Origin of the sequence: Pseudogracilibacillus sp. SO10305, from assembly GCF_037072005.1 — a bacterium.
Classification (GTDB): domain Bacteria; phylum Bacillota; class Bacilli; order Bacillales; family Amphibacillaceae; genus Pseudogracilibacillus; species Pseudogracilibacillus intestinigallinarum.
In genome coordinates this window covers 461,372-502,491 of sequence record NZ_JAXHDE010000001.1, presented here as the reverse complement: position 1 = coordinate 502,491, position 41,120 = coordinate 461,372, and the positions used below count along the sequence as shown (strand labels likewise).

Annotated in this window: 41 protein-coding genes (1 of these 41 cut by a window edge); 28 read left to right on the top strand and 13 right to left on the bottom strand. The window is 34.1% G+C overall.

The features are described from left to right. Positions 1–602: membrane protein insertase YidC (gene yidC, locus SPD45_RS02610; RefSeq protein ID WP_336266045.1), on the top strand; the 602-nt coding region annotated here is incomplete at its 5' end. A gap of 221 nt (positions 603–823) precedes the next feature. On the opposite strand, the gene SPD45_RS02605 is transcribed toward yidC, so the two are convergent. The 6 genes from SPD45_RS02605 to SPD45_RS02580 form a co-directional block, all read right to left on the bottom strand. After that, positions 824–1,597, bottom strand: a complete 774-nt coding sequence (locus SPD45_RS02605) for an ABC transporter permease (RefSeq protein WP_336266044.1) — start codon at positions 1,595–1,597, stop codon at positions 824–826. Then, positions 1,585–2,493: an ABC transporter ATP-binding protein gene (locus tag SPD45_RS02600; RefSeq protein ID WP_336266043.1), complete on the bottom strand. Its 909-nt coding sequence runs from the start codon at positions 2,491–2,493 to the stop codon at positions 1,585–1,587. Before SPD45_RS02600 ends, SPD45_RS02605 begins: the two co-directional genes overlap by 13 nt. Then, positions 2,493–2,684, bottom strand: a complete 192-nt coding sequence (locus SPD45_RS02595) for a PLD nuclease N-terminal domain-containing protein (protein ID WP_336266042.1) — start codon at positions 2,682–2,684, stop codon at positions 2,493–2,495. The genes SPD45_RS02600 and SPD45_RS02595 overlap by 1 nt, the downstream gene beginning before the upstream one ends. 13 nt (positions 2,685–2,697) lie before the next feature. After that, a complete protein-coding gene (locus SPD45_RS02590; protein WP_336266041.1) occupies positions 2,698–3,798 on the bottom strand; it encodes a DUF1648 domain-containing protein in 1,101 nt (366 codons plus the stop codon). 5 nt (positions 3,799–3,803) lie between these two features. Then, complete coding sequence (locus SPD45_RS02585) at positions 3,804–4,184, bottom strand: GntR family transcriptional regulator (RefSeq protein ID WP_336266040.1); 381 nt, start codon at positions 4,182–4,184, stop codon at positions 3,804–3,806. Between the two features lie 126 nt (positions 4,185–4,310). Beyond that, entirely contained in the window at positions 4,311–4,868 is a 558-nt protein-coding gene (locus SPD45_RS02580) for a GNAT family N-acetyltransferase (protein WP_336266039.1), read from the bottom strand. A gap of 683 nt (positions 4,869–5,551) precedes the next feature. Between SPD45_RS02580 and SPD45_RS02575 the strand changes: the two genes are divergently transcribed. The 7 genes from SPD45_RS02575 (at position 5,552) to SPD45_RS02545 (ending at position 14,051) form a co-directional block, all read left to right on the top strand. Beyond that, complete coding sequence (locus SPD45_RS02575) at positions 5,552–6,862, top strand: TRAP transporter large permease (protein WP_336266038.1); 1,311 nt, start codon at positions 5,552–5,554, stop codon at positions 6,860–6,862. 76 nt (positions 6,863–6,938) lie between these two features. Then, positions 6,939–8,018, top strand: coding sequence for a TRAP transporter substrate-binding protein (locus tag SPD45_RS02570; protein WP_336266037.1), 1,080 nt, complete (start codon positions 6,939–6,941; stop codon positions 8,016–8,018). A gap of 52 nt (positions 8,019–8,070) precedes the next feature. Beyond that, positions 8,071–8,616 (top strand): TRAP transporter small permease subunit, encoded by a 546-nt coding sequence (locus SPD45_RS02565; protein WP_336266036.1) that lies wholly within the window; start codon positions 8,071–8,073, stop codon positions 8,614–8,616. A gap of 259 nt (positions 8,617–8,875) precedes the next feature. Then, on the top strand, positions 8,876–10,216 hold the full coding sequence (locus tag SPD45_RS02560; protein ID WP_336266035.1) for an aminotransferase: 1,341 nt from the start codon (positions 8,876–8,878) through the stop codon (positions 10,214–10,216). A gap of 34 nt (positions 10,217–10,250) precedes the next feature. After that, positions 10,251–11,996 carry a sulfoacetaldehyde acetyltransferase gene (gene xsc / locus SPD45_RS02555; protein WP_336266064.1) on the top strand — a complete coding sequence of 582 codons (1,746 nt, stop codon included), beginning with the start codon at positions 10,251–10,253 and terminating at the stop codon, positions 11,994–11,996. A gap of 144 nt (positions 11,997–12,140) precedes the next feature. Beyond that, positions 12,141–13,280 (top strand): YeiH family protein, encoded by a 1,140-nt coding sequence (locus SPD45_RS02550; RefSeq protein ID WP_336266034.1) that lies wholly within the window; start codon positions 12,141–12,143, stop codon positions 13,278–13,280. 54 nt (positions 13,281–13,334) lie between these two features. Beyond that, positions 13,335–14,051, top strand: coding sequence for a GntR family transcriptional regulator (locus tag SPD45_RS02545; protein ID WP_336266033.1), 717 nt, complete (start codon positions 13,335–13,337; stop codon positions 14,049–14,051). 290 nt (positions 14,052–14,341) lie between these two features. Here SPD45_RS02545 and SPD45_RS02540 read toward each other — a convergent pair whose 3' ends face one another. After that, positions 14,342–15,235 (bottom strand): TIGR01777 family oxidoreductase, encoded by an 894-nt coding sequence (locus SPD45_RS02540; RefSeq protein WP_336266032.1) that lies wholly within the window; start codon positions 15,233–15,235, stop codon positions 14,342–14,344. Between the two features lie 84 nt (positions 15,236–15,319). Here SPD45_RS02540 and recX point away from each other — a divergent pair, with 84 nt between their 5' ends. Further along, complete coding sequence (recX, locus tag SPD45_RS02535) at positions 15,320–16,123, top strand: recombination regulator RecX (RefSeq protein ID WP_336266031.1); 804 nt, start codon at positions 15,320–15,322, stop codon at positions 16,121–16,123. Positions 16,124–16,146: 23 nt separating this feature from the next. Then, on the top strand, positions 16,147–16,482 hold the full coding sequence (locus SPD45_RS02530; protein WP_336266030.1) for a YfhH family protein: 336 nt from the start codon (positions 16,147–16,149) through the stop codon (positions 16,480–16,482). A 30-nt stretch (positions 16,483–16,512) separates the two neighbouring features. Here SPD45_RS02530 and SPD45_RS02525 read toward each other — a convergent pair whose 3' ends face one another. Further along, complete coding sequence (locus SPD45_RS02525) at positions 16,513–17,499, bottom strand: metal-dependent hydrolase (RefSeq protein ID WP_336266029.1); 987 nt, start codon at positions 17,497–17,499, stop codon at positions 16,513–16,515. A 71-nt stretch (positions 17,500–17,570) separates the two neighbouring features. On the opposite strand from SPD45_RS02525, the gene mutY reads away from it, so the two are divergent. The 4 genes from mutY (at position 17,571) to SPD45_RS02505 (ending at position 21,330) form a co-directional block, all read left to right on the top strand. Then, the gene (gene mutY, locus SPD45_RS02520) at positions 17,571–18,638 is read left to right on the top strand and encodes an A/G-specific adenine glycosylase (protein WP_336266028.1); all 1,068 of its coding nucleotides are present in this window, start codon (positions 17,571–17,573) and stop codon (positions 18,636–18,638) included. A 56-nt stretch (positions 18,639–18,694) separates the two neighbouring features. Then, the gene (locus SPD45_RS02515; RefSeq protein ID WP_336266027.1) at positions 18,695–18,859 is read left to right on the top strand and encodes a gamma-type small acid-soluble spore protein; all 165 of its coding nucleotides are present in this window, start codon (positions 18,695–18,697) and stop codon (positions 18,857–18,859) included. Positions 18,860–19,043: 184 nt separating this feature from the next. After that, positions 19,044–19,571, top strand: a complete 528-nt coding sequence (locus SPD45_RS02510) for a DUF402 domain-containing protein (RefSeq protein WP_336266026.1) — start codon at positions 19,044–19,046, stop codon at positions 19,569–19,571. Further along, the gene (locus SPD45_RS02505) at positions 19,564–21,330 is read left to right on the top strand and encodes an ABC transporter ATP-binding protein (protein ID WP_336266025.1); all 1,767 of its coding nucleotides are present in this window, start codon (positions 19,564–19,566) and stop codon (positions 21,328–21,330) included. The genes SPD45_RS02510 and SPD45_RS02505 overlap by 8 nt, the downstream gene beginning before the upstream one ends. Positions 21,331–21,433: 103 nt before the next feature. On the opposite strand, the gene SPD45_RS02500 is transcribed toward SPD45_RS02505, so the two are convergent. Continuing rightward, positions 21,434–22,633: an ornithine--oxo-acid transaminase gene (locus tag SPD45_RS02500; RefSeq protein ID WP_336266024.1), complete on the bottom strand. Its 1,200-nt coding sequence runs from the start codon at positions 22,631–22,633 to the stop codon at positions 21,434–21,436. 104 nt (positions 22,634–22,737) lie between these two features. Between SPD45_RS02500 and SPD45_RS02495 the strand changes: the two genes are divergently transcribed. From SPD45_RS02495 to perR, 4 genes are all read left to right on the top strand, one after another. After that, complete coding sequence (locus tag SPD45_RS02495) at positions 22,738–24,333, top strand: M20/M25/M40 family metallo-hydrolase (RefSeq protein WP_336266063.1); 1,596 nt, start codon at positions 22,738–22,740, stop codon at positions 24,331–24,333. Positions 24,334–24,423: 90 nt separating this feature from the next. Further along, on the top strand, positions 24,424–24,891 hold the full coding sequence (gene bcp / locus SPD45_RS02490) for a thioredoxin-dependent thiol peroxidase (protein WP_336266023.1): 468 nt from the start codon (positions 24,424–24,426) through the stop codon (positions 24,889–24,891). Positions 24,892–24,906: 15 nt separating this feature from the next. Continuing rightward, a complete protein-coding gene (locus SPD45_RS02485; RefSeq protein ID WP_336266022.1) occupies positions 24,907–25,464 on the top strand; it encodes a cob(I)yrinic acid a,c-diamide adenosyltransferase in 558 nt (185 codons plus the stop codon). Between the two features lie 188 nt (positions 25,465–25,652). Continuing rightward, positions 25,653–26,090, top strand: coding sequence for a peroxide-responsive transcriptional repressor PerR (gene perR, locus SPD45_RS02480; protein WP_336266021.1), 438 nt, complete (start codon positions 25,653–25,655; stop codon positions 26,088–26,090). 276 nt (positions 26,091–26,366) lie between these two features. Here perR and SPD45_RS02475 read toward each other — a convergent pair whose 3' ends face one another. Then, positions 26,367–28,100: a chorismate-binding protein gene (locus SPD45_RS02475; protein WP_336266020.1), complete on the bottom strand. Its 1,734-nt coding sequence runs from the start codon at positions 28,098–28,100 to the stop codon at positions 26,367–26,369. Between the two features lie 12 nt (positions 28,101–28,112). Further along, positions 28,113–28,505, bottom strand: coding sequence for a YgzB family protein (locus SPD45_RS02470; RefSeq protein ID WP_336266019.1), 393 nt, complete (start codon positions 28,503–28,505; stop codon positions 28,113–28,115). A gap of 144 nt (positions 28,506–28,649) precedes the next feature. On the opposite strand from SPD45_RS02470, the gene SPD45_RS02465 reads away from it, so the two are divergent. The 5 genes from SPD45_RS02465 to SPD45_RS02445 all read left to right on the top strand — a co-directional run bounded on the left by SPD45_RS02465 (position 28,650) and on the right by SPD45_RS02445 (position 33,752). Next, on the top strand, positions 28,650–29,858 hold the full coding sequence (locus SPD45_RS02465) for a CynX/NimT family MFS transporter (RefSeq protein WP_336266017.1): 1,209 nt from the start codon (positions 28,650–28,652) through the stop codon (positions 29,856–29,858). 282 nt (positions 29,859–30,140) lie between these two features. Beyond that, a complete protein-coding gene (adh, locus tag SPD45_RS02460; protein ID WP_336266016.1) occupies positions 30,141–31,661 on the top strand; it encodes an aldehyde dehydrogenase in 1,521 nt (506 codons plus the stop codon). Positions 31,662–31,780: 119 nt separating this feature from the next. After that, positions 31,781–32,137, top strand: coding sequence for a DUF779 domain-containing protein (locus SPD45_RS02455; RefSeq protein WP_336266015.1), 357 nt, complete (start codon positions 31,781–31,783; stop codon positions 32,135–32,137). Between the two features lie 67 nt (positions 32,138–32,204). Then, positions 32,205–33,221, top strand: a complete 1,017-nt coding sequence (locus tag SPD45_RS02450; protein ID WP_336266014.1) for a hypothetical protein — start codon at positions 32,205–32,207, stop codon at positions 33,219–33,221. Positions 33,222–33,299: 78 nt separating this feature from the next. Then, entirely contained in the window at positions 33,300–33,752 is a 453-nt protein-coding gene (locus SPD45_RS02445) for an IDEAL domain-containing protein (RefSeq protein ID WP_336266012.1), read from the top strand. Between the two features lie 108 nt (positions 33,753–33,860). Here the strand turns inward: SPD45_RS02445 and SPD45_RS02440 are convergent, their stop codons facing one another. After that, a complete protein-coding gene (locus SPD45_RS02440) occupies positions 33,861–35,882 on the bottom strand; it encodes a penicillin-binding transpeptidase domain-containing protein (protein WP_336266011.1) in 2,022 nt (673 codons plus the stop codon). Between the two features lie 394 nt (positions 35,883–36,276). On the opposite strand from SPD45_RS02440, the gene SPD45_RS02435 reads away from it, so the two are divergent. Then, positions 36,277–36,411 (top strand): hypothetical protein, encoded by a 135-nt coding sequence (locus tag SPD45_RS02435; protein ID WP_336266010.1) that lies wholly within the window; start codon positions 36,277–36,279, stop codon positions 36,409–36,411. 23 nt (positions 36,412–36,434) lie between these two features. Here the strand turns inward: SPD45_RS02435 and SPD45_RS02430 are convergent, their stop codons facing one another. After that, the gene (locus SPD45_RS02430) at positions 36,435–37,067 is read right to left on the bottom strand and encodes a YigZ family protein (protein ID WP_336266009.1); all 633 of its coding nucleotides are present in this window, start codon (positions 37,065–37,067) and stop codon (positions 36,435–36,437) included. A 56-nt stretch (positions 37,068–37,123) separates the two neighbouring features. Here SPD45_RS02430 and SPD45_RS02425 point away from each other — a divergent pair, with 56 nt between their 5' ends. The 4 genes in view from SPD45_RS02425 to SPD45_RS02410 are tightly spaced (at most 35 nt apart) and all read left to right on the top strand, a layout consistent with a single transcriptional unit that may run on beyond the window. Beyond that, positions 37,124–38,269 carry a sensor histidine kinase gene (locus SPD45_RS02425; protein ID WP_336266008.1) on the top strand — a complete coding sequence of 382 codons (1,146 nt, stop codon included), beginning with the start codon at positions 37,124–37,126 and terminating at the stop codon, positions 38,267–38,269. Between the two features lie 35 nt (positions 38,270–38,304). Continuing rightward, positions 38,305–39,000: a response regulator transcription factor gene (locus SPD45_RS02420; RefSeq protein ID WP_336266007.1), complete on the top strand. Its 696-nt coding sequence runs from the start codon at positions 38,305–38,307 to the stop codon at positions 38,998–39,000. A 24-nt stretch (positions 39,001–39,024) separates the two neighbouring features. Beyond that, positions 39,025–39,867, top strand: a complete 843-nt coding sequence (locus tag SPD45_RS02415) for a DegV family protein (protein ID WP_336266005.1) — start codon at positions 39,025–39,027, stop codon at positions 39,865–39,867. Between the two features lie 14 nt (positions 39,868–39,881). Continuing rightward, positions 39,882–41,120: the 5' portion of a DEAD/DEAH box helicase gene (locus SPD45_RS02410; RefSeq protein WP_336266004.1), read on the top strand. The gene runs 267 nt beyond the window's last position; only the first 1,239 of its 1,506 coding nucleotides appear in the window; it begins with the start codon at positions 39,882–39,884; its stop codon lies off the right edge, out of view.

The window sequence follows — 41,120 nt, the reverse complement described above, 5'->3', positions numbered from 1 at the left end:
CAATTATTTTAATTACGATAGTGATTCGTTTTATATTAATGCCATTCTTTATAAAGCAATCCGTGAATAGCCAAGAATCTCAAAGGAAAATAAAATTAATGAAACCAGAGATGGATGACATTCAGGCAAAATATAAAGGGAAAAGCAATCAAAAAGATCAATTACAATTACAAAAAGAACTAGGCGAGCTCTATAGAAAATATGATTTTCATCCATTTAAAATGATGACTGGTTGTTTACCTCTCTTGTTACAAATGCCGTTTTTAATAGGTTTCTATTATGCAATTAGACGAACACCTGAAATCGCAGAACAATCATTTCTTTGGTTTAATTTAGGAGAAACGGACATTTTATTTGTGCTCATCGCAATGGCAATTTATTTTGTCCAAGCGAGGGTTGGTCTAATTGGATTAGAAGAAGCACAGCGTAAACAAATGATGTTATTCAGCTATATGTCTCCGATAATGATAGGTATTATTTCTTTTACTTTACCTGCTGCATTACCATTATATTGGGCAGTAAGTGGATTGTTTGTGATTATCCAAACATTGATAATCAAGAAGATTGTATTACAAAGAAAACAAAATGAATTAGTTATTTAAATATACAAAAAAGGTGACATGAAACGTGCTCAATGTTTTATGTCACTTTTTGTGTGAAAATACGTTATCATATGACATAGTTTGTAAGAATGGGCAACTTGGATTAGGGTTACATATTGTACAGCAACTTCTCCAAAAGCAAGGTGGAGAAGTGACTGCACATATACATGACGATATTTTTGTGTTAACTTTACTATTTTACAAAAAAGATAAAATCTAGTTCACACCATTTCCGATTTTTTAAAGAGAATGATCGAAGCGATAACGAGAATAATTACTGCACATAATGTTATCGCAGATGTTCCCATTAGCTCTGTATGGACATGTTTGTCCTCGATGAATGTACCGATATGGTTCGCCATTTGGTTTGGCAACATGGTCAGTTTATGTCCGAAAACGGTTTTTATAGTACTCAAAACCATAATCGTAAAAATTGTGCACCCAAGTACAGCGCCCGGCGAACGAATAAAGCTATTATAAAAAATAGAAATCGATAAAACGAACAGTAACCATATACTATAAAAAGCAATCACACCAATGATTGTGGAAATGTTCAATGTCGTAAATAAAATGGAAATATAATACATACTAAAAGCTAATCCAATCGTTAACGCACCGATAAGTAGCAATGCATTTGCAGCCCATTTGGATGTAATGAAATGATTCATACGAATTGGTTTAGCTAACATCATTTCCATTGTTCCTGATTTACGCTCTCCAGCAATCGTTCCCATCGTAATAAAACCGACTAGTAACGTACCGAACATGCCAAGCTGTTCTAAACTAAGCATTACTACATCTTCTGCACGCATCTCAGGTATTTCAAAGATAGTTCCTTCTGGGACACCACCAGTATGTTCTAATATTTCTGGTAAATAATAATACGTAATCGGATCCATAATCGTTAATAAAATAAAGACGAGTGGTACCCAAACTAATTTTTTATTATGCCAACTTTCATCTATCTCTTTTTTGAATAATGCTATCCACTGCATGATTGCACCACCTTCATAAACATATCTTCTAACGATGCTTCATTTACGGCGAAATGGTGAAGTGGCCAATTTTCTGTCATACTTTTTTCTAAAATTTCCCGCCGAGCATCCTTGATATCTGTCACTGATACATGCATCATCGAACGACTTTTACTAATATCAATGACGGAAGGTAATGCACGAACATGCTGTTCATATACCTCATTATTTTCAGAGAATTGAATGTCGATGATTGCTGTTTCATATTTTTTTCGTAATGTTGCCATGTTTCCAGATTCAACAACTTTCCCGTGATGCATTAAAATTAGTTCATCACTCACTTCATCTGCATCATTTAATATATGCGTAGAAAATAAAATCGTCATTTCTTTTTTTAATTGCTCCATCAATGTTAAAACATCACGACGCCCAATAGGGTCTAGTGCAGAAACAGGTTCATCTAGTAATAGTAGGGAAGGTTTATGAATGATTGCTTGTGCAATACCTAATCTTTGCTTCATACCACCAGAATAAGCACCAATTCGTTTATTTCGTGCATCGTATATATCAACTTGCTTTAGTACTTCATCAATTCGCTCTTTTGCCACTTCTTTAGAAATTTCATGAATGTTGGCGCAATATGTTAAAAATTGTATTCCAGTCATCCACGGATAAAATGTCGGTTCTTGTGGCAAATAGCCAATATATTTCCGAATATCTGCCTCTTTTTGATCTGTCTTTATACATGTTCCATTCGTTCGTTTAATGGCGCCAGTTAACATGCGTAATGTCGTCGTTTTACCGGCACCATTCGGACCGATGAGAGCGATACACCGATTATGTTCTAATGTAAAAGAGACGTTATCTACAACAGTTGTTTTTCCATACGTTTTTGTTAAATTTTTGATTTGAAACATTAGTCATATTCCTTTCTACCAAATATAAAGTAGGCGATTGGACCGATTGTACTAATGAAAATGATGATGAGTACCCAAATTAATTTAGGCCCATTCGTTTGCTCAATTTTTCGTATATCTAATAATGCAACAACCATTAAAACAATTTGTAAAATAAGTAGTGGTGCAATAAGACTCCAATTTATATCCATTATGTTTTCCTCCTTAAAGATTTGTTAATAGTAAAGGTATACCGATAGCTGTACCAATAATTAACAGCAACAATATCCATGAAATCGGATGTGCCCAATTATTTGTCCACCCAACACCAAATCGTTTTTCAATAAAAATAGATGGGTCATTTTTATTAAAATAAAACTGACCTAATTTCCAATGTTCATCTTCATCACGATCTATCATATGATCATCTATTTGGTCATCATCAATCTTAAGTCGACTACCACCTTGCCCAGTTCGAATCGATAAGATAATTGATCCAATAAAAATGATAGCGATAATGACAAGTGTTATTGGTGTTTCATATTTTTGAAGTATAGGATGAATAAATGTTAATTGAATAAATAAAAACATAAGTACCATTAAAACACTTGAAATGAATAAAAAGCGTGACCATTTTTTTCGGTATAATTGGTTTTGTATTTTGGACACTTTTGGATTTCCTGCGTGAATTTGTTGTTTTGCCTTTCCAATGATGATATTAATAAAGAAAAACAAACCAATCATAAACAGTTGCGTTCCAGGCATAACTAGAACATTAAAAGGTGTTTTTGCATCATAGCGAACTTCCCCGTTAACGTTTGTATGCATCGGAATTTCATTCGGTATACTATCATACATGAAAAATGTATATAGAATTGTTCCAATCGTTACAACAAGTGGAATGAGGTAAAACCAATTAGATAATACATTTCTCTCAAGATGAAAGGAAGTATCAATAACAGTCCGCTGTGTTTTCTCTACTGACCAATTTTCCTTCGCTTTCATGTTTTTCATTTTTTTATGAAATTGTAAATATACAAAAAAGGAGAGGATGATAAATAAAAATGTATTTATGGTAAACCCGATATGTTGCACATTTTCTCTAAAGAAAATGTGTAGACATAATTGTAACAATGCGATAATGATCCCTAGTAAAATAGTATAAAAAACATATGTTTTTCGGATTTGTTTAATATCTGTCCTCATATAAATTTTGTATGGAATAGTTACTCCAAATTGCTCTGTTCTCCTAGTTATATATGGAAGAATACTAAAAATAAAGACCATGATTAAAAGCATACTTATATAAAAAATTGCGGTTATCATATGGTTCACCTACCTAATTCATCGAAAATAGTTGTCATCATTGCAAATAATTCCTCTTGGTCGATTTCTTTACATAATGCTTCAGCAATTAAAGGTTTTAACGTTTCATGTAATTGATTTTTATAAATTTCATCCGCTTTTTCCGGTCCATCCGGGTGAACGACAACACCACGTTGACGATGAATTAATAAAAAGCCATCCTGTTTTAATTGTTGATAAGCTTTATTCACAGTATGTAAATTAATTCCAATATCACTCGCTAGAGCGCGGACAGAAGGGAGACGCTCACCAGGAGTGAGTTCTTTTTTTGCAATACCGATGATGATTTCATTTTTTAATTGTTCATAAATAGGTACTTCCGATTCAAAATCTAATGAAATGTACATGTCATCACCCTTTTGTTTGTGTGTTATATACATTATATAACAAGAATACAATTATGTAAATAAAAAATCGTGAGCTAAAAGAATATTTGTGTAAATTCACAAGTTTCTTTTAGTTCACGATTTTGTTTAAGAAACGACTTCCGCTTCTTCTCTTTCCCCGACTTGAGCAAATTGAACGTACGATGAATAATGTTCTTTGGTGATTACAAATAGGTCATACACTTCCTCTTCTTTATTGATATTGTCATAAACATCAGGATATAAAGTGTTTGCATATTGTACATAGTTTAGTTTAGTAATCGCTCGTAAGGAGCGTGCATTCGATTTACGAATTTTAATAAAAATAATTTCAATAGTTGATAGAAAAAATAATTCTTCGAAAAAAGCTTCTTTCGCTAGCTGATTATATCCTTTACCAAAATAAGGTTTGCCAATCCATGTAGCTAAAAAGCCACTATTGTTTTCGATGTCATATAAATTTATCGTGCCGATTGGCTGTTCGAACTCATCAGTGATTGTTCGCGATATTAATGTGCCAAAATCTTCTTGTTCTAATAACTGTTTTGTTAAAAAATAAAATTCATCGCTCGTTTCGGCTTTATGTCGGACGTACGGATATACGTCAGGATGAGAAGATAACTCAAATAATACAGGTACTTCGTGTAACTCACGTTTCTTTAGCATCTGTATGCACCCTCCTTCATGATAAATTTGCCACTAAAGTGACATATGTATCTACCATCATTTAGGCATGGTTAGGGTGCATGCATAAGGAAAATCTTCGGTGGCACCCAACGAATTTAAGTGATAGTAGCTACATAAATTCGGGGTAGGAATCGAACCTACTAGAACCAGTAAACTGGTGGCGCACCATTTGCCTTCCCTTATGTCATTATTTTTTGTTAATTCATTTTAACACGAAAAAGGAGAGAAAGGGAAGCATTTTTTATGAAAAAAACATAAAAATTTTTATGGCTTTAAACGTTGATTTAATAATATTTTCAGTAGTTTTTTTAGTGTGAAACGAAAGTTTGAATTATGAGAATATATAATATTTTACAAGGGGAAGAAAATAAAAAATAACCTTATATAAACGCTTTTAGTATATAGGTTTGGATATAAATGATGACAGAATATTTAGAAAAATATTATTGACAAGTGAAATGATTAAACGTAATATATAATTAAATATAAATGAAACTGGTACGGATGACAGGACATTTAATACCTCTATATATTATGTATAAAAAGTAAGGCTACATAACTATACATCGTCAAGTTCTATATTTTACGTTGAGAGTGATAATTCAAATAAAATATAAATAAAGATAGATAATGTTATTTACTTTTGAATGGAGGGGATTTTTTTGAGTGCAGTAGTGATTACGGTACTAATGTTTATCGTTCTATTTGTATTTTTGTTCTTAGGATTACCCGTAGCATTAGGACTTGGTGGTACTGCAGTAGTCTTTGCCATGATTTTTGAACCAAGAGTTTTAATGTCAGCTCCAAGTCAATTCTTTTCTACCCCCTGGCAACATATTATTGTTACCGTTCCCTTATTTATTTTTATGGGAAACATTATACGATTTTCAGGAATTGCAGAGAAAGCGTATGATGCCGCTTATAAAATTATAGGCCAATTTCCAGGTGGCCTTGCCGCAGGTACTGTCCAAGTTTGTATGATTTTTGCTGCGATTACTGGTATTACTCCTCCAGCAACGATTACGATGGGCCAAATCGCATATCCTTCCATGATTAAATATAATTATAGTAAAAAAATTGCAATCGGATCTATTGCCGCAGGTGGTGCCTTAGGTGCTTTAATTCCTCCAAGCATTCCCTTTATTTTTTACGGTGTATTAGCTAATGAATCCATCGGTGCATTGTTTTTAGGTGGAGTTATTCCAGGCATCATGTTAGCTATCATGTACTCCATTTACATCATTGTTCGTTGTACCATACAGCCTCAAATGGGTCCAGCTACCCCAAAAGATGAGAGATTTTCCCTTAGTGAAAAATTATTATCTGTTTTCAGCATATGGCCGTTTATTATTTTAATTGTGTTAGTGTTAGGTGTTATTTGGACGGGAGTTGCCACACCGTCTGAAGCTGCAGCAATCGGAGCAGCAGGAGCCTTATTAATAAATGCCGTATATGGGAAGTTAACATGGAAACTTATTAAAGATTCCTTAATTTTTACCGTAAATTTAACTGGTATGGGATTATGGATCTTAATTGGAGCAAACTTTTTTGTAAACGTTTTCAGTGCGGTGGGTGGGCAAGGAGTTATAACAAATATTGTTTTATCTATGCCTGGTGGAGATATGGGAATTTTACTTAGTATGATGTTCATTGTACTTATTTTAGGGATGGTTATGGATGATTGGGCAATTATTATGATGACTACTCCGCTATTTATTCCGATATTAAATCAAGTAGGTATTGACACTTTATGGTATGGAATTTTGTTAGTAGTAAATATTCAAATTGCCTACTTAACACCACCATTTGGATTTGTATTATTTTGGATTAAAAGTATTTTACCGAAAAACGTTCATATGGGAACAGTGTATAAAGCAGTATTACCGTTTATTGCTATTCAACTAATCGCCTTAACAATTTTAATCGTATTTCCGGAAGTGGCATTATGGTTACCAAATAAATTATTAAAATAAAAAAGGGGGAAATGAAGGACGTTCGCTTAGAGCAAACATGAAGTTTGAATGCAAATAAATTAAAGGAGGGTTTATCATGAGGAAATACTGGCTATTTCTAGTAATTTTATTGGCATCTATTACTTTAATTGCTTGTTCAGGTAATGCAGATTCTAGTGGAAATGGTGGAGATGGTGGGGGAGATGGCCCACCGAGTGATGTGACTGAATGGGTTTTTCAACCGGCATTTGATTCAGGTGATGCGGGTTGGGATAATGGCGTAGTCCCTTGGATAGAAGCAGTAGAAGAAGCGACGGAAGGTACGGTTCAAATTGAATTATTACCTGCCGGTTCGATTGTAAGTGGTGGAGAAGCATTTGGAGCAACAGCTGATGGGACGATAGATGTGTATGCCGGTTGGGCAACAGTTTATGGTGGACAAATGCCAGAAGGAATGCTCGCGTATGGTCTAGCAATGGGAGCAGAAGATTATGAAGAAGCTTGGGAAGTTGTGATGGAATACGACGACGGTAGTATCGCAAATATTATTCGGGAAGCAGCAAATGAAAATAATTTACATTGGGCTGGATGGACTAGTCAAGGTCCCAATTCGATGTTCACTAAATTCCCTGTTAATAGTATGGAAGATTTAAAAGGCCATAAATTACGTGCCGGTGGTCCACAAGCAATATTTCTAGAAGCAATGGGAGGTACCCCTGTTTCGTTTGAAGGGGATGAAATTTATACAGCAATAGATTTAGGAACGATTGAAGGAACAATGTGGGATACTGGTGGTGTAGAAAGTATGAAGTTCCATGAAGTAATTGATTATGCAATGTTACCGGGATGGAATCCGTCGCAAGCACAAGAAATCTATATTAATTTAGATCGTTGGAATGAATTAAATGATTGGCAACGAGAACAAATCGAAGGTGTTTTTGAAGAAATATATACAGAAACAAGCGAGTTGCATATGGAAGGTGTAGAAGCTTCCTTACAAGCAATTGAAGATAGTGGAGGTGAAATTATTACACTTGATGACGATGAACTAGCCGATATGCGTGAAAAATCAATTGAATTAATTTGGCCAGAAGTTGCGAAAGGTTCAGATGCAACTGCTGAAGGAGTAGAAGTTTATAAACAATTTATGATTGACAAAGGAAAAATAGAGGATTAAAACTTAATATGACATTGTTGAACATATTTGGGAAAGGAGGCGAATTTGAAAGATGAAATTACTTGAAACACTAGGAAAAGGAATTGATTTAATATCAAACATATTTGGACGTATCGGTTGGCTGCTAATTTTATATGCAATGGTTTTAGGGTTATTTGAAGTAATATTGAGATATGTTTTCAATTCGCCAACACAATGGATTGCATTAACGATACAATTTAGCATGGTTTTATTAGCTTGTGTAGCAGGGCCATATGCATTAAATAATAATGAGTTTGTAAAGTTAGATGTATTTTATGAAAGATTATCTAATAGGACGAAAGCGATCGTTGATACATTTACCTCTGTTTTAACATATTTATATTTGTACGTTTTAATTACGCGAGGATTTGATGCAGCATTTGCCTCATTTAGACGTTTAGAAATGACTCCAACTTCTGTGCAGTTGCCAGTGTATCCTTTGAAATTTGCTATCCCTATAGCAGCCATCATTACAATGTTAGTCGTATTAAAAAAGTCAGCGATGGATATTCGAACTATTGTTGGAAATCAAATGGAGGTAGAGCAATCTATTAATCATGATGAAAAAACGCATTGACATAGATTGCTTGTATATTAAATGGTGTATTTCATCAACATTGGTTTCCACTCGGTGCCAATGTTGATGAAAATATGAAGGGAAATTTAAAAGTACTATTGACAAGAGAAACAATCCATTTTAAAATGAGATTAATATAGGTGGTACGGACGTCATGATGTTTAATTAATAGGAATTTTAATAATTAGATACAGAAATTTACTTTCCATGGATTGTTATGTAATGAAGAGGAAGAAAAATGTATGGGAGGGAATTTTGTATGACGATGACAACAGAAAATAATGAGCAGTATTTATGGAATGCTATTAGACGGCATGATCCTAAGTCAGGTCCGATGATTGCTAAAGATGGTGAAGGTGCTTGGTTTGTCGCAAGTGATGGGAAGGCGTATTTGGATGGAGTTTCTGGGCTTTGGTGCTTAAATGTAGGTCATGGAAATGAAGAAATCGTTCAAGCCGCCGCAAAGCAAATGCGTGAATTATCGTATTTTCCTTTAACGAACAGCCATGAACCAGCAATGGAATTATCGAAAAAGATTAGTGAATTATTAGGTGGAGGATATCGGACATTTTTTTCCAACAGCGGTTCGGAAGCGAATGAGACTGCGTTCAAAATCGTACGACAATATCATATCCAAACGGGAAATCCCGGAAAATACAAAGTTATTTCAAGATATCGGGGATATCATGGTTCTACGTTAGGGGCATTAAGTGCAACGGCACAGGCTAACAGGCGAATTAAATATGACCCAGGAGTACCAGGGTTTTTGCATGTATATCCTCCATATAGTTATCGCTCCATTTTTGGTGATGAGGATAAGGAAGCGTCAGATTTAAAAGCAGCACAATTAGTGGAAGAAATGATTAATTGGGAAGGAGAAGATTCTGTAGCGGCTTTTATTATGGAGCCTTTTATTTCAGGTGGTGGTGTCATTATTCCATCATTTAAATACATGCAACGTATACAAGAAATATGTGAAAAGTATAATGTCTTGTTAATTTGTGATGAAGTTGTTTCAGGTTTTGGCAGAACTGGAAAAATGTTTGGCTACCAACACTCTGAAGGGGTTCAACCTGATATTGTGACAATGGCTAAAGGGATTACAAGTGGCTATTTGCCTCTCGGGGCAACATCAGTAAAAGCAGAGATTGCAAATGTATTTAGAGAGGGTGGAGAAGATACACATTTTCGTCATGTATCTACATTCGGAGGGCATCCAGCTGCATGTGCTGTAGCTTTAAAAAATATCGATATTATTGAAAGGGAAAATCTAGTAGAGAGAGTAGATGAATTAGGGTATTCTATTTTAGGGCGCTTGCAAGATTGTATTTCACATGAAAATATAGGAGAAGTTAGAAGAATTGGATTTTTAGCTGGGCTTGAAATGGTAAAAGATAAGGAAACACGTGAGCCTCTCTCAGACGAAGCGATAGGAAGGGTGATAAGTTATTGTAAGTCACAAGGATTAATTATTGGTCGTAATGGTGATACGGTTCCAGGACAAAATAATGTATTAATTGTGGCACCACCTTTTATAACATCAGAAGAAGATTTACATTTTATTGTCGATACATTGGTAGCTGGCTTAAATGAAATTTAATCTATATTAGGAGGTAGTTCACTTGAAAAATGTAATGGATAAAACGAAGCAAAAAGTGAAAATGACACCTAGTGAAGCAATTGTTGAGACATTGGTAAAAGAAGGAGTTAAAGAAATCTATGGTATTTTAGGTTCGGCATTTATGGATATGTTAGACCTAATGCCGACAGCAGGAATTGATTTTATTCCTGTTCGACATGAGCAATCATCAGCTCATATTGCAGATGCCTTTACAAGAGTTTCTGGCGTCGCTGGAGTAGTGATTGGACAAAACGGGCCAGGTGTTACAAATATGGTAACCTCTGTGGCTGCAGCAAACCATGCACATACACCTATGGTCGTTATTTCACCATCGGCAGGTACTCCATCTATTGGTTGGGATGGATTCCAAGAGGCTGATCAAGTGTCGATTTTTAAGTCTATAACGAAAGAAACAGTGCGTGTAACACATCCCAGTCGAGTCGCTGATACTTTACGTACAGCTTTTAGAATTGCTTATGCAGAACGGGGACCAGTTTTATATGATATTCCGAGAGATTATTTTTATGGTGAGTTGGAAGATTATATATTAGAGCCTCATCAATATCGTGTCAGTGAGCGTGGAGCAGGTGATCCTGCGCAAATAGAAAAGGCGGTACAATTATTAAAAAATGCAAAAAAGCCCGTCATTCTATCTGGGAGAGGAACAGTGGATGCCGATGGAATCCCGGTTGTAAAACAAATTGCCGAACATTTAACAGCACCTGTAGCAGTTTCATATATGCATAATGATGCCTTTCCGAGTAATCATGAATTAGCAGTCGGTCCAATTGGTTACATGGGATCAAAGGCAGCTATGCATTCATTAAAGGAAGCGGATGTTTTATTAGCTATCGGTACTAGATTGTCTGTGTTTGGTACCTTACCTAGTTATGATATAGACTATTTTCCAAAAAATGCAGCTATTATTCAAATTGATATAAACCCACGGCATATTGCAAGAACGCACCCAGTTGAGGTTGGGATTATTGGGGACGCAAGAGCAGCGACAGAGGCAATTTATGAACAGCTGCGTCAAGAAAGTAGAGAAAAAGATGAAGAAAGATTACAACAAATTTCACAGCGACAACAAGAATGGGAAAAAGAATTAGTGGACTTAGCGATGGTGGAAGCATCACCAATTAATCCACGGAGAGCATTGTTAGAGTTGCGCAAAGCATTACCTGAAAATACGATGATTTCTACCGATATTGGAAATGTCTCTTCCACAGCGAACGCTTATTTAACATTTAATCAATCACGACGACATATTGCAGCATTAACATTCGGAAACTGTGGTTTTGCTTATCCAGCTGCAATCGGTGCAAAAATTGCCGACCAATCTGCACCATCTGTTGCCATTGTTGGTGATGGTGCTTGGGGGATGAGTTTACATGAGGTTTCAACTGCAGTAGAACAAAATATACCGGTAATTGCATGTGTGTTTAATAACCATGCTTGGGGAGCAGAGAAGAAGAATCAAGTTGATTATTATAATAACCGTTTTGTTGGTTCAAATATTGAAGGGCCAAATTTTGCGAAAGTTGCAGAAGCAATGGGTGCATTAGGCTTTACGATCGATAAAGCAGAAGATGTTGGAACTACTATACGTAAAGCATTAGAAGCGAATCGTCCCGCAGTCATTGATATTCGAGTGGATGGTACATTACTTGCACCACCATTTAGAAAAGATGCTTTAAAAATGCCGACGCGATTTTTAGATAAATATAAACATTTAGATTATGAGGAATGGAAAGAATAAACAAAAATTGACAGTAATAGATACACCTAATAAACGAATTTGTGGCAAAGTTTTATATTAGGTGTATTTATATTTTTTAATATTATATATGACCTCTTTAAAGGTTGCACTGCATAAACGGAATACTAGAAAAGGGGAACCGTTATGTATAATAAGACTATTACTCAAATGAAAAAAATCATTCCAGGATTATTACTTTGTATAATAGTTATGTTCTTAGGAGTAAAAGGGGCAGACTTTTTTGGTATATTACTCATCAAATTTGGAGTGTTGGCAGAAGGTAGTGGCTCACCAATTTCGGGGATATTTATTGCTATTATTATCGGTATTTTGATTCGGAATATAGTTGGAGTAAAAGACTATTTTTTGTATGGTATTCGTTTCTCCTTAAAACATGTGTTACGTATTGGAATTATATTACTTGGACTACGTTTAAGTTTAACGGAAGCATTGAAGTTAGGTGCATTAGGGATTCCGTTAATCGTCATATGTATTTCAGCTGGGTTATTTATAACATTGTATTTAACAGGTAAGATGAAGCAATCGACACGACTCGGAACATTGATTGCTTGTGGAACAGGTATTTGTGGGGTAACAGCAATTATGGCAACATCACCAGTGATTAAGGCGAAGGAAGATGAAATTTCTTATGCTGTAGCGAATATTACTATTTTTGGTTTAACTGGGATGGTACTATACCCTTTTATTGCACATTATTTTTTTGCGACAGACCCAGTAAAAGCGGGGATGTTTTTAGGGACGGCAATTCATGATACCGCACAAGTAACGGGTTCTGCGTTAATATATGATCAAATGTTTCGGACAGACAAAGTTGTAGACGTGGCAACAGTAACTAAATTAACACGAAATTTATTTATTATTATAATTATCCCTTTTGTCTCGTATTTATTTTACAAGGGAAAGGATGGGGAGGAGGAGAGAAAAGATTTACCGAAGTGGTATACATTCATCCCATTATTTGTAATCGGTTTTCTTTTTTGTGCATTATTAAGAACAATTGGTGATATGACTATTATCCATACAGGAAAAGCTTTTGGTTTAGTTAATGGTACACAATGGAGTAATATATATAATAGTATCAGTTCTTTCGGTACGACATATTTATTAGGTATTGCAATGGCTGGTGTAGGATTATCAACAAATTTTGCTAAGTTTAAAGGTATAGGCATAAAACCATTTTATATTGGTTTTATTGCAGCTGTATCAGTAGGAATTGTCAGCTTTATCTTAATAGCAGTATTCGGTAGCTACGTTATGGTATAATATGATATTAAAAATATAGGAATTAGACGTGAATAAATGAAGGAGTCGACTATAGTGGAAAAAGATAGTTATATCCCGTTACACGTTCAATTAAAAGAAAATATTGAACAGCAGATTCTTGATGGTAATTATGAAGGCCGTATTCCAAGTGAAAGAGAATTGATGAAACAGTATGATGTAAGTAGAAGTACGGTTAGAGAGGCAATCAATGCTTTAGTACGGGAAGGTGTTTTAGTAAAAAAACATGGAAAAGGTACTTATGTGTCCATAAAGCCTTTAGATAGTTGGTTAGGTCAATTAAGTAGTACAACAGAGGTCATTCATCATTTAGGCATGGAACCAGGTGCAAAACTAATTGAATTCAAAAAAATAAAAGCAGTCGATCATATAAAGGAAATAATGGGAGATAATGAAGTATATTATTTAAAACGAATACGTCTAGCAAATAATATCCCAATAGGAATTGAACAGCAATATTACCCAACTTATATAGGGGAACAATTGTCCACCTATGATTTAAACGAAATAACGTTATATGATGTTATTCAAAATGAGTTAGGTATACCATTTTCAGAAGCAAATCAAAAAATAAACTGTGGTCCTATTCCTAAAAAAGACTTAGAGTATCTTCAAGTAGATGAAACAGTTTGTATTTTAAAAGCTGAAAGGATTATAAAAGGACAAGATCAATCAATCATCGAATATGAGGAAGCTTATTATCGTAGTGATTTATATTATTTCGAAATTAGTCAATCGAGAAAGTTTGGCTAGTAGTATCATTCAACCTACAAGTAGGCAATGAAAAAGAGGTTGTGACATGAAGGAAAATCGAAATTAGCAACACATTATATCATGAAACATTATATAGTTAAGAAATATATGGCGACAAAAGTAAAACTTTCTTTTAAGTTTTCGCCTCATTACTTTCTTTGTATTAACTCGATGCGAACTTATCAGGAGAACATGATACAATTCTTGCACCATACGAAGTGTTCAAATGTGTTTTTGATTTCCATTTTGATTTGCCTCAACCTCTTCTAACTATAGTAGGGGATTCGCTTTTATTTTTGGTAAATATTTTCTAAGGCATCCATTACATGCTCGTAATGGAAAATAAAGTTTTGCTCTAATGCCTTTTTCGGTAATACATATTGCCCTTCTGTAATTAATTGGCCCATTTCTCCAACAACCTTATCTATAATTGGTGTTGGAATAGTAAATAAATTAGGTCGTTTTAATATAGAAGCTAAACTAGCTGTAAATTCTTTATTACGAACGGGATGTGGGGCAGTAATATTAACTGGCCCTGTCATTGTGTCATTTTTCAAAATGAAATAAAGTAAATTGACACAATCATTAATATGAATCCATGACATCCATTGTTCACCAGAACCGATCGTTCCACCGACACCTAATTTTATCGGACGGGCCATTTGTGGCAAAGCACCATCCTGCTTATCAAGCACCACTCCAAATCTAGCAAACACTGTACGAACCCCTAAATCTTCTGCAACTTTAGCGGCACGCTCCCATTTACTCGTAACTTCCCCAAGGAAATCCTCGCTCGGTCTTACCGTATTTTCTGTGAAAATTGCATCCTCAGCAGTTCCATAAAATCCAATTGCAGAACCAGAAATAAAAACTTCCGGCTTTTCCTTCATTTGCATTAACATATTTGTTAATTTCTCTGTTACCGCTATTCTACTAGCGACAATTTTATCTTTCTTTTCTTCCGTCCAAAAACCAAATAAAGATTCCCCAGCTAAATTAATCACTGCATGAATAAAGGGTAACTTTTTCATTGAATAACGGAAACTTATATATGAAATATGTTCTGTATCTTTATATTTCTTAGGGTGACGTGTTAAAACATACACATGATGCCCTTCAGCTACTAAACGTTGTATGAAATGAGACCCGATAAAACCTGTCCCACCAGTCATTAATATATTCAATTTTTTAACCTACTTTCTAAAATATTAAATGATCGAACATTATCCTCTATACATGTTAGAATAAAGAGAGAGGTGAGTCAATCATTGAGCAAAATAACGAAAATAACTACTCAAAAAAAATCGACGAATCGCTACAATATATTTATAAATGAAGATTATGCATTTAGTGTAGATGAAGATACGTTAATAAAAGAACATTTACATAAAGGTCAACAATTAACTACAGAAGATATAAATCGTATCCAACAAACGGAAACGAGACAACAGGCCTATTTATTAGGTGTGAACTATATAAGTTACCGCATGCGTTCTTGTAAAGAATTATATCAGTATTTACAAAAAAAGGAAGTCGATCCGTTCATTATTGATATGACGATGGAACGGTTAATACAAGAGCAAATATTAGATGATAACATGTTTGCCAATGCATTTGTGAAAGATCGAATTTTATTAACGTCAAAAGGGCCGAACGTCATTAAAAAAGAATTAATGGAAAAAGGCATTAGCCCCTCGATTATTGAAAATGTGTTGCAACAATATACTAGAGAAATACAATTTGAGAAAGTATATAAATTTGCGAAAAAAGAATTTCGCAAAAAAAGTAAGCATCCATTCAAAAAGAGAAAAGAACAAATTACACTAACATTAATGCGAAAAGGTTTTGCAAATGATGTTATAGCAAGTGCGATAGCTGAAATTCCTGTTGAAATGGATGATGAAATGGAAAATGAAAAGTTAGTTAAACAAGGAGAAAAATTATATCGAAAACTTGAAAAGAAATATGAAGGTTATGAATTGAAAGAACGTCTTAGGGCATCCCTTTACCAAAAAGGCTTCGCAATGGAACGAATCAATAAATTTGTAGAAAATAAATGTGATTCCATGTAAGATACAATAGAGGAGATGAAAAAATGAGTATTCGTTATAGTGATTATACAGTGGAACAATTAAGAACCGAATTAGGACAATTAGTGGAAGAAAGACAAAAAGCAGAACAGCTAGGAGAAGTTAATAAGGTTGCCATTTTAGAACGAAAAATTCAAATTGTTACTTCTTACACGTTAAATCCAGATTCATTTCATGCTGGGGATATCCATCAATTAGTAGGAGATCCTGGATATAAATTTAAAATTAATTATATAAATGGCATTATGGCATGGGGGCACCGTATAAATTTATTAGAAGAAATGCATGAGCTCGAAGAAGCATTGCCAATCTCTTTACTAGGAGATGTCGTTAAACAATAAAAGAGCTGAGACAACTTGTCTCAGCTTGTTTTATGTTACATTATCTCCAAATAATAATTTACGTTGTAGTTTTTGTTCGGAGAAAATCCAACCAGTATAAGAGTTTGTAATTTGATCATCCCGATCAATTTGTGCGACCGCAACAAATGGATAATATCCTTTTGCGCGATATCGTAAATCGATGAAGCGGACCTCTGTGAAACGGTCATTTTCAACGATTTCCCACCGATATACAGGTGAGAAGGATAGAAAAGCAGAAATATTTTTATCTGTTATCGCAATATTAATCATTTTCGTATCGGGAAGTGGAACACGTTCAAATTCATCAATTAATTGAATATGCCCATTATTTACGGTTCCGACATAAAAACGATTTTTTGTCGTAATTGCCACGCGCCAATCATTTTGTTTCATCGTTGGTGATGTAGCAATATATTCTGTGTCTGGAAAATATTCGTGAATTTTTCGTACGATATCACGTTTATCTAAATATCTTTTTACATAATATAATGCGATGACAGTGTAGACAATGATAAATGTTTGTGCTGGATTCGCCCCTAATGCCCACGCAATAATTCCGGCAACATGTAAAAAGAAAATATACGAATCAAATGTATTGATAAACCCAAGAGCAACCCATTTTCTTTTGAATGGCCGTAATGCTTGGGTACCATAGGCATTGAATATATCGACAAATACATGAATAATTACGGCTAAAAAGGTCCATAGCCATAAATGTAAAAAACTAACTTCTGGTACGAAAAGATAAATGATCGAGGAAATCAAAATTCCCCAAAAAATCACCGCTGGAATGGAGTGGGTAACCCCTCGGTGATTTCGTATATATACAGCATTATTTCTAAGTTTTAAGACGGTATCAAAGTCAGGGGCTTGGGAGCCTACAACAGTACCGACTAATACAGCGTTAAAAAGTGTAGGGTCATTCGCAACGATAGGATCGATTGTTGCTAATCCACCGAGTGCAATTCCCATGACGACGTGGGTTCCAGTATCCATAATCGTGGAAACCCTCCTTTAAATTAGTATGTTTCTTACTTACTATAATTGTACCATAAGGATGTGAGATTTTGACGGAAAAAACATTACATAATTTTGACAAAAATTCTTTTCAAAAGCGTTTAATTACATGGTTTGATGAAAATAAACGGGAGTTACCTTGGCGTGAAACGAGCGACCCGTATAAAATTTGGATTTCGGAAATTATGTTGCAACAAACGAAAGTAGATACGGTAATAGATTATTATAACCGGTTTATTCATACATATCCGAATGTATTTCACTTGGCGAAAGCAGACGAACAAGCGGTATTAAAAGTGTGGGAAGGACTCGGATATTATTCACGTGCTAGAAACCTTCACACTGCAGCAAAAGAGGTAGTAGATGAATATGATGGTATCATGCCAAAAACGACAGAAGAATTAGGGAAGTTGAAAGGAATTGGGCCGTATACAAAAGGTGCGATTTCTTCCATTGCATATGGTCACCCGGAACCAGCAGTAGATGGAAATGTTATGCGCGTCCTATCAAGAGTACTCGCGATAAAGGATAATATTAGTGAGCAACGAACGAGAAAAAGATTTGAAGCAATTGTAAGAGAAATTATTTCACAAGAAAACCCATCGTATTTTAATCAAGGGTTAATGGAATTAGGTGCACTTATTTGTACACCGACATCACCAGGTTGTTTGCACTGTCCTGTACGTGAAAATTGTCGCGCATTTGAGCTAGGTATACAAACGGAATTACCTATTAAATTAAAAAAGAAAAAGCAAAAACAAATTGCCTATTATACATTTATTATTCGTGACCAATCAGGAAATATTGCTATTGAACAACGACCAAATGAAGGGTTACTTGCAAATATGTGGCAATTTCCAATGATAGAAAAACAAAGACTTACAATCGATTCGATGGAAAAAATGATTGAAAAAAATTTGAAAATGAAGGTAACAGTAAACCGGCAATTAGAAAATATTACACATATTTTTAGTCATATAATATGGGATTTATTCGTTTATGATATTACAGTCCATACATTTTTAGAACCTTCAACATTCCAATTTGTAAAAAAAGAAGCATTAGACAGTTATCCAATTTCTGTATCTCATTTAAAAATTAAGCAATATATTTTATAAAAATTCGGATATTTTTTGATGAATTGGGAAACGTAAGTACTGCGGAGGTGATAGCGATGCCGAAAAAGTCAAAAGCAGGGACGAACGTGCAAAAAGTTAGAAAGCAAAATGAACGTTCAGCCCAGTCACAACCTGGACAGTACGGTACGGAATTCGCAGAAGAAACAACTGCGGAGGAAGTGAGAAAGCAAAATCAAAAATCGCAACAAAACAAACAGTAAATAAAAGCAAACTGCAAGTGAACACGCCCCATAAACATAAAAGTACAATGAGAAGGTTCAAAAGCGGACCATATCATTGTACTTTTTTCCATTTATACATACACCATTTACAAACAGTAAACTTTCTTAAAACAAACAAAATGGTATACTTGGTAATACATCCAATAGAAAGGGTGTATGCCACATGATTAAAGGTTCGACTATATCAATCGAAAGTTTGAAGCATGATAAATCGCTTCATCGTCGTTGGGAAACGAATGAAATATTATATACTGACACAAATATTGTGATTGGGAAAAATAATCGAACGATGGTAGTAGAACGAAATGAAAAACGATGGAGAACGAAAGAACCAGCCATTTTTTACTTTGATGATCGTTATTGGTTCAATATTATTTTGTTGTTCGGTGAAAACTATTACTATTACTGTAATATGGCTTCACCATTTACGTATGCCAATAAAAAAATAACGTATATCGATTATGACCTCGACATCATTGTTGATGATTCATACGCTTATCACATAATGGATGAAGAAGAATTTTTGCTTCATCTACAACAATACGATTATGAGGAAGCAGTCATTCAAAAAGTGATGGAACATAAAGAAATATTGATCGAGTGGATAGAAAAGAGAAAAGGTCCATTTCATCCATCATTTATTGAAAAATGGTTACAAGTTATCGAAAAGGAAGATGGAGTGCATGAGTAGTATTAAGCAGTATATGAAGTTTGTAAAACCATATATGGGCCAAATTATATGGACCATTGTTATTGGAATATTTAAGTTTGCGATCCCATTATTTATTCCCCTTATTTTAAAATTTGTCATTGACGATATTATCCAAGGGGATATGACAGAAGCAGCAAAAACATCGAAATTATTATGGATGATGGGAATTGCGTTTGGCGTATTCCTAATATTACGTCCACCAATTGAATATTTACGTCAATATTTAGCGCAATTAGTAAGTAGTAAAATTTTATTTGATATACGAGATAAAGCATTTGATCATATTCAACGTTTAAGCTTGAAATATTATTCAAATAGTAAGACAGGAGAAATTATTTCCCGTGTTATTCATGATGTAGAACAAACGAAAAACTTTGTCGTCACTGGATTGATGAACGTTTGGTTAGATTTAGTGACAATCGTCATTGCAGTTATAATCATGTTAACGATGGATGTAAAATTAACGATTGTTTCGATTATTTTATTCCCGCTATACGGTTTTTCGGTAAAATATTTTTATGCAAAATTACGTGATTTAACACGTCAACGATCCCAAGCATTGGCGGAAGTACAAGGGCATTTGCATGAACGTGTACAAGGTATATCGGTAACGAGAAGTTTTGCATTAGAAGAATATGAACAAGAACAATTTGGAAAAAGAAACAAACACTTTTTAGATAAAGCAATAGAACATACGGATTGGAACGCCAAAACATTTGCTGTGACAAACACAATTACAGATTTAGCACCATTACTCGTAATCACTTTTGCAGGCTACCAAGTGATTCATGGCAATTTAACGATTGGAACGATGGTTGCTTTTACTGGATATATGGAAAGAGTTTATAGTCCGTTACGTCGTTTAATTAATTCTTCTACAGTACTGACACAATCTATCGCTTCGATTGATCGTGTATTTGAATTTATGAATGAAACATATGATATTGATGATAAAAAAAATGCCGTACAATTAGGACGTGTAGAAGGGAATATTCAGTTTAAAAATGTACATTTTTCTTATGATGAGAAAGATGGCGATGTATTAAAAAATATTGACCTACATGTGAAAAAAGGAGAAACGATAGCACTTGTAGGAATGAGTGGTGGTGGAAAGTCCACACTTATTAGTTTAATTCCACGATTTTATGACGTCACAAAAGGTTCGATAACTGTGGATGGACATGATTTAAGAAATGTTACTCAACGTTCATTAAGGAATAATATTGGCATGGTGTTACAAGACAATATTTTATTCAGTGAATCTATTGCGATGAATATTCGAATGGGAAATCCCGAGGCGACAGATGAAGAAGTAATCGAAGCAGCGAAAAAGGCAAATGCACATGATTTTATTATGTCATTACCTAATCAATATGACACTTTGGTCGGTGAAAGAGGGGTAAAATTATCTGGTGGGCAACAGCAAAGGGTTGCTATCGCTCGAGTGTTTTTAAAAAATCCACCAATTTTAATTTTTGATGAAGCAACATCGGCACTAGATCTTGAAAGTGAGCATATGATCCAAGAAGCATTAAGTAAGCTATCAGAAGAAAGAACAACATTTGTTGTCGCACACCGTTTAGCGACAATCACACATGCTGATCGTATCGTCGTCATTGAACATGGGAAAATTACTGAAGTTGGAACACACGAGGAGTTATTACGGAAACGTGGAAGTTATTATGATTTGTATCAAGTACAAGATTTTCATAATGAGGCTGCTGTCGTAAATGAATAAAAAATAAATACAAGAAAATTTGGGATAAACAACAAAGTGAGACACGAAGAAGAGACAAAGTGTCTGTTTCTTCGTGGTTCACTAAAATAAAATGTTTGTTCTTTTATTTTTGTATTGATAGTACTTTTTTAATTTTTTCAATTGCCCAATCTAAATCATCCTTTTCGATGATAAGTGGTGGAGCAAAGCGAATGACATAATCATGTGTTTCTTTGCAAAGCAACCCTTCTTCTTTCAGCTTTTCACAATAAGGTCTAGCAAGTTCTGTTAATTCCATGCCAATAAATAAGCCTCTACCACGTACTTCTTTTATCATCGGGTTTTTGATTTTTTTTAGTTCATTCATCATATACGTACCTAATTCATTGGACCGTTCGGATAATTTTTCATCGATGATCACATTTAATGCAGCTATTGAAACGGCACAGGCTAATGGATTTCCACCAAAAGTGGAGCCATGTGAACCAGGTTCAAACACGCCGAGAATATCTCTGTTTGCTGTTATACAAGAAATAGGGAAAACCCCACCACCTAATGCTTTTCCTAAAATGTAAATATCAGGTTCCACTTCATCCCAATCAGATGCGAACAATTTTCCACTTCTTCCTAAACCTGATTGTATTTCATCGGCAATAAATAACACATTTTGTTCCTTACATAACTCATACGCTTCTTTTAAAAATCCAGCTGGAGGAATATTCACCCCTGCTTCACCTTGAATCGGTTCAATTAAAAAGGCTGCAGTATTTTCATTTATTGCCTCACGTAATGCATCTATATTACCGAAAGGAACCGTTACACACCCCTCTAATAATGGGCCAAACCCTCTTTGATTACTTTCTTCCGATGATAAAGATATAGCTGCCATCGTACGACCGTGAAAATTATTTACACATGCAATAATTTCTGCTTTATTTTCTGGCACTCCTTTTACATCATATGCCCATCTTCTAGCTGTTTTAATTGCTGTTTCCACAGCCTCTGCACCAGTATTCATCGGAAGTGCCATCTCTTTATTCGTTAAAGTACAAATCTTTTCGTACCACGGACCTAATAAATCATGATGAAATGCGCGAGATGTAAGGGTGACAAGTTCTGCTTGTTCTTTTAAGGCAGCGATAATTTTTGGATGACGATGCCCTTGATTGACAGAAGAATAGGCGCTTAATAAATCCATATAATGATTTCCTTCACAATCTTCCACCCACACACCTTCTGCCTTATGAATGACGATAGGTAATGGATGATAATTATTTGCACCATACTTTTCTGTTTGTTGGATTACATTTTCACTCTTATTCATATAAAAACCCCTCCATTTCATTAAATTAGGAATGTTTCGACAAGGATGTTTGGTATAATTATAGCATAAGTATTTATATGTGGAGGGAACCTATCGTGAAACAAATGAAATGGAATAGTCAAAAGGAATTGGAACAGTTAGTCATTCAATTAGTGAAATTTGAAAGTCGAACAGGTACGGAAGGAGAAAAGAAGTTTCCTGAATTTTTGCAGAATATTATGGTGGACTTACCTTATTTTGCAAATAACCCAACACATATTCAACTCATCGATGCAAAGAAAGGGAGACAAGCACTTAGTGCATTATATCGTACAGAAAAAACAGCAAATACAATCGTATTAATAAGTCATTTTGATACTGTACATACAAAGGAATATGGGACATTAGAAAATATAGCATGTGACCCATATAGGTTAGAACAAGCATTATTCGAAAATAAACAAGATTTATCAATGGAAGTACAAACTGACCTGCAAAGTGGGGCATATTTATTTGGACGAGGCACAATGGATATGAAAATGGGATTGGCATTACATCTATCGATAATAGAAAAAGCGACCATCGAACAATGGCCAATCAACATACTATTATTAAGTGTACCAGATGAAGAAGTAAATTCAGATGGGATGAGGGCTGCTGTTGAATATATAGCAACATTACAAAAGGATCATTCATTAACATTTAGTCTTTTTTTAAACAGTGAGCCATCCTTTACGCAAAAACCAAATGATCTATCTTATTATCTATATACAGGATCAATCGGGAAATTAATGCCGACTGCATTAAGTTATGGAATTGAAACACATGCAGGTGAACCTTTAAATGGTTTAAATGCGCATTATATGACATCGTTTATAACGAGTGCAATGGAATTTAATGAACAATTTCAAGAAAGGGTTTATGGAGAATCAACACCATTGCCAACCTGTTTACAAGTAGTCGATTTGAAAAAAGATTACTCCACTCAAACGTCCCACCATGTTGCGGCATATTTTAATGTGCAAGTGATGAAGCAAACAGCCGAAGATGTAATGGGAAAATTTGAACGTACTGTTCAACAAGCAATAGCAAAATGTGAGCAATCGTATCATCAACTATGTGAACGTCAAAATATAACCCCGATTGGAAACATAAATGTGATGACATATGAGCAGTTATATACCTATGCGATAAAAAAACATGGGGAAGCAAACATACGTAACTTCATTCAATTGGAAGATAAAACAATGGATGATCGAACTGCAGTAGCGATGAAGGTTGATCGACTAATGGCAAGTTGTAAAGAATTAGCACCGAATGTCGTTCTCTTTTTTGCACCACCATATTATCCAGCAGTCAATAGTTCAAATGACGATAAGATAAAAAAGCTAGTTACAATAATACAAGAGACGATGCAAGAGGATTTTAAGAAACAAGTATCACAAATTCATTATTTTAACGGTATTTGTGATTTAAGTTATGTGAATTATAATGTACATGATGAAGGTTGGAAAACATATGCCATTAATTGTCCACGTTGGGGGAATGGATATTCTATCCCTTTTGAGGCGATGAAACAATTACATGCACCAGTGTTGAACGTTGGACCGTATGGAAAAGATGCACATAAATTAACAGAACGTCTGCATAAACAGAGTGCTTTTATAGAAACACCGATATTACTTGAAAAAGTGATTCAGCAATATTTTACTGTTACATAGGAAGTTTAAACATCTATTAAAAATGAAATTTCCTTCCAGTATATGATAAGATGAAAGAAATAATTGTAAAATAAAATGGAGGTAATTTGAATGACAGTTGAAGTAGGAAAAGAAGCACCTAATTTTACATTAGATAATCAAGTTGGTGAAAAAATTACTTTATCAGATTTTCGTGGGAAGAATGTTGTTTTATACTTTTATCCGAAAGATATGACACCAGGTTGTACGACACAAGCATGTGATTTTAGAGATAATTATTCGCAATTTAAAGATACAAATACTGTTATTTTAGGAATAAGTCCAGATCCGATAGAACGCCATCAAAAATTTATCGATAAACATGATCTTCCATTTCCGTTATTGGCAGATACAACACACGAAGTAGCAGAGGAATATGGTGTGTGGAAATTAAAGAAAATGTTTGGAAAAGAATTTTACGGGATTGAACGATCTACTTTTATTATTGATAAGGATGGTATTGTACAAAAAGAATACCGTAAAGTAAAAGTGAAAGAACATATTGCACAAACATTAGAAGATGTAAAAGAGTTATCATAAAAGAGGGGGAGAATGATGCGTATATATACACGTTCAGGTGATAAAGGAACGACTTCGCTCGTATATGGAAAACGAGTTGCAAAAACCGATTCGAGAGTAGAAGCTTATGGTACATGCGATGAGGCAAACTCCATGATTGGCTTAGCATTAAGTTATATCCATGATCGAGATTGGGATAAAAAAAAGGCCTTTTTGGAAAAGCTATACAGAGTACAAACTGTATTATTCCATGTTGGAGCTGAATTATCTACACCGAGTGATCGTGAAGTTGCATGGAAATTAAAAGAAGCGCATATAACAGAGTTAGAAGAACAAATTGATGAGTGGAGTGAGATTCTCCCACCATTAACGCAGTTTATCTTGCCTTCTGGGAACAATGCATCTAGTGCACTACATTTAGCACGTACGATTGTAAGACGCGCAGAAAGAATGGCCGTAGCCGTACAAGATGAACTTCAAGATACACTGTCCATTTCGTATTTAAATCGTTTATCTGATTATTTATTTGTCGCCGCAAGATATGTGAACTATGAACTAGGTGGACCAGAGATTCCATTACAAGTTGATATGTGATTCTCAATAAAATATTAAAATTCTCATTTGATTTGAATAAAATGTGAATCGTTCTATTTGTTTTAATACTTATTATCGATTGAAAGTGTTTATAAATTGACAAGAAGCCCTCTAAAGATGTACACTATTAATAATCATTATAATCTGCATGGATTATGAAATTTTAAGTGAAAGTGAGGTGCATGACGATGCTAGACGATAAGATGCAAATTGCGATTGAAACATTAAAAAGGTCTGGCGTTCGGATCACACCACAACGTCATGCGGTTCTTGAATATTTACTTACGTCGATGGAACATCCAACAGCAGATGACATTTACAAAGCACTAGAAACGAAATTTCCGAATATTAGTGTTGCAACAGTTTACAATAATTTACGTATTTTACGTGAAATTGGCTTAGTGAAAGAATTAACATATGGAGACGATTCAAGTAGATTTGATAGTAATATGCATGATCATTATCATATCATTTGTGAAACTTGTGGAAAAATTGAAGATTTCCATTATCCTCCTTTAGACGAAATTGAAGTATTAGCGGAAAAAGTGAGTGGCTTTGATATAAGTCATCATCGTATGGAATTATACGGTAAGTGTAAAGAGTGTTCAGAAACTAAAGTACAATAAAATAGAACGTAAAGAATTTTACAGCTAAAAAAACGGTCATGTTTGCCTAATAAGGTGGAACATGGCCACTTTTTATATAATGAAAGTTATAAACCATATTGTGTACAGAGATTGAATTATTAGTAGGGTCAACAACCGAAAAACTATTAAAAATAAAAATCCATCACAACCATTGCTTAAACAATGATAGTGGTGGATTTTAATATGTAACCCAAAATAACAATCATAAAATTAGAAGAACATCTCTTCCAATAAAGAACAAAAATGTTTTCGAATTTAATTATTTATTACTAACTCTACTTTGATCCATTCGCGCACGCTATTAATAAACCAAATAGCATCCGCAGATGTGATATCTTCTTTAAAAAGAACTTTTTCTTTTACTATGCCATCTCGTACAAGTCCTCTGCGAAACGTACCATTTAACAGTCCAGAAGTAACAGGAGGAGTGAATTTTTCACCATCCACTTCGATAACGACATTTCCGATCGTAAACTCCGTAATTTCACCATGTTCATTCCACAGTAACGTATCAAAATAATCGTCCTGTTGGAATGCTTCATAAAAACTTCGGTTAGTCGTTTTATGAAATAAAAATGGATTATTACTATCGATGTTACTCGAAGCTAAAACAACTTTTGCATTATTCGTTGCTTTTAAAGGGAAAATTTCATGTGTGATGTTTCCGTTTGGATGAAATAAACAACGAAGTCGAAAAAGACCGGTAGGATATTTTTCTTCATATTGTTGTAGAATGGTGTCGAGTTTATCTAGTGAAAGAGCAAAGTCGAAATAAGTTGCCGAATCTTGTAATCTTTCCTTATGTTCATTTAAATAAAGCCATTTCCCATCCTGTAAACCGATCGTTTCAATTAATTCAAATGGTGGTTCCCTATATGTTAATACACTTGTTTTCGTATGAACCTCTTCATATTCACCTTCTACGGTAGATTTTCCCGTAATAGCACCACCAGCACCATATGTAGCAATCCCATTTTGTTGATCAATCACAACAGTACGTATCGGTACATTAAAAATAGCTTCATTATTTGGACTGAAATAGCCGATGGCACCACAATATACATGACGTGGATATGGTTCTACATTCGCGATTAACTGTAAGGTCGCTTTTTTGGGTGTGCCAGAAATAGAACCACAAGGAAATAATCGCTTGAACAATTCTGTAACGGTAATAGAATCACTTACTTTACCTACAATGGTTGATGTCATTTGATAAACAGTCGGATATTTTTCAACAGTAAATGCCTCTGTTACGTGAATCGAATCCTTTTCAGCTACTTGTTCGAGTTCTTTCGTCATTAATGTAGTGATTAACTTATTTTCATATCGATCTTTTTCAGATGAACGTAAATAAGTATAATGTTGTTGATCTTCTTCGAATGTTTTGCCTCGTTTAACCGTACCTTTCATTGGCCGAACTTTGATCGTATCTTCTTTGTAATGAAAAAATAATTCTGGAGAAACAGATAAAATATCCATATCTTCAAAACGTAAATAGGCACTGTAAAGAGATTGTTGTGCATTTTTTAAATCCTGATAGTATTGATAACTATTACCAGTGAAACTTGCTTCAAAAGGAACCGTGTAGTTTACTTGTTTCGTTACACCATTTTCAATCGCTTCCATGACACGTTGGAAACTTTTCTCGTAATCATCTTTCGTTACTTTCATGTTCCAATTTGTCACATGGTATTCACCAAATATTTCGCTTCTTGGGATAGATGTAGGGGATGAAAAAACACCGAAGGAAAGAAGTGGCATAGACTCATTTTGATGTTTGATGTCTACATCGTAAAATGAATATGCCACTTCATAACTAAAATATCCTGCTACATAATATCCGTCTTGTACAGCTCGTTCGATTTGTTCCATACAAAATTCTACTTCATCTAATTTATTTGCCGTGATCATATATAAAGGATCTGTGAAAACGACCGAATCTTCATCGCTCGTTTGCTTAAAATCAAATTGTAGCAATATATTTTTCATTTTTCTCACCATTTATTCCGATTGTTGTTTTTCTTTCTTTAACTGTTTACGATATGCAGCACTATTATATTTTTCGTCAAATTCTTTTCCTTCTAGATTTTTATCTAATGTTAATGGTTGACGACAGTGCATACACGCATCTACACGCCCGAGCATTTTAGTTGGTTTTTCGCAATTTGGACAAATAATTGGTATCGCCCGTGTTGAAAGTAAACCAATCCAGAAATAAACGACCGTACTAAAAATAATAAATAGAACCCCTAGGACAAAAAATGTCACCATTAACCATGGTGTTTTTTTTAATAAAATTCCGATATACATTACACCGATTCCGATGAAAATTAAACTTAATGCAAAGCTTCGGATCCTATTGATTCTATTTTTATATACTAATTTTTCTCCCAATATAAATCCTCCTCTAACTCATCATTCGTATTATACCATGAATCATATCGTGTTGAACATTGAAAAATATGTCGAAACGAAAAACAAACGGGACATATAACTATCTGTTATGTGTTATGATTAATTGTTAGAAAGGGGTATCCTATGAAACAAGAAAATAACAACGTACAACATAGACAAATACTATTATTTATCGGAATCATTATTGTGGCATTTAATTTAAGACCAGCCATTACGTCGGTTGGACCGATCATAGGTATGGTACGAGATGATATAGGATTTCCGAATTGGGCAATTGCCTTTTTAACGAGTTTACCTTTAATTGCTTTTGCAATTATGTCTCCACTCGTTCCGAGAATAGCTAATAGATGGACGAATGAAATAACTTTAACGATTGGCTTACTTATTTTAATTATTGGTATTAGTTTACGGACAATTTCCTTATCATTCTTTTTATTTACAGGAACATTATTAGTCGGGCTAGGAATAGCTGTTTTGAATGTTTTATTACCAGGTGTGATTAAAGAAAACTTCCCAGCCAAAGTAGCTTTAATGACGAGCTTGTATACAACGTCGATGTCGATCTTTGCGACGGCTGGTTCAGCTGTAAGTGTACCAATTGCAGAAGGAATGGATTTAGGGTGGCAATGGGCTTTATTCATTTGGGTCCTTCCCGCGATCATTGCTTTTATTTTATGGCTTTTTATTTTAAAAGGGAAAAAAGGGAAAAAAGCATCAAGTATGCCATATTTGGAATATAGTCAACGAAGTGGTGGAATTTGGAAAGATGGTTTTGCATGGAAAATCGCTTTATTCATGGGTCTACAATCTTCTTTATTTTACATATTAATCTCATGGCTACCTGAAATAATGATTGATGATGGATTAAATCCAACAAACGCTGGATTTGTTTTAGCGTTATTCCAACTTGTTGCAATTCCGGTTAGTTTTACGATTCCGATGTTTGCAATTCGTTTTAAACGTCAAAGTATGATTGTCCTTTTCGTTAATATACTTTTTATTATTGGAATGATCGGATTAATTTTACAAACGAATTGGACGATTACGCTTATCTCTGTCATGATTATTGGAATGGGATCTAGCGCGAATTTTGCATTATCTCTTTTATTTTTATCCATTCGTGCAGAAAATGCAAAAGATGCTTCTGAATTATCAGGGATGGCACAATCTGTCGGCTATATTGTAGCGGCCTTTGGTCCAATTGTCACAGGGTATTTATACGATGTAACACATAATTGGACGATATCTTTACTCGGTGTCATCATTATATTAATTGCTGTATTACTATTTGGATATCAAGCAGGGAAAGATAAATTTGTACTACAAAAATAAATAATTGATAAAAATAAAACCGTTCATTTGCACTATTAGTTTTCTTCGGATAGTGAAACGAGCGGTTTTTAATTTTCCTATTGATTAAAAAGACAGATATCTGTATTGATTTTGTTCGTCCATAGCAAAAAGATTTCTAGTTTCGTATAATTTTGCAAAAATTTTGTGTATAAAGGATTCTAATAATTGAAAAAACATTCAAATACTGCTAAGATAAAAATAAGTTTACGATGCTTTTAATATGTTGTAAGCGATTACAAATATAGGTTAGGAGGATGGAGTATGAGATATGCAAATCCAAATACAGAAGGGGCAATTGTTAATTTTAAGGAAAGATATGACAACTACATAGGAGGAGAATATGTAGCACCGGTTAATGGGCAATATTTTGAAAACGTGACACCTGTTACTGGAAAAGTGTTTTGCGAAGTAGCAAGATCGACGAAAGAAGATATTGAATTGGCGTTAGATGCAGCGCACAAAGCGAAAAAAGCATGGGGCGAAACATCTCCAACTGAAAGAGCGAATATTTTACTTAAAATAGCTGACCGTATGGAAGAAAACTTGGAAAGATTAGCAGTAGCAGAAACATGGGACAATGGTAAAGCTGTAAGGGAAACATTGGCAGCAGACATTCCATTAGCGATTGATCATTTTCGTTATTTCGCTTCAGCAATAAGATCTCAAGAAGGAACATTAAGTCAAATCGATAATGATACTGTAGCATATCATTTTCATGAGCCATTAGGGGTAGTAGGGCAAATAATTCCTTGGAACTTCCCAATTTTAATGGCAACATGGAAAATTGCACCGGCATTAGCAGCAGGAAATTGTATTGTATTGAAGCCAGCCGAGCAAACACCAGCCTCCATTTTTATATTACTAGATATCATTGGTGATTTATTACCAGCAGGAGTATTAAACGTTGTGAATGGTTTCGGTGTAGAAGCAGGAAAACCATTAGCATCTAATAGTAGAATTTCCAAAATAGCATTTACGGGTGAGACGACGACAGGAAGATTAATTATGCAATATGCATCTGAAAATATTATACCTGTTACGTTAGAGTTAGGTGGGAAGTCACCGAATATTTTCTTCAAAGATGTGATGGATGAAGATGATGGCTTTTTAGATAAAGCGGTGGAAGGATTAGTCATGTTTGCTCTAAACCAAGGGGAAGTATGCACTTGTCCATCCAGAGCACTAGTTCATGAAGATATCTATGATAAATTTATAGAACGAGCTATTGAACGAGTGAAACAAATTAAAATTGGTCACCCATTAGATACGGAGACAATGATGGGGGCGCAAGCTTCGACAGAACAATTAGAGAAAATTTTATCCTATTTAGATATCGGAAAAGAGGAAGGTGCGGAAGTATTAGTTGGTGGGAACCAAAACAAACTGGAAGGTGAATTAGATAGTGGATACTATGTAGAACCGACAGTATTTAAAGGAAATAACAACATGCGTATTTTCCAAGAAGAAATTTTTGGCCCTGTTCTAGCTGTTACAACTTTCTCATCAGATGAAGAAGCATTAGAGATTGCAAATGACACTTTATATGGGTTAGGAGCAGGTGTTTGGACACGGAATACGAATAAGGCATACCGTTTTGGACGTGGTATTGAAGCTGGACGTGTATGGACGAACTGCTACCACGCATATCCTGCACATGCAGCATTTGGTGGATACAAAAAATCTGGTATTGGAAGAGAAACACATTTAATGATGTTAGCACATTACCAGCAAACGAAAAACTTGTTAGTAAGTTATAGTGAAGGACCAACAGGTTTATTTTAATTAAATATAAATTGGAAAAGCCCGTAAACAGGAAAGTGGGAGTATGCTATATACAAGTCGCCCACATAGTGACTTGTTTACGGGTTTTTCCGTATAAAAATCGAAGAGAGGTGTGTGAAATGGTAGAAAAAGTTGTTGCAACAGAAGCAACTATTGAGTTAATCGAAAAATTGAAGGCAATCCATGGAGATTTAATGTTCCACCAATCGGGGGGATGTTGTGATGGTAGTTCTCCGATGTGTTACCCTCGTGGAGAGTTTCGAATTGGGGAATCTGATGTATTGTTAGGCGAAATTGGTGATACACCATTTTATATGTCGAAAGATCAATATGAGTATTGGAAACATACACAACTAATTATCGATGTGGTCGACGGAAGGGGCGGTATGTTTTCATTAGAAGGTCCAGAAGGAAAAAGATTTTTAACAAGGTCACGTGTTTTTACAGATGAAGAAAGAGAAGTACTAAATCTATAAACGAGCACATATACTTTATCAGGATCATATGATATAACTATCTTGATGAAATGAAAGGTGTTTAATGTTGAAGAATAAGTTGTCTTATTACGCAAGAGGTCATACAGCGAAGGGAATGGTAAATTATTGGGAATCGAATGTGAAGAATGTGGAGGATGTATATGTTTTTAAACACCCTTCTCTTTCTTTAACATCTCAACTATTTCAAAACATTATGTCGATGTATGATCAGTTTGGCCAAGTTGAAGTGGTGATGAGTCCTTTTGGGAAAGACTTCATAGAAGGTATCATTATAAGAGACCATTCTATCGCTTTTATGGATGACCATTACGTTAGTAGAGTAGTAAATCTAATCGATTTCACAAAAGGGATGGACGAGAAATTACGAAAGGATCTAGAACAATTAGAGGATTCTATGAAGCAAATATGTGACAGAGCGTATGAAAAGTTTGAAAAAAGTTTAATAATTCATGATACATTGGAAAATTTATTTTTAAAAGAAATGAGTTTCCAACAGGCAGATGAAGAAATTAACAAAACTATTACCGAATTGTTTTCGGATGTACAGAAGAAAAAGGGTCAAGCAGTTCTGTATGAACGCCTATTTGGAACGAAAACACCTGATGGTACAACAGAGTTTGTGAAAACTTTAATTGAACCAATGCAACACCGATATTTTATAAAAGGAAGAGCTGGAACAGGCAAATCACATTTCATGAAACAAATTGTGGATCAATGTATCAACTATCGTATAGATGTTGAACTATACCGTTGTAGTTTTGACCCTGATAGTATCGATATGATTATTATTAGAGATTTGCAACTATGTATGTTTGATAGTACACCTCCACATGAATTTCATCCTACGAGAAATGAAGATATCGTGATTGATTTATATAATATTGCACTAACACCTGGAACAGATGAAAAATACGCGGAAGAAATTCAACGAATCGAAAAGGCTTATAAACAAGAAATGAAAGAAGGGGTTGTTAAATTAAAAGAAATTAAGTCTGTACAACAACAAATTGATCACTTATTACAATTACATGTAAAGAAAAAAACCGAAAATGAAAAACATTAGTTATAAAACTATTGAAATTATTCAGAAAATATAGTAAAATTAATCAACTACTATAAAAGTTATATAGGAGGTGGCAAAATGGTAACAGTAAAATTATTAAAACCTTATTATATAAAGATGAATAGTGAATATATTAGAGTAATTTTAGCATATCAGTATTTTTCGTTAATTATTAACAAAAAGGTCTATCATTTTATACCGATAGAAGGGCAGGAAATTTTAGTTAATAGAAAAACAAAGCAAGTAGTAAATACAGAGACAAAATTTGCCTTCCAAAATGGGAAAGATATTGTGTATTTAACAATGAAAAAGTTAACAACGTTAGAGGATTTTATGAACCAATTAGATGATATTATAAAACCGTATTATGATAAGAAAGTAGAAGAACATAAAAAATATGAAGACAAAATTGATGATCAAACTGCAATCATCATAACAAAATTAGAAAAACAAAATATTATACGTTTAATTGATAAAGCGTTAGATGAGAAGGATGAGAAAATGTTTCAATATTTAACTAAATTATTATAATGAGAGAATTTCTATTATTGGACAATAGAAGTTCTCTTTTTTGTTTCAGAAACAATGAAAAAACACTACTATCCAATGAAATATACATGAATAGTAGTGTATAAAAAGTTATTTTCCTTTTTTAATTTCTTTTAATGCTTTTAATACTTGTTTAGAAGCGTAACTACTCGTACCGATACTCTCTGACTTTTCAGCCATCATAGCAATAATAAGATCTTTATCTTCTGCATGATAGCCGACAAACCAACCGTTTTCAGAACCAGAGCCATCTTTCGTTGACTTTAATTCTGCTGTACCGGTCTTACCCGCAATTGGAAATTTCTCTTCATTAATATTTTTTGCCGTTCCAATTCGTACAACATCACGTAAGTCTTCATCAAGTTCTTTTGCATGGTCTTTACTTAATACATTTTCTTTCCAAGCTTGTCCTTTTTTATCTGACATTAAAAGAATTGGTTTTACCATATCTCCATTATTTATAATCGGCGTATACGCTAAGGCGACATGAAGTGAACTTACTTCAATTTCTCCTTGTCCATAACTCGTATGAGCTAATAATATTTCATCTCGAATACCTTCTTCGTCATTGGAAATTTGTGATGGACGAATCGTTATCGGTAAAGGTAATTTTTCCTCAAAACCATATTCTTTTAAACCTTCGACATAATTTTTGGATCCCATTTTAACTGTTTGTTGTGCAAAATAAATATTATCGGAGCGAACTAACGCATCACGCAAGTCTACAGGTCCGCCAGAACTTGAAACTCTTGTAACCGTTTGGCCTCCCCAGTCTTCTTTCCCCCATGTTAATCCATTAATAGTTAAACCATCATTCGGTTTAATCGTCCCATTTTCTAATCCTACGGCGGCAGTAATTGTTTTCATAACGGACCCAGGTGCATATGTTGCTGCAAAGCGGTTGACAAATGGTTCTAATGGATCATTCATGAGTGCATCCCAATTCGCTTGAGTAATGCCGTATGTGAAATCATTTGGATTAAATCCGGGGCTACTTACAATTGCGACTACTTCTCCTGTTTTTGGATCGACAGCAGCAGCAGTTCCAGGATTTCCTTCAAGAGAATCAAATAATTTTTCTTGGGCATTGATATCGATTGTTAATTGTACGTTTTCTCCGTTTTTAACAGGTGTTTCTGCAATCGTCGTTTTATGCTTATCTTCATTAATAACCGAAACTTTAATGCCTTCTTCACCACGAAGTTTTTCTTCAAAAGTTAGTTCTAATCCTTGTTTTCCAATGAAATCTGTTTCTTTATAATTTCTATCTTTATGTTTTTTCATTTCTTCAGACGTAATTTTTCCGACATAACCAGTTAAATGTGCGGCAGCATCGCCAGCAGGATATGTTCTACCAGATGTCTCCGTGTAAGATACGGCTGGAATTTGCGTTAACTGTTTAAATGTATCTTCTGCCGATCTAGGAATGACTTTTAATGGAATGAAAAAGTCATCTTTTACCCAAGGTTCATCTAATTTCTCATCAATTTTTTCCACAGAGGTACCGAGTAATCGGGCAATTTCTTCTTTTTCATTTTCTTCGCTTTCAAAATCTTTAGGCACAATACCAATTTCATAAGCAATATCATTTATTGCTAATGGCATTTTATTTCGATCCAAAATTTCGCCACGTTTAGGTTTTTCTACATCAATCTGAACTTTCCCACCATCAGCAAGTTCGGGGAAAATTAATCCAGGATTCCAATCAATGACCCAGTTTTCCTCATCATTTTGTTCTGCATACGTCAAATCAATGTCATGTACGAATGTAATAATCCCTGCTACAGAATCCATTTCCACTTCTAACGGAATCTTACCACTTTTATTTTGCTTCATTTCTTTCAATTCATCATTCGACAATTGAATGTATGAAAATTTTAATTCATTAGCAGAAATATCTTCGTATATTTTTTCGTACCTTTGAATAAATTCTTCTTTTTCATATTGTTCTTTCGATTCTGCAGATAGCATGTCATACATATCTGAAAAACGTTCATTTTTCCAATGGTTTAAATATGTATTTAACTCATCTGTAGGGTTAGGCGTTTGAAAGGAACAACTACTAAGTATGAATAAAGATAAAAACGAAAAACATAATAGCCATTTTTTCACTAAAATTCCCCCCAAAATGCGCACAAACATAAATGTATTATAAGGTTTATGTAATCGTTAATTGTATCATAAGTTAATTTGAATTTTGTCACAATAACGAATTTATTGTAAGTGAATAAAAAATCATTTTGTTTATATGTAGAAACAAAATGATTTCACATTTATATACCACTTATTACTTATTTGTTACGTAAGTGTTTAAAATATATTACATCCTTTATTATACATTTAAATGGAAATAGAAACAATTACTATATGAAAAATTACTCTAATATGTTAATTTGATTACAAATTTTAAAATAAGTTGTGAAAAAGTCAAATGTTGTCGTATAATATAAATGTAGTTCAAATTATTTACATAATAAGTATTAATTATATAAAAAGGATGGTTTATGTGGTTGATCAAGATTACTTAAAATCATTTTTGAAAACGTTAATTCAGGATGCGGAAAAAAATGACACAAAAACAGTAGAGGAATTCGTACAAAAAATTGTAGCAGAATTAGAAGGAACCCTCGTACACTCTTAATATACGAAGAGTAACGAGGGTCTTTATACATCAATTTCAATATATTTTTGTTCTATATCTTTAGTATCGACTTGATCATTGGATAAGTTAACAATGAAATCTTTAAATTGTTGAATTTGATTTATATGTACGAAAACATTCATAATGATATGTTCGACATATTCAATATGGTCAATAATATATTCGCTATTTCTTAACTCGTTTTCAATTTTACCTAAAAGAGGATATTCAAAGGTTAATGACATGCCTTGCATTAATTGTCTTTCAACAATCCCAACTTGCTTAATTGTTTCAGATGTTGTCGAGCCGTATGCACGAATAAGTCCGCCAGCACCAAGTTTTATGCCACCAAAATATCTCGTCACTACGACGGCAGTATTTTTTAGTTGAAGCTTTTTAAGGACTTCGAGCATTGGGATACCTGCTGTTCCACTTGGTTCACCATCATCATTTGCTTTTTGAATTTCATCGTTGTCACCGATGATGTAAGCGGAACAATTATGTGTTGCATCATGATGTTTCTTTTTTATACGTTGGATAAATTGTTGTGCTTCTTCTTCATCATGAACCCGAGTAACATAGCCGATGAATCTTGACTTTTGTATGATGATTTCGTGAAATCCATCACACTTTATAGTATAATATTTAGTTAACATATATAATTCCTCCGATATACATATTAATATGATTATAACATAGGTCGGTGAATAAAATGGCGTCAGACAAACGAGCAAAAGAAAGAACGCTCGATATGATTGTGGAAGAAATGAAAAGTGTTGTTGAAAAAACTAAAGATGATATTTTCGATATTAGCGAGGAAGCAATCAGTGAATTAGAAGCTTTAGAACGCAAACTTGCGACTATTAAAAAGAAAATTTTAGATTACATAAAGGCAGAAAATATATTAACACGTGAAGTACAAGCATCAAGACAAAAACTTTTATTAGTAAGCAGAGAGTTTGATACGTATTCAGAAGATGATATTAGAGAAACATATGAACATACACATGAAATGCAATCACGTCTAGCCATTAATCATAAAGAAGAGAAATTACTTCGACAACAACGTGATGAAGTAGAAAGACGAATTATTCGTCTAAATAAAACAGTACATCAAGCGAATGATTTAGGAAGAAAGGTATCTGTTGTGCTTAGTTATTTACATGATGATTTTAACGAATTAAATGAAGTGTTAAAAACAGCTAAAGAGAAACAACAAATTGGTTTGAAAATCATCGAAGCACAGGAACTAGAACGAAAACGCTTGTCAAGAGATATTCATGATGGTCCAGCACAAATGCTTGCGAATATTTTGTTACGATCTGAAATCATCGATTTATCTGTAAAAGGTGGAAATATTACAGAGGCTGTATCTGAATTGAAAAATGTTCGTGGCAATATCCGATCTGTATTAAGAGAAGTTAGAAGAATTATTTATGATTTACGACCAATGGCCTTAGATGATTTAGGAATTATTCCAACAGTGAAAAAACATGTTTCGACAATGGCCGAAACATATAATACACATATAGAATTACAATTAATCGGTGAGGAAAAGAGATTAGAATCAAATTATGAAGTGGCTGTTTTCCGATTAATTCAAGAATCATTACAAAATGCATTAAAACATGCTGAAGCGACAAGTATTTATGTTACTTTACAAATAGAGCAAGATGAAATTACGATTGTTGTTCAAGATAATGGTAAAGGCTTTCGAACAGATGAAACGAAAAATAGTTCCTTTGGTTTAATGGGAATGAAAGAAAGAGTAGAAATGTTAAATGGACATTTTCAAATTAATTCTACCCTAGGAAAAGGGACAACAATCAAAATAATATTACCATATATTGTAGAATGAAATTTTGTTTAATAAATTGGGGAGGGACCTTTAAAATGGTTGAAAATGAAGTAATTACAATTGCATTAATAGATGATCACAAATTATTCCGTGAAGGAGTTAAGCGTATTTTAAGTTATGAACCATCATTTGAAGTAATAGCAGAAGCAGATGATGGTCGCGAGGCAAAAGCAATTATCGAGCAATATAATCCAGATGTCGTTCTGATGGATATTAATATGCCTGAAATGAATGGGATTGAAGCGACAAAGGAATTAATTGAAACATACCCAAATACAAAAGTTATCATTTTATCTATCCATGAAGATGAAACATATGTCACACACGCTCTACAGTCTGGTGCACAGGGGTATTTATTAAAAGAAATTGATACAGATTCTTTAATGGAAGCAATTAAAGTAGTAAATGAAGGTGGATCATATTTACATCCAAAAGTAACGCATAATTTAGTGGAAGACTATCGCAAATTAATTGAGGATAAAGAATTGAACAGCAATAATGTTCATGCGATTGAATATAAAAAACCATTACATTTATTAACGCGTAGAGAATGCCAAGTATTACAATTATTATCAGATGGACAAAGCAACCGGAAAATTGCCGAATCATTAGTTATTAGTGAAAAAACAGTGAAAAACCACGTTAGTAACATTTTGCAAAAGATGGAAGTGAATGACCGAACACAAGCTGTTGTGACTGCCATTAAAAACGGTTGGGTAGAAGTGTTTTAACGGACATAGTAAGGAGAGACAAGAATGAAGTTAGCAGTTGTTACAGATAGTACAGCTTATATACCAGAAGATTTATTGGAGAAGTATAATATTTATACTATTCCATTAAGTGTTATATTCGGAAATGAATCTTATCGTGAAGGGATCGACATTACGACAGAGAATTTTTATGAAAAGGTAAAAAAAGAGAAAAACTTACCAACAACATCACAACCAGCCATTGGTGCATTTGTAGATTTATTTGAACAATTAGCTGAACAATATGATGCTGTCATTTCGATTCATTTATCGAGCAAGTTTAGTGGAACATTCGACGCTGCAAAAACAGCGAGTTCAATGGTAAATGATATTGAAGTTTATCCTTTTGATTCCGAGTTAAGTGCGATGCCTCAAGGATTTTATGCTTTAGAAGCAGCTGAATTAGCGCTAGAAGGTGCACATGTAGATGATGTCATTCAGCGATTAAACCAAATGAAGGAGAAAACTCGTGCATATTTTATGGTGGATGATTTAAGTCACTTGCAACGAGGTGGACGTTTAAATAGTGCTCAAGCCATATTAGGAAGCTTATTAAATATTAAACCGATTTTACATATTGTGGACGGCTTAATTGTTCCATACGAAAAAATTCGTACGAGAAAAAAAGCAGTTGCTCGAATTATGTCCATGTTAGAAGAGGATATTGAGAAAAAAGAAGTAAAACGAGTTGTATTTATTCATGCGAACAATGAACAGCAAGTAATGAAAATTCATGATAAGTTTGCGAAGAAATATCCTCATATCGAAACAATCATTAGTTATTTTGGTCCTGTAATTGGAACCCATTTAGGTGAAGGGTCTATCGGTGTATCGTGGCAAGCAAAATAAAGTGAGGGATGTTGATGAAACATATAGTGAAAACATCTCCATATAGTGAATTAGGGGGAGTTGAGACACTCTCCCAATTTGCTCAATCCCCAAAAATAGAAAAAATTTTAACTCCTACATTACGACAATTTTTTACAAATAAATTACTCCGCAAAGAAGAACTTTCGTTAGAAGAACAGTCATTTCAACTTTTATGGAATAATGGATATTTTAAAACACTTCCAGCAATTACAAAAAATAAAACAACATATATTTGTCAGCGTTGCAATAATAGTAAGAACCATTTATTTGGTTGGATACCTTGTCAACGTTGTCATACCACCCATTTGTATTGTCGAAACTGTATTATGATGGGACGTATTTTACAATGTGATTATTTATTTGAGTGGGCAAAAAATCCTTATGAATGGCCCGAAATAAATGAATCACTAAGATGGGATAGTACTTTATCGGATGCCCAACAATATGCTGCAAGGGAAATCGTGAGTGCCGTAGAAAACAATGAGCAACGATTGATTTGGGCTGTAACAGGTGCAGGAAAAACAGAGATGTTATTTTTAGGTCTTGAACGAGCTTTTGCCCAAGGGAAACGAGTTTGTTTAGCATCGCCAAGGATCGATGTTGTTAAAGAATTAATTCCAAGATTTAAACGAGTATTTCCAAATGTAGCAATTGAAGCATTGCACAGTGATGAAAAAAATAAAAGTGGTATGGCACAGTTCATTATTTCGACAACCCATCAACTATTACGTTTTAAAGAAGCTTTTGATGTAGTGATTATTGATGAAATTGATGCATTTCCATATTATTTGGATCCACATTTGCAATTTGCGACAAAGAGGGCAAAAAAGCAACATGCTGCAATGATTTATTTAACTGCGACACCGAGGAAGAATTTTTTACGAACATTAAAAAAAGAAAAAGTTCCAATCATCTTTGTTCCCGTTCGCTATCATTTACAACCACTTCCAATACCTACAATGTTATATGTACATCGATTAACGGAAAAAATAAAATCAAATCAATCGATCAAGCAAGTAGAACAGTGGTTACAACGGCGTGAAAAGCAGGAGCGCCAAATGCTTATTTTTATGCCGTCCATACAACAATTAATAGACTATAAAGCAATCATTTGTCAAAGTTTGTTAAAGCTACATATTATTCAATATGATGATCAACTTGATACCGTATATGCTAATGATGACATGCGTGAAAAAAAGATAGAGAAATTTAGAAATAAAGAATTAAAAGTT

What these genes read in the sequence shown, in the direction of transcription:
- SPD45_RS02605 (WP_336266044.1), bottom strand. Translation starts at nt 1,597, where the DNA reads ATGCAGTGGATAGCATTATTCAAAAAAGAGATAGATGAAAGTTGGCAT.
- SPD45_RS02600 (WP_336266043.1), bottom strand. Translation starts at nt 2,493, where the DNA reads ATGTTTCAAATCAAAAATTTAACAAAAACGTATGGAAAAACAACTGTT.
- SPD45_RS02595 (WP_336266042.1), bottom strand. Translation starts at nt 2,684, where the DNA reads ATGGATATAAATTGGAGTCTTATTGCACCACTACTTATTTTACAAATT.
- SPD45_RS02590 (WP_336266041.1), bottom strand. Translation starts at nt 3,798, where the DNA reads ATGATAACCGCAATTTTTTATATAAGTATGCTTTTAATCATGGTCTTT.
- SPD45_RS02585 (WP_336266040.1), bottom strand. Translation starts at nt 4,184, where the DNA reads ATGTACATTTCATTAGATTTTGAATCGGAAGTACCTATTTATGAACAA.
- SPD45_RS02580 (WP_336266039.1), bottom strand. Translation starts at nt 4,868, where the DNA reads ATGCTAAAGAAACGTGAGTTACACGAAGTACCTGTATTATTTGAGTTA.
- SPD45_RS02570 (WP_336266037.1), top strand. Translation starts at nt 6,939, where the DNA reads ATGAGGAAATACTGGCTATTTCTAGTAATTTTATTGGCATCTATTACT.
- SPD45_RS02565 (WP_336266036.1), top strand. Translation starts at nt 8,071, where the DNA reads ATGAAATTACTTGAAACACTAGGAAAAGGAATTGATTTAATATCAAAC.
- SPD45_RS02560 (WP_336266035.1), top strand. Translation starts at nt 8,876, where the DNA reads ATGACGATGACAACAGAAAATAATGAGCAGTATTTATGGAATGCTATT.
- xsc (WP_336266064.1), top strand. Translation starts at nt 10,251, where the DNA reads ATGGATAAAACGAAGCAAAAAGTGAAAATGACACCTAGTGAAGCAATT.
- SPD45_RS02550 (WP_336266034.1), top strand. Translation starts at nt 12,141, where the DNA reads ATGTATAATAAGACTATTACTCAAATGAAAAAAATCATTCCAGGATTA.
- SPD45_RS02530 (WP_336266030.1), top strand. Translation starts at nt 16,147, where the DNA reads ATGAGTATTCGTTATAGTGATTATACAGTGGAACAATTAAGAACCGAA.
- SPD45_RS02525 (WP_336266029.1), bottom strand. Translation starts at nt 17,499, where the DNA reads ATGGATACTGGAACCCACGTCGTCATGGGAATTGCACTCGGTGGATTA.
- SPD45_RS02515 (WP_336266027.1), top strand. Translation starts at nt 18,695, where the DNA reads ATGCCGAAAAAGTCAAAAGCAGGGACGAACGTGCAAAAAGTTAGAAAG.
- SPD45_RS02510 (WP_336266026.1), top strand. Translation starts at nt 19,044, where the DNA reads ATGATTAAAGGTTCGACTATATCAATCGAAAGTTTGAAGCATGATAAA.
- SPD45_RS02505 (WP_336266025.1), top strand. Translation starts at nt 19,564, where the DNA reads ATGAGTAGTATTAAGCAGTATATGAAGTTTGTAAAACCATATATGGGC.
- SPD45_RS02500 (WP_336266024.1), bottom strand. Translation starts at nt 22,633, where the DNA reads ATGAATAAGAGTGAAAATGTAATCCAACAAACAGAAAAGTATGGTGCA.
- SPD45_RS02495 (WP_336266063.1), top strand. Translation starts at nt 22,738, where the DNA reads ATGAAATGGAATAGTCAAAAGGAATTGGAACAGTTAGTCATTCAATTA.
- bcp (WP_336266023.1), top strand. Translation starts at nt 24,424, where the DNA reads ATGACAGTTGAAGTAGGAAAAGAAGCACCTAATTTTACATTAGATAAT.
- SPD45_RS02485 (WP_336266022.1), top strand. Translation starts at nt 24,907, where the DNA reads ATGCGTATATATACACGTTCAGGTGATAAAGGAACGACTTCGCTCGTA.
- perR (WP_336266021.1), top strand. Translation starts at nt 25,653, where the DNA reads ATGCTAGACGATAAGATGCAAATTGCGATTGAAACATTAAAAAGGTCT.
- SPD45_RS02475 (WP_336266020.1), bottom strand. Translation starts at nt 28,100, where the DNA reads ATGAAAAATATATTGCTACAATTTGATTTTAAGCAAACGAGCGATGAA.
- SPD45_RS02465 (WP_336266017.1), top strand. Translation starts at nt 28,650, where the DNA reads ATGAAACAAGAAAATAACAACGTACAACATAGACAAATACTATTATTT.
- adh (WP_336266016.1), top strand. Translation starts at nt 30,141, where the DNA reads ATGAGATATGCAAATCCAAATACAGAAGGGGCAATTGTTAATTTTAAG.
- SPD45_RS02455 (WP_336266015.1), top strand. Translation starts at nt 31,781, where the DNA reads ATGGTAGAAAAAGTTGTTGCAACAGAAGCAACTATTGAGTTAATCGAA.
- SPD45_RS02445 (WP_336266012.1), top strand. Translation starts at nt 33,300, where the DNA reads ATGGTAACAGTAAAATTATTAAAACCTTATTATATAAAGATGAATAGT.
- SPD45_RS02430 (WP_336266009.1), bottom strand. Translation starts at nt 37,067, where the DNA reads ATGTTAACTAAATATTATACTATAAAGTGTGATGGATTTCACGAAATC.
- SPD45_RS02425 (WP_336266008.1), top strand. Translation starts at nt 37,124, where the DNA reads ATGGCGTCAGACAAACGAGCAAAAGAAAGAACGCTCGATATGATTGTG.
- SPD45_RS02420 (WP_336266007.1), top strand. Translation starts at nt 38,305, where the DNA reads ATGGTTGAAAATGAAGTAATTACAATTGCATTAATAGATGATCACAAA.
- SPD45_RS02415 (WP_336266005.1), top strand. Translation starts at nt 39,025, where the DNA reads ATGAAGTTAGCAGTTGTTACAGATAGTACAGCTTATATACCAGAAGAT.